This is a genomic window from Nocardia sp. GCM10030253 (assembly GCF_042675075.1).
Taxonomy (GTDB): Bacteria; Actinomycetota; Actinomycetes; order Mycobacteriales; family Mycobacteriaceae; genus Nocardia.
The window spans coordinates 226,927-284,597 of sequence record NZ_JBHTDL010000009.1 but is presented as its reverse complement, the minus strand read 5'-3'; the positions used below and the strand labels follow the sequence as shown (position 1 = coordinate 284,597).

48 protein-coding genes and 2 pseudogenes (1 of these 50 running past the window's edge) are annotated in these 57,671 nt (G+C 64.9%); 22 read left to right on the top strand and 28 right to left on the bottom strand.

The genetic code is table 11. The features are described from left to right. A protein-coding gene (locus ACFQZZ_RS21975; RefSeq protein WP_378683777.1) for a hypothetical protein crosses the window boundary here: on the bottom strand, positions 1-264 show its 5' portion. It extends 189 nt beyond the left edge of the window; 264 of the gene's 453 nt are visible here — the first part of the coding sequence; the start codon lies at positions 262-264; its stop codon lies beyond the left edge, outside the window. Between the two features lie 412 nt (positions 265-676). Between ACFQZZ_RS21975 and ACFQZZ_RS21970 the strand changes: the two genes are divergently transcribed. From ACFQZZ_RS21970 to ACFQZZ_RS21950, 5 genes are all read left to right on the top strand, one after another. Continuing rightward, a complete protein-coding gene (locus ACFQZZ_RS21970) occupies positions 677-1,771 on the top strand; it encodes a sugar ABC transporter substrate-binding protein (protein WP_378683774.1) in 1,095 nt (364 codons plus the stop codon). Positions 1,772-1,781: 10 nt separating this feature from the next. Then, on the top strand, positions 1,782-2,555 hold the full coding sequence (locus tag ACFQZZ_RS21965) for an ATP-binding cassette domain-containing protein (RefSeq protein WP_378683771.1): 774 nt from the start codon (positions 1,782-1,784) through the stop codon (positions 2,553-2,555). 17 nt (positions 2,556-2,572) lie between these two features. After that, positions 2,573-3,991: a sugar ABC transporter permease gene (locus tag ACFQZZ_RS21960; protein WP_378683768.1), complete on the top strand. Its 1,419-nt coding sequence runs from the start codon at positions 2,573-2,575 to the stop codon at positions 3,989-3,991. A 26-nt stretch (positions 3,992-4,017) separates the two neighbouring features. Further along, entirely contained in the window at positions 4,018-5,184 is a 1,167-nt protein-coding gene (locus ACFQZZ_RS21955) for an ROK family protein (protein ID WP_378683765.1), read from the top strand. A 442-nt stretch (positions 5,185-5,626) separates the two neighbouring features. Further along, complete coding sequence (locus ACFQZZ_RS21950) at positions 5,627-5,983, top strand: Rv3235 family protein (RefSeq protein WP_378683762.1); 357 nt, start codon at positions 5,627-5,629, stop codon at positions 5,981-5,983. Positions 5,984-6,021: 38 nt separating this feature from the next. Here the strand turns inward: ACFQZZ_RS21950 and ACFQZZ_RS21945 are convergent, their stop codons facing one another. Then, positions 6,022-6,477, bottom strand: coding sequence for a nuclear transport factor 2 family protein (locus tag ACFQZZ_RS21945; protein ID WP_378683759.1), 456 nt, complete (start codon positions 6,475-6,477; stop codon positions 6,022-6,024). Positions 6,478-6,588: 111 nt separating this feature from the next. On the opposite strand from ACFQZZ_RS21945, the gene ACFQZZ_RS21940 reads away from it, so the two are divergent. After that, the gene (locus ACFQZZ_RS21940) at positions 6,589-7,614 is read left to right on the top strand and encodes a helix-turn-helix domain-containing protein (protein ID WP_378683755.1); all 1,026 of its coding nucleotides are present in this window, start codon (positions 6,589-6,591) and stop codon (positions 7,612-7,614) included. 84 nt (positions 7,615-7,698) lie between these two features. On the opposite strand, the gene ACFQZZ_RS21935 is transcribed toward ACFQZZ_RS21940, so the two are convergent. The 11 genes and pseudogenes from ACFQZZ_RS21935 to ACFQZZ_RS21885 all read right to left on the bottom strand — a co-directional run bounded on the left by ACFQZZ_RS21935 (position 7,699) and on the right by ACFQZZ_RS21885 (position 17,571). After that, the gene (locus ACFQZZ_RS21935; RefSeq protein ID WP_378683752.1) at positions 7,699-9,174 is read right to left on the bottom strand and encodes a mannitol dehydrogenase family protein; all 1,476 of its coding nucleotides are present in this window, start codon (positions 9,172-9,174) and stop codon (positions 7,699-7,701) included. A gap of 172 nt (positions 9,175-9,346) precedes the next feature. Continuing rightward, positions 9,347-10,771: a WGR domain-containing protein gene (locus ACFQZZ_RS21930; RefSeq protein ID WP_378683749.1), complete on the bottom strand. Its 1,425-nt coding sequence runs from the start codon at positions 10,769-10,771 to the stop codon at positions 9,347-9,349. Continuing rightward, a complete protein-coding gene (locus ACFQZZ_RS21925) occupies positions 10,704-11,525 on the bottom strand; it encodes a nucleoside deaminase (protein WP_378683746.1) in 822 nt (273 codons plus the stop codon). The genes ACFQZZ_RS21930 and ACFQZZ_RS21925 overlap by 68 nt, the downstream gene beginning before the upstream one ends. A gap of 22 nt (positions 11,526-11,547) precedes the next feature. Further along, positions 11,548-12,765, bottom strand: coding sequence for an Ig-like domain-containing protein (locus tag ACFQZZ_RS21920; protein ID WP_378683743.1), 1,218 nt, complete (start codon positions 12,763-12,765; stop codon positions 11,548-11,550). Positions 12,766-12,907: 142 nt separating this feature from the next. Further along, a pseudogene (locus tag ACFQZZ_RS21915) lies at positions 12,908-13,219 on the bottom strand (RNHCP domain-containing protein); the annotation flags it as partial. Positions 13,220-13,231: 12 nt separating this feature from the next. Beyond that, positions 13,232-14,221 (bottom strand): winged helix-turn-helix domain-containing protein, encoded by a 990-nt coding sequence (locus tag ACFQZZ_RS21910; protein WP_378683740.1) that lies wholly within the window; start codon positions 14,219-14,221, stop codon positions 13,232-13,234. A gap of 93 nt (positions 14,222-14,314) precedes the next feature. Beyond that, complete coding sequence (locus ACFQZZ_RS21905) at positions 14,315-14,512, bottom strand: hypothetical protein (RefSeq protein ID WP_378683737.1); 198 nt, start codon at positions 14,510-14,512, stop codon at positions 14,315-14,317. A 184-nt stretch (positions 14,513-14,696) separates the two neighbouring features. Beyond that, a complete protein-coding gene (locus tag ACFQZZ_RS21900) occupies positions 14,697-15,245 on the bottom strand; it encodes a YceI family protein (protein WP_378683734.1) in 549 nt (182 codons plus the stop codon). Positions 15,246-15,340: 95 nt separating this feature from the next. Continuing rightward, on the bottom strand, positions 15,341-15,952 hold the full coding sequence (locus ACFQZZ_RS21895; protein ID WP_378683731.1) for an FMN reductase: 612 nt from the start codon (positions 15,950-15,952) through the stop codon (positions 15,341-15,343). Next, on the bottom strand, positions 15,949-17,043 hold the full coding sequence (locus ACFQZZ_RS21890; RefSeq protein WP_378683728.1) for an LLM class flavin-dependent oxidoreductase: 1,095 nt from the start codon (positions 17,041-17,043) through the stop codon (positions 15,949-15,951). Before ACFQZZ_RS21890 ends, ACFQZZ_RS21895 begins: the two co-directional genes overlap by 4 nt. 111 nt (positions 17,044-17,154) lie before the next feature. Next, positions 17,155-17,571 carry a nuclear transport factor 2 family protein gene (locus ACFQZZ_RS21885; protein ID WP_378683725.1) on the bottom strand — a complete coding sequence of 139 codons (417 nt, stop codon included), beginning with the start codon at positions 17,569-17,571 and terminating at the stop codon, positions 17,155-17,157. 188 nt (positions 17,572-17,759) lie between these two features. On the opposite strand from ACFQZZ_RS21885, the gene ACFQZZ_RS21880 reads away from it, so the two are divergent. Together ACFQZZ_RS21880 and ACFQZZ_RS21875 are read left to right on the top strand one after the other, a co-directional pair. Then, the gene (locus ACFQZZ_RS21880) at positions 17,760-18,218 is read left to right on the top strand and encodes an SRPBCC family protein (RefSeq protein WP_378683722.1); all 459 of its coding nucleotides are present in this window, start codon (positions 17,760-17,762) and stop codon (positions 18,216-18,218) included. Between the two features lie 144 nt (positions 18,219-18,362). Further along, positions 18,363-19,499, top strand: coding sequence for a serine hydrolase domain-containing protein (locus ACFQZZ_RS21875; RefSeq protein ID WP_378683719.1), 1,137 nt, complete (start codon positions 18,363-18,365; stop codon positions 19,497-19,499). A gap of 4 nt (positions 19,500-19,503) precedes the next feature. Here ACFQZZ_RS21875 and ACFQZZ_RS21870 read toward each other — a convergent pair whose 3' ends face one another. Continuing rightward, positions 19,504-20,211, bottom strand: coding sequence for a TetR/AcrR family transcriptional regulator C-terminal domain-containing protein (locus ACFQZZ_RS21870; RefSeq protein ID WP_378683716.1), 708 nt, complete (start codon positions 20,209-20,211; stop codon positions 19,504-19,506). Positions 20,212-20,264: 53 nt separating this feature from the next. Here ACFQZZ_RS21870 and ACFQZZ_RS21865 point away from each other — a divergent pair, with 53 nt between their 5' ends. Then, positions 20,265-21,722, top strand: a complete 1,458-nt coding sequence (locus ACFQZZ_RS21865) for an MFS transporter (RefSeq protein WP_378683713.1) — start codon at positions 20,265-20,267, stop codon at positions 21,720-21,722. A 243-nt stretch (positions 21,723-21,965) separates the two neighbouring features. Beyond that, positions 21,966-22,778, top strand: a complete 813-nt coding sequence (locus tag ACFQZZ_RS21860; protein WP_378683711.1) for a hypothetical protein — start codon at positions 21,966-21,968, stop codon at positions 22,776-22,778. Here the strand turns inward: ACFQZZ_RS21860 and ACFQZZ_RS21855 are convergent, their stop codons facing one another. Then, the gene (locus tag ACFQZZ_RS21855) at positions 22,779-23,351 is read right to left on the bottom strand and encodes a TetR/AcrR family transcriptional regulator (RefSeq protein WP_378683708.1); all 573 of its coding nucleotides are present in this window, start codon (positions 23,349-23,351) and stop codon (positions 22,779-22,781) included. 65 nt (positions 23,352-23,416) lie between these two features. Between ACFQZZ_RS21855 and ACFQZZ_RS21850 the strand changes: the two genes are divergently transcribed. The 3 genes from ACFQZZ_RS21850 to ACFQZZ_RS21840 all read left to right on the top strand — a co-directional run bounded on the left by ACFQZZ_RS21850 (position 23,417) and on the right by ACFQZZ_RS21840 (position 26,058). After that, positions 23,417-24,265 carry an alpha/beta fold hydrolase gene (locus ACFQZZ_RS21850; RefSeq protein WP_378683705.1) on the top strand — a complete coding sequence of 283 codons (849 nt, stop codon included), beginning with the start codon at positions 23,417-23,419 and terminating at the stop codon, positions 24,263-24,265. Positions 24,266-24,344: 79 nt separating this feature from the next. Further along, positions 24,345-25,208 carry a Sir2 family NAD-dependent protein deacetylase gene (locus ACFQZZ_RS21845; RefSeq protein ID WP_378683702.1) on the top strand — a complete coding sequence of 288 codons (864 nt, stop codon included), beginning with the start codon at positions 24,345-24,347 and terminating at the stop codon, positions 25,206-25,208. Between the two features lie 10 nt (positions 25,209-25,218). Beyond that, on the top strand, positions 25,219-26,058 hold the full coding sequence (locus tag ACFQZZ_RS21840) for a DUF72 domain-containing protein (protein ID WP_378683699.1): 840 nt from the start codon (positions 25,219-25,221) through the stop codon (positions 26,056-26,058). A gap of 80 nt (positions 26,059-26,138) precedes the next feature. Here the strand turns inward: ACFQZZ_RS21840 and ACFQZZ_RS21835 are convergent, their stop codons facing one another. Genes ACFQZZ_RS21835 through ACFQZZ_RS21810 form a run of 6 tightly spaced genes read right to left on the bottom strand, consistent with a single transcriptional unit; the run spans position 26,139 to position 32,850 of the window. Continuing rightward, positions 26,139-27,401: a cytochrome P450 gene (locus tag ACFQZZ_RS21835; RefSeq protein ID WP_378683696.1), complete on the bottom strand. Its 1,263-nt coding sequence runs from the start codon at positions 27,399-27,401 to the stop codon at positions 26,139-26,141. A 16-nt stretch (positions 27,402-27,417) separates the two neighbouring features. Continuing rightward, positions 27,418-28,542: a hypothetical protein gene (locus ACFQZZ_RS21830; RefSeq protein WP_378683693.1), complete on the bottom strand. Its 1,125-nt coding sequence runs from the start codon at positions 28,540-28,542 to the stop codon at positions 27,418-27,420. Positions 28,543-28,579: 37 nt separating this feature from the next. Next, on the bottom strand, positions 28,580-29,359 hold the full coding sequence (locus ACFQZZ_RS21825) for an acetoacetate decarboxylase family protein (protein WP_378683690.1): 780 nt from the start codon (positions 29,357-29,359) through the stop codon (positions 28,580-28,582). Position 29,360: 1 nt separating this feature from the next. Then, positions 29,361-30,161: an SDR family NAD(P)-dependent oxidoreductase gene (locus tag ACFQZZ_RS21820; RefSeq protein ID WP_378683687.1), complete on the bottom strand. Its 801-nt coding sequence runs from the start codon at positions 30,159-30,161 to the stop codon at positions 29,361-29,363. 18 nt (positions 30,162-30,179) lie between these two features. After that, on the bottom strand, positions 30,180-31,424 hold the full coding sequence (locus tag ACFQZZ_RS21815) for an NADH:flavin oxidoreductase/NADH oxidase family protein (protein WP_378683684.1): 1,245 nt from the start codon (positions 31,422-31,424) through the stop codon (positions 30,180-30,182). A gap of 34 nt (positions 31,425-31,458) precedes the next feature. Next, positions 31,459-32,850: a flavin-containing monooxygenase gene (locus ACFQZZ_RS21810; RefSeq protein WP_378683681.1), complete on the bottom strand. Its 1,392-nt coding sequence runs from the start codon at positions 32,848-32,850 to the stop codon at positions 31,459-31,461. A gap of 109 nt (positions 32,851-32,959) precedes the next feature. Here ACFQZZ_RS21810 and ACFQZZ_RS21805 point away from each other — a divergent pair, with 109 nt between their 5' ends. Continuing rightward, the gene (locus ACFQZZ_RS21805; RefSeq protein ID WP_378683678.1) at positions 32,960-33,598 is read left to right on the top strand and encodes a TetR/AcrR family transcriptional regulator; all 639 of its coding nucleotides are present in this window, start codon (positions 32,960-32,962) and stop codon (positions 33,596-33,598) included. A gap of 10 nt (positions 33,599-33,608) precedes the next feature. Here ACFQZZ_RS21805 and ACFQZZ_RS21800 read toward each other — a convergent pair whose 3' ends face one another. Continuing rightward, entirely contained in the window at positions 33,609-33,791 is a 183-nt protein-coding gene (locus ACFQZZ_RS21800) for an alpha/beta fold hydrolase (RefSeq protein ID WP_378684110.1), read from the bottom strand. Positions 33,792-34,050: 259 nt separating this feature from the next. Here ACFQZZ_RS21800 and ACFQZZ_RS21795 point away from each other — a divergent pair, with 259 nt between their 5' ends. The 3 genes from ACFQZZ_RS21795 (at position 34,051) to ACFQZZ_RS21785 (ending at position 37,911) form a co-directional block, all read left to right on the top strand. Beyond that, positions 34,051-35,763: a tetratricopeptide repeat protein gene (locus ACFQZZ_RS21795; protein ID WP_378684107.1), complete on the top strand. Its 1,713-nt coding sequence runs from the start codon at positions 34,051-34,053 to the stop codon at positions 35,761-35,763. 226 nt (positions 35,764-35,989) lie between these two features. Then, positions 35,990-36,835, top strand: coding sequence for a hypothetical protein (locus tag ACFQZZ_RS21790; RefSeq protein WP_378683675.1), 846 nt, complete (start codon positions 35,990-35,992; stop codon positions 36,833-36,835). A gap of 224 nt (positions 36,836-37,059) precedes the next feature. Then, positions 37,060-37,911 carry a hypothetical protein gene (locus ACFQZZ_RS21785; RefSeq protein WP_378683673.1) on the top strand — a complete coding sequence of 284 codons (852 nt, stop codon included), beginning with the start codon at positions 37,060-37,062 and terminating at the stop codon, positions 37,909-37,911. Between the two features lie 6 nt (positions 37,912-37,917). Here ACFQZZ_RS21785 and ACFQZZ_RS21780 read toward each other — a convergent pair whose 3' ends face one another. The 4 genes from ACFQZZ_RS21780 to ACFQZZ_RS21765 all read right to left on the bottom strand — a co-directional run bounded on the left by ACFQZZ_RS21780 (position 37,918) and on the right by ACFQZZ_RS21765 (position 41,784). Then, positions 37,918-38,955 carry an LLM class flavin-dependent oxidoreductase gene (locus tag ACFQZZ_RS21780; protein ID WP_378683670.1) on the bottom strand — a complete coding sequence of 346 codons (1,038 nt, stop codon included), beginning with the start codon at positions 38,953-38,955 and terminating at the stop codon, positions 37,918-37,920. Continuing rightward, positions 38,952-39,467, bottom strand: coding sequence for an SRPBCC family protein (locus ACFQZZ_RS21775; protein ID WP_378683668.1), 516 nt, complete (start codon positions 39,465-39,467; stop codon positions 38,952-38,954). The genes ACFQZZ_RS21780 and ACFQZZ_RS21775 overlap by 4 nt, the downstream gene beginning before the upstream one ends. 77 nt (positions 39,468-39,544) lie before the next feature. Beyond that, entirely contained in the window at positions 39,545-40,045 is a 501-nt protein-coding gene (locus ACFQZZ_RS21770) for a winged helix-turn-helix transcriptional regulator (protein WP_378683666.1), read from the bottom strand. A 224-nt stretch (positions 40,046-40,269) separates the two neighbouring features. Further along, on the bottom strand, positions 40,270-41,784 hold the full coding sequence (locus ACFQZZ_RS21765; protein WP_378683664.1) for a putative glycoside hydrolase: 1,515 nt from the start codon (positions 41,782-41,784) through the stop codon (positions 40,270-40,272). Positions 41,785-41,985: 201 nt separating this feature from the next. Here ACFQZZ_RS21765 and ACFQZZ_RS21760 point away from each other — a divergent pair, with 201 nt between their 5' ends. Beyond that, a complete protein-coding gene (locus ACFQZZ_RS21760; RefSeq protein WP_378683661.1) occupies positions 41,986-42,990 on the top strand; it encodes a polysaccharide deacetylase family protein in 1,005 nt (334 codons plus the stop codon). A gap of 170 nt (positions 42,991-43,160) precedes the next feature. Here the strand turns inward: ACFQZZ_RS21760 and ACFQZZ_RS21755 are convergent, their stop codons facing one another. Next, the gene (locus ACFQZZ_RS21755) at positions 43,161-44,390 is read right to left on the bottom strand and encodes an NAD(P)/FAD-dependent oxidoreductase (protein ID WP_378684104.1); all 1,230 of its coding nucleotides are present in this window, start codon (positions 44,388-44,390) and stop codon (positions 43,161-43,163) included. Positions 44,391-44,667: 277 nt separating this feature from the next. Further along, positions 44,668-45,303 carry a TetR/AcrR family transcriptional regulator gene (locus ACFQZZ_RS21750; RefSeq protein WP_378683658.1) on the bottom strand — a complete coding sequence of 212 codons (636 nt, stop codon included), beginning with the start codon at positions 45,301-45,303 and terminating at the stop codon, positions 44,668-44,670. A 74-nt stretch (positions 45,304-45,377) separates the two neighbouring features. Between ACFQZZ_RS21750 and ACFQZZ_RS21745 the strand changes: the two genes are divergently transcribed. From ACFQZZ_RS21745 to ACFQZZ_RS21730, 4 genes and pseudogenes are all read left to right on the top strand, one after another. Continuing rightward, positions 45,378-45,785, top strand: coding sequence for a RidA family protein (locus ACFQZZ_RS21745; RefSeq protein ID WP_378683655.1), 408 nt, complete (start codon positions 45,378-45,380; stop codon positions 45,783-45,785). Positions 45,786-46,430: 645 nt separating this feature from the next. Further along, on the top strand, positions 46,431-47,471 hold the full coding sequence (locus ACFQZZ_RS21740) for a ParB/RepB/Spo0J family partition protein (RefSeq protein WP_378683652.1): 1,041 nt from the start codon (positions 46,431-46,433) through the stop codon (positions 47,469-47,471). Between the two features lie 130 nt (positions 47,472-47,601). Next, positions 47,602-49,449: an asparagine synthase (glutamine-hydrolyzing) gene (asnB, locus tag ACFQZZ_RS21735; RefSeq protein ID WP_378683650.1), complete on the top strand. Its 1,848-nt coding sequence runs from the start codon at positions 47,602-47,604 to the stop codon at positions 49,447-49,449. 177 nt (positions 49,450-49,626) lie between these two features. Next, positions 49,627-57,671: pseudogene (locus tag ACFQZZ_RS21730) on the top strand (SDR family NAD(P)-dependent oxidoreductase); the annotation flags it as partial.

The following is a 57,671-nucleotide window of genomic DNA, read 5'->3' as shown; positions in this document are numbered from 1 at the left end:
GAAGGTGGGGTGGGCGGGCAGTTGCGGCTGGTCGATGACGATGTTCCGCACGGGGAAAAGGAATGGCAGGAACGAGTATTGGATCTGCATGGAGTTCGCCAGATCGCATCCGACGGTGCCGTCGCCGGTAATAGCGCACTGCAAAATGCCGTTGCTGAAATACACGGTGTTCCCGTCATCGGCCTGTGCCGTACCTGCTAGCAGGACCGGGGCCGCCGCCGCGGCCGCGAACACGCCGACGAACTTCTTGATGATGCGCTTCACGCAAACTCCTCGATGATTTCGATTGCCGGCCGAACCTCTGGGTCTGTCGATCCCAACGAGGTATTCGTTTCAGCTATCGGCGAAGATTGCATCATCCCAGGCGTGCGCATATTCGTCGTTCGCGCTCGGGGGAGCCGCCCACTCACACGCAGACGAAGGGGCCGCGCGCGACTCGCGGCACCGATGCCGTCGGCGCGGTCACTGTTGCCGAATCGTGATGTTATCTGGACCCTCAGCACCCCCTCCCGGCATATGTTGTTGCCCACAACATATTAGCTCGACGCGGTGCCGGAGTCCTTCCGACGGGTCGTCGGTTGTTCCAGGAAGGTTCCTCCAGATGCGGACTAAAAGCCAGGTCTCGTTGAGAAAAAACGGGCACGGACGGGCGCGGGTCGGGATGCGGCACGGGGCTGTGGCGGTGGGGCTGGTCGGGATATTGGCGCTCACTGCCTGCGGCGCGAACTCCTCTCGTGAGGATGAGGGCGGCGGGACGAACACCGGGGGTGGCAAGAACGGGACGATCGGGGTGATCCTGCCGGAGACCGCTACCTCGGCTCGGTGGGAGGGGTTCGACAAGCCGATGCTCGAGAAAGCCTTGAGCGCACAGGGTTTCGATGCCGATGTGCAGAATGCTCAGGGGGAGGTGCAGAAGTTCACGACCTTGGCGGACGGGATGATCGCCAAGGGCGTGAAGGTGTTGATCATCGCGGCGATCAACAGTGAGGTCGGCGGTGCGGTGGCGGCCAAGGCGAAAAAGGCCGGTATTCCGACGATCGATTACGACCGGCTCAATCTCGGTGGGTCTTCGGACTACTACGTTTCGTTCGACAACGTGCGGGTCGGACAGTTGCAAGGTCAGGGGTTGGCCGATGCGCTGAAGGGCAAGCCGGGTGGGCAGGTCGTCGAGATCGAGGGGGCGCCGACCGACAACAACGCCACCCTGTTCCACGACGGGCAGCGGAAAGTGCTTCAGCCCCTGTATGACTCGGGCGCGCTGAAGCTGGTGCAGAGCCAGCCGATCGATGGGTGGAACAACCAGACGGGCGGCACCACCTTCGAGCAGATCCTGACCACGAACGCCGGGAAAGTCGACGGGGTGGTCGCTGCCAATGACGGTCTGGCCGGCGCGGTGATCACGGTGCTGAAGAAGAATGGGCTCAATGGGAAGGTGCCGGTGACCGGCCAGGATGCGACGGCCGAGGGCCTGAAGGCGATTCTGCGCGGGGATCAGTACATGACCGTGTTCAAGCCGATACAGCAGGAAGCCGATGCGGTGGCCAAGCTTGCTGTCGCGCTCGCCAATAACGACAAAGCGGCGGCCGATGCCCTCGCTACCGGTGTGAGTCGGGATGCGAAGGGCAAGCGTGAGGTCAAATCCGTGCTGCTGGAGCCGTTCTCGATCACCCGGCCGGATGTCAAGCGGGTAGTTGCCGAAGGGTATGTCCCGGCGCGGGAGATCTGCGGCGGCGACCTGGCGGCGGCCTGCACCGAGCTCGGCATTTCCTGAGGCGCGGACTATGAGTGAGCCGCTTCTTCAGATCACCGGTCTCAATAAGAGTTTCGGACCGGTCCACGTCCTGCACGATGTGGATTTCACGGCGCCTGCCGGTGAGGTCACCGCTCTCGTCGGCGACAACGGTGCTGGCAAATCAACATTGGTGAAATGCATTGCGGGCATTCACGCTTTCGACTCCGGGACGGTGAAATACCGGGGTGAGCCGGTGCACATCCGTGGTCCGAAGGACGCGGCGGAGCTCGGAATCGAGGTCGTTTACCAGGATCTCGCGTTGGCGGACAATCTCGACATCGTGCAGAACATGTTCCTCGGGCGGGAGCGCGGGCGTCCGTGGCTGCTGGACGAGGCGAGCATGGAGGAGGCGGCACGGCAGACGCTGGCATCGCTGTCGGTGCGCACCGTGAAATCGGTGCGCACCCCGGTGTCGGCGTTGTCCGGCGGGCAGCGGCAGACGGTTGCCATCGCGAAATCGGTGCTGTGGAACAGCAATTTGGTGCTGCTCGACGAGCCAACGGCCGCGCTCGGCGTCGCCCAGACCCGGCAGGTCCTCGACCTCGTCCGGCGGCTCGCCGAACAAGGCCTCGGCGTGGTGCTGATCAGCCACAACATGGCTGACGTTTTCGAGGTCGCCGACCGTATCTCCGTGCTGTATCTGGGCCGGATGGCGGCCGAGGTGCACACCAAAGACGTCACCCACAGTCAGGTCGTCGAACTGATCACCGCGGGCCGCTCCGGTGATCTTGGGCTGGCTCGACCCGAATCCGCGGTGCTGTGAACGAGAAAGACAACGAGATGACGAATACTTCCGCTGTCCCGGCGAAAACGGCGGTCGCCGACTTCGGGATCGACACCACGACGCAGTCCACCGCCGATGCGGTCCGTGAATACCTGTCCCGGCTGCGCGGCGGCGATATCGGCTCGCTGCCCGCGCTGCTCGGACTGGTCGCGCTCGTCATCATGTTTTCGGCGCTGTCGGATGTGTTCTTCTCGCTGAACAACATCGCTAACCTGCTCGCGCAGGGAGCGGGGCAGACGATTATCGCGATCGGCATCGTGTTCGTGCTGCTGATCGGGGAGATCGACCTGTCGGCAGGCACCGCGTCCGGCGTGGCGGGCGCCGTACTTGCCATGCACTATGTCGAAAACGGAAATCTGGTCGGGGGTATGGGTTCGACGGTGTTCATCATCTTCGTCGCGATGCTCATACTGGCGGCCGTGCTGGCGGGGCTACTGCGGATCTGGCCAGGCGTCGCGATGTCGCTGCTCGGGCTTGTGCTGGCAGTGTCCGGGCTTGGGGCGAATCCGTGGATCGAGATGCTCCTCGCGGTGTGCGTCGGCACCGCGATCGGCTGCATTACCGGCTTCCTCATCGCCAAGATCGGCATGCCGTCGTTCGTCGTAACCCTCGCGCTGTTCTTGGCGTGGCAAGGGGTGATTCTGCAGTTGATCGGCGAGGGCGGTGTGCTCGGCATCAGCTCGTCGACGGTGCTCGATCGAGTGGCCAACGGCAATCTGTCGACGGTGGGCAGCTGGACGCTGTTCGTCGTGGCGGCAGGAGGATATGCGGCGCTCACCATCGGCCGACACATCTTGCGACTGCGGCGCGGCCTCGTCACTCAGCCGACACCCCTTGTGGTGGCCAAGGTTTCGACGTTGACCGTGCTGGCGGCGGTGGCTACCGCGTTGCTGACGATCAACAGGTCTCGCAATGACGCCATCGAGATCCGCGGTGTGCCATACGTGGTGCCGATTGTCTTGGCACTGCTCGTCGTCGGAACCTATGTCCTCAACCGGACGACGTACGGCAGGCACATCTACGCGGTCGGCGGCAATCGCGAGGCCGCGCGGCGGGCGGGCATCAACGTCACCCAAATCCGGGCGAGCGTTTTCGTGGTGTGCTCGTCGTGCGCGGCGATCGGCGCGATCGTCTACTCGTCGAAGGTCGGCTCGGTCGATCCGCAGGCGGGCGGGCTCAACACCTTGCTGTTTGCCGTCGGTGCCGCGGTGATCGGCGGCACCTCGCTGTTCGGCGGCAAGGGTCGGGTCGCGGACGCGGTGATCGGCGGCACGGTGCTCGCTGTCGTCGCCAATGGACTCGGTCTGCTGAAGCAACCCGCCGCGGTGGTCGCCATCGTCACCGGGCTGGTGCTGTTGCTGGCTGCGACCGTCGACGCGCTGACGCGCCGCCGCGCCGCCACAACGGAAGGTTGAGTGCGGGTGATGGTATTCCTGAGGGCATGACCAGCCCCGCCGTCGCCCGCCCGGACGAGTTGCGACGAGTCAACCGGGCGATCCTGCTGCGCCGGTTGCACGCGGGCGGCCCGGCGACAAGGGCGGCGTTGGCGACGGAACTCGGTCTCAACCGTTCCACCATCAAGATGCTGGTGGACGGTCTGGCCGAGACCGGAGTGGTGGAGGAACGGGTGCCCCGGCTCGCGCGGGGCGCGGGCAGACCGTCACTGCTGGTGCTGCCGCAGCCGCAGGCGGTGGTCGTGCTCGCGGTGGACGTGCAGGTGGAACATGTCGGGATTGCGCTGATCGGCCTCGGTGGCCAGATCCTGGGCCGCGACAGCTGGAATCTGCGTGGGCGACAACGAGAGTCGGGCGAGGTGATGACCCACGTCGCGGAATCCGCGGCACTGCTGGCCAGCGACCTGGGTCTGCGCCCCGCCGCAGCAGGGATCTCGGTACCGGGCGTGGTGCGCCGCTCCGACGGCCATGTGCACGACGCGGCCAACCTCGACTGGATAGATGTCGCGCTGGGTGATCGGATGCGCACGCTGCTCGGTGTTCCTGTGGTCGTTGGCAACGATGCGGAGTTCGGCGCGCTTGCCGAGCATCTGCGCGGCGTCGGACGCGGCGTATCGGACGCGGTGTTCGTCTCGGCCGACATCGGAGTAGGTGGGGGACTTATCGCGCAGGGTTCGCTATTGCGTGGAGCGGCGGGATATCTCGGCGAGATCGGCCACATGACGGTGCGACCCGGCGGCCGAAAGTGTCACTGCGGTAATGAAGGCTGCTGGGAGACCGAGGTCGGCGAGGCAGCGCTGACCCGAGCTCTCGGCCTCGCCGCCGACAGCCCACGTGGTGCGATCGTCGCGGAACTCCGTGAGCTGGAACGCAATTCCGCCGCGATCCACCGCCTTGACGAGTACATCGACTGGCTCGCACTCGGTCTGGTGAACGTGGTCAACATCCTCGGCCCCGAACTGGTCGTCCTCGGCGACCTGCTCACCGCGCTGCCCGACGCCGTAGTGGAGCGAGCCGCCGACCAGGTCCGCCGCCGCAGCATGGTCAGCCGAGCGATCGGCGGTGTTCGCATCGAAAAGTCCTCCCTCGGAGCCGATCTGAAACTTCTTGGTGCCGCGGAAGCCGCATTCGACGGTGTTCTCGCCACCGTCTGACCGCGCCATCTCCTCGCGGATTTGAAGGCGTCTGCTCGGGCGATCGGCGGTGTTCGCGGCGAAAGTCGCTCTCGGAAGCGCGGCTGAGACTCTCGGTGCGGCACGTACGACACTGTGCGACGGCATGCGGCGGTTGTGGTCGGGAATCGGTGTGCCCGAGCGGACGCTTGGGTTGCTGACCTGCATCTTTACTCGGCTCGAAATCCGTGGCATGCTATCGCGATTCGGTCGCGGGGGTCGCGATCTGGGGTGAGGGGGATGTTGGATGGACGGGTATCGCAGGGCGTTGTCGCGTGCGCCGCGGAGTGAGCCGCCTTTGCAGCCGTGCAGGCCATCTCGTCGGGCAATGGAGTTCGATGAGTTGCCGGTGGCTGCGCGCGAGCGGATGTGTCACGCACGCTCGCCGGGGGATTCGGCGGGCGTTCGTCGGACTCGGAGCGGATTGTCAGCCGCGGAGGCGGCGGTTCTCGAAGTAGATTCGGCGACAAAGATATTCGTCGATAGAACATTGCGGCTCGCGCTCGAGGTGCTCGATCATCGGCGGCCGGTCGCGCAGCTTGTCGCTGTCGCGGAGGCTCCGGTGGTGTCCGCGATACGGACTCTGGTCAGAGCCGACCTGGCACCGGGCCGGACGCTGGGTGCGGCGGTGCTGACCCGGGTGGATGTTGTCATGGTCGATGCCGCCGCCGCGGAAGTGTGCGCCGCATACGACCGCAGCCGCCGCCACTTCGCCCTGGCCGCCAGGATCACCCACACTCGCGCCAAAGGCTGGCGCTTGAGCGTGCTGAGATTGTTTTGATGGCGAGCCGAACTGTTCGAGATTTCCCGATCTGGTCGTTACCGGCGAGGTAGCGCAGGATCGCCGGTAGGGGCTTCGGTACCGCCGAACATTTCCTGACCGCGGCGGGTGTCCATGTACTCGCGCACCCGGTGGATCAGGCCATCGGATAGCTCGAAGATGAAGCAGTAGTCATTGTCGTAGTGGCGTCCGTTCATCAGGGTTGCGCGGATACGGGTCTCCACTACGACTGTGGCGCCCTCGGCGGTGAGGGCCTTGAAGTCCACTCTTCTGTCGGCCGCGAATACCGAGGGGAATTCGGTGGTCAGGAAGTGCACGACGCGGTCTCGGCCGATCAGGTGATGGGTGCCGTCGAGTGCGCGGGCAGTGGCGTTGTCCGGCGGGGCGAGCCATTCGATGTCGGGTGTGAACAGCGGGGCGATCCGGTCGGGGTCCTGGGTGGCGAACTCGCTCCACGCCCGCAGGATCAGCTTCTTGCTTGTTGTTGCGTCCATGCGGCCAATCCTGGGTCGCGCGCGGCCGCCGATCCGGCCATATTCGGACGCGGTGACAGACCTGTCCGAATATGTCTGGTCGGCGAGCTTTCCTGCGCGCAGACTTCGGATATGGGAGCGTTCCAGGCCGTTGTCACGACAGGCATCTACTGTCTGCCGCCGTGTCCGGGACGCCCACTGCCGTCGAACGTCGTGTCCTTCACCTCGCAGGCCGGTGCGGAAGCGGCGGGGTTTCGCGCATGTCACCGGTGCAGGCCGTATCGTGCCGAGGCCAGACTTACGAGCACATCCGAATTGGTGTGCCGCGCGGTCGATCTCATCGCAGAGGGCGCACTGGACGTGGGCAATGAGGCGGCGCTCGCCGCTCGGCTCGCGGTATCGGAACGGCATCTGCGCCGGATGTTTCACGATCACGTCGGCGCAACACCCGATCAGCTCGCGCGGTCCCGTCGCGCGCATTTCGCCCGGCGCCTGCTGGACGACACTGACCTCTCGATTACCGACATCGCTTTCGCCGCCGGTTTCGGCAGCCTCCGCCAGTTCAATCGAGTCATGACCGCCACATTCCGATCCGCGCCGCACGAGCTGCGCCGACGACGGCGCCGCGCGGATCGGCTGGTCGCCGACGGCGGTCTCACCCTGCGCGTTCCGCTGACCGCGCCCGCGGACGGACGACTGTCACACCTCGCTCGCCACGCGATCCGCGGCATCGAGAACGCCACGACGACGATCTACCGACGGACGGTGAGTGTCGACGGCGATCCCGGAGTGATCGAGATCAGCGCGGCCGAACCCACCGATGCGCGGCTGATCACCCACCTACCTCGCATCGAAGGGCTCATCCACCAGGTCGACCGGGTGCGGCGTTTCCTTGGCGGCCGCGGTTGGGACGCCTTCGAGGACGGTATCCGCGCCATCGTGGCCGACCACGTCGGCGCGGCAGCGGCCCCCTCCGTCCTCGGCGAAATCGTCACAGAGTACGGCGCACCGATCGCCGGGCTCCGGCAGTTCGGCCTCAGCCACCTCTTCCCGACGATGGCTGTCCTTGCGGACTTCCGTGGCACCGGCGTCGACGACGAGTGTGCTCTAGCCATCCGCGACTACAGTCGACATCCCCGTCCGAATCTGTCTCGGTAACCGAACACCGCGTTCGTTGCCATGTCGTCGATGGTGCCGGTCCACTCGTTCACGAGTCAGCGAGTTGCGCTTCAGGTGGCTCGTTCATTCGCGCAGTAGGTCGACCACAGTGGCCCGCGCGCCACGGGTATGCAGGCTTGCCAAGGCCGTGCGGTAGGCCGCGACGAAGCGGGGCTCGTCGATCAGGTTTCCGAACACGGATCGGTCGGAGAGGAATACGGTCGGGTCATCGCGCTGGCGGCGGGCGAGTGCCATCAGGCGATCCCGCAGCGGATCGACGACGTCGATCGGTTCACCCTGCTCGTCGATCCCCTCGCAGTAGCGCGCCCACGCGGCGACCACCGTTGCGGCGCACACTATTTCGCCGCCCTCGGCCAACTGGCTGCGCACTACCGGCAGTAGCCACTTCGGTATCCGGTCGGACGATTCCGCGCACAGTCGCGCCACGGTGTCGCCGATCGCGGCGTTGGAGAACCGTTCGATGAGCGTGTCCCGGTAGGCGTCGAGGTCGATACCCGGGACGGGCAGCAATGTCGGCCGCGCCTCCTTGTCCATGTACCTGAGCAGGAATTGTGTGAACGTGGGATCCTGAACGACCTCGTGCACCAGCCGGTATCCGGCCAGGTGTCCGAGATAGCACAGCGCTTGGTGGCTCGCGTTCAACATCCGCAGCTTCATCAATTCGTAGGGCGCGACGTCCTCGACCAACTGCACACCGACCCGGCCGAAATCGGGTCGGCCCAACGTGAACGCATCCTCGAGCACCCACTGCATGAACGGTTCGGTCGCTACCGGCCATCCGTCGTCGATGCCGAACCGGCGAGTGAGCTCGGCCGTCATGGCAGCGGTCGTGGCGGGGGTGATCCGGTCGACCATCGAATTCGGGAACGCGCCTTCGTGGGCCAGCCAGTCGGCCAGTTCGGGATCGCGCAGTCGGGCGAAGGCGGTGAAGCAGGTGCGGGCAACATGTCCGTTACCCTGAATGTTGTCGCACGACATGATCGTGAACGGCGCCGTTCCGCGTGCTTTGCGCCGTGAAAGCGCCTCGGTGACAAGGCCGAAGACGGTCGCGGGGACAGCGCCAGGAGCCAGATCGGCGCGGATGGCGGGATTCGCCACGTCGAACTCACCGGTGGTCGCGGAGATGTTGTACCCACCCTCGGTGATGGTCAGCGACACAATGCGGGTGTCAGGGTGGGCGAGTTTCTCGATGACCGCTTCGGGATCGGCCGGTGCGTAGCGGTAGTCGACAATCGAGCCGACGACGCGAGGTATCCAGGTGCCGTCGGGTTCGGTGATGCACAGCGTGTACAGGCAATCCTGCTCGACCATCACCTCGCTCATCCGATGATCCTGCGCGAGCACGCCGACGCCACAGATTCCCCATTCCCGGGCGACGCCCAGCTCGAGGAGCAGGTCGAGGTACCGGGCCTGGTGTGCCCGATGAAAGCCGCCGACACCGAAATGCACTATCCCGGTACGTATTCCGGTGCGGTCATAGGTGGGTGTCGATACCGGAGCGCCGAAATCGGAAAGGGTCCGAGAGTTGAGTGCGGTCATCGCCGAGACCGACTGAATGTTGCCTGGGTCACATTTCGGACGATACCGTACATGATCAGCAGCGCGGGTATTGCCGACTGCGATGGCCGCCGAATCAATGTCCGCGGCCAGTAGGTCGTATTACGAACCAGGCGTAGCAGGAGAATTCCGGTACGCCTGGTTCGTGGTCACGTCAGCGCAATCGCCGGATATCGCCACGGACTCGGTAGAACCCACCGCGAGCCGACTCGGCGACCGCGTCGACGACGTACCGGACGCCTGCCTCGCGAATATCGCGGGGGAACTGGACGTTCCAGCCGCGCTGGTAGCCGGGGGATACGACATGTACCCGCAGGTTGCCGCCATCATTGACGCACTCCACGACGATGCCCGTGCCCGCGTCGACAGCGACTTCGACTGTGCTGCTGGGAGTTACGGCGGAGATCTCCGGAGCCTTGACCGACATCGTCTCGGGCAGAACGCCCTGCTCCGCATCGTGGATGGCCGCCTCGCTGACGTCGAGACAGGCCAGCGTCCCGTTCGTGGTGACGAGGTACAGCTTGTCGTCGTGGTACTGCATGGAGTACGCCGATCCGCAGCCGGTGGCCAGCTTCCAGAGGCGCTGACCGCTGGAATCGAAGCAGTAGACCGAAGAATAGTTGTCACCCGCGAAGACGTAGCGGCCGTCCGGTGAAGTGGCACAAGAGAATACGGCGGCATCGCACTGGTAGGCGCGGTCGGACCGGCCGTTCTTGGCGACCATCCGCACCTGGCGGGTGCTGGTGCCCGCGTACACCGCGTCGGTCTCCTGCCAGCCGAAGAGGACCGGACCGCCGGTGCGGACATGCCACTGATGGTTTCCGGTGGTTAGGGCGTATTTGGTGACACCGTCGGAATGGCCGTGGTAAACACCGTCGCGGTCGATGCGCACCATCCAGCCCGAGTTGCCGGTGCTGCTCCGGGTCCACAGCGACTCCTCCTCGTGGTCGATCACGGTGATGCCACCGTCTCGATCGGAGACGCCGAGAATGCCGTCGTGGATGTCGAGCCAGTAGATGTCGACGTTGGCGGCGATGTCGTAGGCGGCCCGGGGCACCTTGCCGGAAAGGTCGTATACCCTGCCGTCGTCGCACCCGGCGTAGATCCAGAAGTCGTCGGCCACAATGCATTTGACCGCATCCGGCAGACGGAATCGGCCGGTGACATCGCCGGCGGGCGTCAGGGTGAATACGTCGCCGTGCTCGTTGCCGACCCAGCAGCGGTGCTCGTCGACGAAGATGCCGAAGGCGGCCGCTCCCGAGTCGAAGGTCCACAGGACCGGTGCCGACTTCGCGGTGGAGCGCTGGCTGACGATCGCGCGCCGGGTGACGGGACGCTTGGTCCGCGCACCCATGACCGCGGGGGCATAGCCCCGGCGCACCTTCGCGCCGACCTTCTTCGCGGCGGCGGACCTCGCTTTCTCCTCGGTGGCAAAGGAGCTCACCTGAGTCTGTCCCTGGTCGCCGATGCGTCCGTAGCGAATGGTCACCTCGGTGCCCGCTACGACAACCTCATAGAACTTGTGTGCCGAACCGCCGTCTTCGGACAGTTCGAGATAGGTAGTGCCCCCGGTGGTCATTCGCATAGCCCCGCTTTTTTCGTGAGATCAGAACATCTCGAAAGTTAGCAAGGGGCACCGACATTCCCCGTGCGCCACCGGCGGGCAGCGAGGTTGTCGCAGGCACAGTCCGGCCTCGTATCGGGACAGCGCGCAGGCTTCCTCGAGCGGTCCCGCGTGCGTTGTAGACGGTGAGGCCATGATCGGCGGCCATCCGGCTGTAGGCGGCGAAGACTTCCAGCGCCTGTTCGCGCAGCACATCGGAGACCACTTCGATGCCGCGGCTGCGGAACTGCTCGGCCCAGTCCGCGCGCATCGGGCCTTCGTCGAAGCCGGTCAGCTGCTCCAGTTCCGGGCCTTCACCGGCGACGACCAGGCGTTCCACGCCCGACCACAGGGTGGCGCCGTAGCACTGGGCGCAGGGTCGCCAGTTGACGACGAGCTCGCGGTCCGGAGCACCGGCCGCGCCGAGGTCCCAGCCTCCGACGCGGGTCTGTGCGAGCGAGAGCGCGACGATCTCGGCGTGCGCCGCCGAAAGGCCGCTGGCGAGAACGAGGTTGACGCCGGCTGAAACGATTTCGCCGGTGCCGCTGTCGACGACGAGTGCGGCGAACGGGCCGCCGGAGCCCTCCACCGGGTTGCGTGCGGCGAGCTTGTGCACCAACGACATTCGTTCCTCGTCGGTGGCCAGTGTGTTCGGCACCGCGTTCAGCTCGTCGAATACCCAACTCGGCAGGGTGGCGCCGTAGGAGCGCGGCATGGTCGAGATGTCCAAGGCACTGCCCTTCGGTCGAAGATCAGCGCAGTGCGCTGCCCTGTTGCCACTGGTCCCACGGGAGGCCCCAGTCGCCGTTCTGCCAGACCTCGAGCGGGGCGCCGCCGGTGTTGCGGACCTCGACGATGTCGCCGGGCACCGCGAAGTTGAAGAACCACTGTGCGTTCGCGGGGCTGAGGTTGAGGCAGCCGTGTGAGGTATTCGTATTGCCTTGGGCCCACACACTGGATGCCAGCTCGTGCAGATAGATGCCGTCGGTACTGATCCGGGTCGCCCAGTTGATGGTTTCTTTGTAGCCGAGTCGGGAGTTGACCGGCAGTCCGAAGGTGGAGGAGTCCATGATCACCGGGTTGGCCTTGTTCATGACCGTGTACACGCCGGGCTGGGTCCAGAAAGTGATCGTCTTTCCCGCGACCACCTCGCTGCCGCCCATGCCCATCGAGGTCGGCATGGTGCGGATCAGATTGCCGTTCTCGAAAACCTGAACCTGCTTGGTGTTGTCGTCGGCGATCGATACGTGGGAGGCGCCGATGGTGAACGAAGTCTTGCTGTCCTCCTGGCCGAACAGGCCCTTGCCGAGCTCGGCGCCGAAGATGTTCGCCGCGACGCTCACCTTGGTGCCCGGCGTGTAGTACTGCTGCGGGCGCCAGTGCGCGTTGCGGTTGTCGACCCAGTACCACGAGCCTTCGACAGTCGGTGTGGTCGTGACTACCAGCCGCTTCTCGGCGGCGGCCCGGTCGGGGATGTCCTCGTCGAAGTGCGCGACGATGACGGTGCCGACGCCGAACGTGCCGCCGTCGGTCAACGGTGTGCCGCCGGTGGTGTTCAGATAGGCCTTGGTCTGGTTGTTCGGGGTCAGCGTGGCGAACGTCGCCGTCGTCGGGCCGGTGGGGCCGGTGATCGTGAGTGCCTCGGCGGTCACCTTGTAGACGCGGCCGTAGCCGAGCGGCTCGGCGGGTTTCCAGGCTGTCTTGTCGGGGGTCAGGATGCCCTCGACAGTCTTGCCCTGTTCGTTGGTCATGGTCACCGAGGTCAGCTGGCCGTCGCCCGCGGTCACCCGGACCGGGCCGAGCGGGTCGACATCGCTCGCGCCGTCCTCAGGACTGATGGAGATCGCGGCGGACGCCGGATCGGCAGGTCCCGTCGCCTGCTTCGGCGCCGAGGAACACGCGGCGACGACCAGGGCTGCCACCAACACAACACCCGCTGCGACACTCGATCGGAAGCGGCGACTCGACATGGATCTCCTATGCACGCCGTGTGTTCCCCGCGGCGCACCATCTAGTTACTGTCCCGCCCCGTAGTTTACCGGCGGCTGAGGGTAGCCTTGCCGGCGCTGACCGACCTGGGCGAATGACTTGATTCACAGGCACCGGACGCTCTCACAACGCGAGGAGTGCCCGCTGACCGATCCGTGGATCGGCCAGCGGGCGCAAAGCGATCCGCATCAACGCCAGCGCGTTGTCGTCACCGGCGATGCGGTTGGCCTTCAACGATCCGCAGGCCAGGCACTGATGGACGAGTAGCCATTCGCCGTCCTCGCGTGCGGACATGCTCACCACGGTCATCCGGCCGCCACAGGATTCGGCCCGATCGCCCGGGACACGCCGGTCGACGTGACGGCTGGTCAGACAGTGTGGGCAATGGTTGCGGTGTGCGGTGCCCGGCGCGTCGACCGGGACCTCGAGCCGACAGCCGACACACCTTTATGCGATGCGTACGCCGCTGTCGAGATCACCGTCGAGCAATGCCGCGCCGAGTGTCGTCACCTCGTGCCGCATGGCATTACGGTGCCGTCGGCTCTCGATCAGCCCGGACTCCCGCAAGATCGAAGCGTGTTCACTCGCCGTTGCGGGTGAAACACCCAGTCGGCGAGCAAGTTCGGTCGTGGTGCAGCCTGCCGCGATCTCCTGGAGCGCGGCTGCTCGCGTCCGCCCGAGCAGGGCGTTCAATGCCTCGTTGGTCGCGCGGGGACCCCACGCCGCCGCGAAATCGCCGATGTCACGCAATACCGGGACAACCAGCGTTTTCGGCGCGTCCTTTTCGACGGTCGAATGCAGCACGAGCGCCCGGGGGCCGACGAACAGCGAGGGAACGATGATCAAGCCACGTCCGCCGAGCGGCTCGGCATGGCATTCCCTGGGGGTATGGACTTCCAGGATGGGCGCACGCCAGTGCACGTATGGGCGCAGTCCGGCGAACAGTCCTTCGACGCCTTCGGTGGCCATCGTCCGAGCCATTCGTTCAGCGGCCACATCGAGATACGACTGAATGTGCACCCATCTGCCTGCGAATGCCGCCGTATGGAACGCCTCGACGGCAGCGGCGACATCGCGCAGCGCACTGCCATCTCGGTCGGGTAGATACGCCGTCCACGCAGGGAGTGGCCGGTATCCGAATTGTGCGCGGCGGCGAACCACGGCGTCCAGCTCCCGGCGGATCTCGACGCGCGATGCAAGGTGCAAGGCCTCGATACCCTCGGGCATCGAGCGCGCACCTCGGGTGGGGGTGATCAAATCGACGAAGTCGTCCTCGGCGGGAACGATGCCGGCGAGGACACCGAAGTCGTCCGGCATCGCGTCCTGTACCTGCCTGCGCCAGCCGTCGAACACGGCCACGCCGGTGCGTTGCACAACCCTGGTGGCCAAGATCGTTTCACCGAGTGCACCGAGTGGCGCCCCGATCCGGACACGCATCAAATCCTCAGGTGTGCAGTGGATTCGCTTCATGGGCTGCCCCGCATCGTCGTGACTCGATACCGCACCACGGTACGCGCGTTGTCGAGGACCTCACCGCCGTGCGGAGGTGAACGGATCCAGTCCCGTCAGCAGTGCGTCGACTGTGGCGGGTGGCCGTGGCGCCAGCGGCTCCTGTTGCACCGGCTCGGCCGTTCGCCACCGCTTCCACGCGACCGCGACACTATCGACCGCGTCCGCGATCGCCAGCGCGACAACTCCGTCACCCCGCGCCGCTACATCCTTCGTCATGTCGAACTCCTGAGTCGTTGGCGCTCAGCAGCGTAAGAAACGGCGGGCAGTACGCGCACCATCATTCGGCTGAGGCCGAAACACCACGCGGGTGCGCACGAACGGAATCGGCGCCGAGCCCCACGGGTGGGACTCGGCGCCGATCGGAAGCCGTTGCAGCGGCTTCAGCTTTCGAGAGGGGTGATCAGCTCTGCAGCCCGACCTCGATCTCGAGGGTAAGGGTGATCTTGTCGCCGATCACGGCGCCGCCGTCGGGCAGCGGCATGTCGATGGTGATGCCGAAGTCGCGGCGGTTGATGACGGTCTTGGCTTCGAAGCCCGCGACCGGGCCGTTGCCCATACCCGGGTTGACGCCGAGGAACTCGACATCGAGCGAGACCGGCTTGGTGACGCCGCGGATCGTGAAGTTGCCGTCCACCACGAAGTCGTCACCATTGACCCGGAATCCGGTCGAGGAGAAGGTGGCGACGGGGAAGTCCTCCGCGTGGAAGAAGTCCGCGGTGCGCAGGTGGCCGTCGCGCTGCTCGTTGTCGGTGGTCACCGAGTCGACGCGGATCTCGGCATCGGCCTGTGCGGTGCCGTCCTCGTTGATGACCAGCTTGCCGGAGAAATCGGCGAACCGGCCGCGGATCTTGCTCACCATCAGGTGGCGAACCGAGAATCCGAGGGCGGAGTGGGCGGGGTCGATCGCCCAGGTTCCGGTGGTCAGGGCGTTGACGGTGTTGGTCGACATGATGTCTCCTAATATAATTGATTATTCAATTACTGTGGTGTGAAAAGGGTATCCAGCAGTAGCGCTGGGGGATTGGTGCGCCGGTGCACCAGTGGTCAGCTCGCGGCACCTCCGAGCAATTGCGCGAACGGCACCGGCTCGTTGTAGGGATCGGACGGGCGGTCGTGATGCGCCGTGGCCAATGCGTCGGCGAATTCCACTGCCGCGCGGTCGATTCGGGCGCTGAGTCCGTCGGTGTCGGCGGACGCCCAGTCTTCGGAGGCCGCGTACACCGAGGTCGGCGCGATAACAGCGCGCAGGTAGGTGAACATCGGCCGCACGGCGTGCTCGAGTGCGAGGGAGTGGCGTGCAGTGCCGCCGGTCGCGCCGATCAGCACCGGCATTCCGGTGAGTGAATCCGACTCGGGCACATCGAAGAAGGTCTTGAACAGGCCGCTGTAGGAGGCGTTGAAGATCGGTGTCACGGCGATGATGCCGTCCGCTTCGACGACGGTGTCGATCGTCTCCCGTAGGCTGCCCGCAGGGAAGCCGGTCACCAGGTTGTTGGCCAAATCGTGGGCATGGTCACGCAATTCGATGACATCGAACCGCACGGCCCGACCGGACGCGGTCAGCGCCCGATCGGTCGCGGCGGCAAGGCGGTCGGCAAGCAGTCGAGTCGACGACGGTTGTGACAGCCCGGCCGAGATGACGGCGATGCGAGTCACTCCGCTACCTCCACTACCGTGTTTCGGGCAGCGACGAGAGCGGCGTGGGTCGGTGCCGAGGGGACGTGCTCCGGGCGCAGCGCGTCGAATTCCTTGCGCAGCACGGGGACAACCTCCTCGCCGAGTAGATCGAGTTGTTCCAGCACCGTTTTCAACGGTAGGCCCGCGTGGTCCATCAGGAACAATTGGCGCTGATAGTCGCCGAAGGATGTGCGGAAGCTCAGCGTCTTGTCGATGACCTCTTGCGGACTGCCTACGGTCAGCGGCGTCTGCTCGGTGAAGTCCTCCAGGGTGGGGCCGTGGCCGTAGACCGGGGCGTTGTCGAAGTACGGACGGAACTCGCGCACCGCGTCCTGAGAGTTCTTGCGCATGAAGACCTGTCCGCCGAGGCCGACGATCGCCTGGTCCGCGGAGCCGTGACCGTAGTGCTCGTAGCGGCGCCGGTACAGCTCGATCAGCCGCTGGAAGTGCTCCTTCGGCCAGAAGATGTTGTTGGCGAAGAATCCGTCGCCGTAATAGGCGGCCTGCTCGGCGATTTCGGGGCTGCGGATCGACCCGTGCCACACGAACGGTGCGACACCGTCGAGCGGGCGGGGTGTCGAGGTGAACGACTGCAGCGGCGTACGAAACTTGCCCTCCCAGTCGACCACGTCTTCGCGCCAAAGCCGGTGCAGCAGATGGTAATTCTCGATGGCAAGTGGGATGCCGTCGCGAATGTCCTTGCCGAACCAGGGATAGACCGGCCCAGTGTTGCCGCGCCCGAGCATCAGGTCGACCCGGCCGTCGGCCAGGTGCTGCAGCATGGCGAAGTCCTCGGCGATCTTCACCGGATCGTTGGTGGTGATGAGCGTCGTGGAGGTGGACAGTTGCAGCCGCTCGGTGTGGGCGGCGATGTAACCGAGCATCGTGGTGGGCGACGAAGGCACGAACGGCGGGTTGTGGTGCTCACCGGTAGCGAATACGTCGAGGCCGACCTCTTCGGCCTTCCGTGCGATCGTCACCATCGCCTTGATGCGCTCGTGTTCGGTCGGCGTCCGACCGGTGGTTGGATCGGTGGTCACGTCCCCGACCGTGAAGATTCCGAACTGCACGACACCTCCTCAATCCAAGTCTTACATCCATTTGGTGGATGTGGCAACCAATGGAACGGGGATGGCGCGCTCGCTATTCCGTCGCGGGGAAATGTGACCTACGTCATGCTTTTATGTGCCCGCGGCCTCGCGTTCGATCTGCTCGGTGGCCTCGCGTTGGATCCGGTCGAACTGGGCGCCCATGGCCGCGGCGAGCGCATTGGCTGCGGAGAGCGGGCGGATCATGACCATGAGGTCGTCGATCTTGCCGTCGGCATCCATGTGGATGAAATCGCAGCCGGTGAGCTGCTTGCCGTCGACGGTGGCTTCGAAGACCAACGCGTGGTCGAGTCCGTCGGCGTCGGCGATCTCACGGATGTAGTGGAACTCTTCGAAGACGCGCATCACGCCGCGGATGATTGCCGCGGTGATGGCCCTGCCCGGGTAGGGCTTGAATGCGACGGGGCTGGTGAAGACCACATTGTCGGCCAGCAGTGCTTCGATGGCGGCCGCGTCACCAGCTTCGACGGCTTTCCGGAACGGGTGCATGCCCCACCTTTCATAGTCAATTTGTTGAGTATCTGATTCGAACGCTATCGAGGCAGCCGGGCGATGTCCAGAGGCACATGGACGCCGCCGCAGCTGCATCGCGAGCTCGGCCGCACGGCGGCCGATGAGCTTGGACCGCCGCATCGTCACGCGTTTCTAGTCCGTACGGTCGGTGATAGCGTTCGGGCATGTACGACAGCGTGACGGTTCGGATGGCCGCGCCCGCCGGCAAGATCTGGGAATTGGTCAGCGACATCACGAATACCGGACGATTCAGTCCGGAAACGTTCGGCGCCGAATGGCTCGGTGGTGCGACTGCCCCCGCCGTCGGCGTCAAGTTCCGTGGCCATGTCAACCGCAATGGCTGGGGCCTGAAGTATTGGACGGTCTGCCGGATCGACGCTTGCCGGCCCGGCCGTGAGTTCGCCTTCACCGTGCTCGGTCCCCGCGGGATGGCGGTCAACACCTGGAGCTACCGGTTCGAGACGGTCGAGGGCGGCACCGATGTCACCGAGTCGTTCCGGCTGGCCGACATCATCCCGCTGCGGCTGTATTGGCTGGTGGCCGGTCGGGCACGAGGAAGGACCAATCGTGACGGCATGCGCGAGACGTTGAACCGCATCAAGGGGTTCGTCGAGCAGGAGTGATACCGAGTCGTCGGTTGTTGCATATCGGCGACGGTTCGAACCGAAGGAGTCCCGTGCGGGTATGCCCTCGCGCAGTACTTGGATTCGAGCCTCGAATGATCGCCTATCGGTAGGACGGTCACGGGCAGAGGAGAATGAGGCCCGATGAGACGGTTTGCCATGACGGCATTTTTGGCTGTGGCCGCAATGGTTTCGCCACTGGCTCCGACGACGTCGAGTGCCGATCCGGGATCCGTTCCGGTGCACACCGAGAAGCTGCAGGAAGGTCTGGACGCACTGGTCCGGGGCTCTTTGGTGCCCGGTGCGCAGTTGGTGCTCACCGAGAACGGAACCGATACCCAGCTCAATAGCGGTGTAGGCGATTTGACGACCGGTACGGCCTTCCCGGATGCGGCCCAAGTGCGGATCGCCAGCAACACGAAGACCTTCGTCGCAACGGTCGTGCTGCAACTGGTAGCGGAACATCGAATAGAACTCGACGCGCCGCTGGAGCGGTATCTCCCGGGCCAGGTCCACGGACCCGGTGGCGACGGCAGGCTGATCACCGTCCGAAATCTGTTGCAGCACACCAGCGGGATCCCCGACTACCTCGACTATGTGGACCTCGGATCGGTCGAGGCATTACGCCGGTATCGACCGGCCGATGAGCTGATCCGAATCGGCCTCGACCAGCCGTCCGTATTCCTCCCCGGCTCGGACTTCGGCTACTCCAACACCAACTATCTGTTGGCGGGCAAGCTGATCGAGGAGGTCACCGGTTCCTTGGTGGGCATCGAAGTCACCCGCAGGGTCCTGGTGCCGCTCGGGCTCCGCAATACCTACTGGCCATTGTTCCCCGTGGAGAACGTGATTCGGCAACCGCATCCGCGCGGATATCACAACTTCGGCGGCACCCTCGTCGACATCACCGACATCGACCCTGGCTGGGGTCTTTCCGACGGCGCCCTGGTGTCCACCGGCGCCGACCTGAACCAGTTCTTCATGGCCTTGCTGTCGGGAAGGCTGCTGCCACCCGCCGAACAGGCCGAGATGCAGCGCACCGTTCCCACCGATGACCCACGTCGTCCCGCCGAGGTAGGTCTCGGCCTGTTTCGTCGAATCAACCGCTGCGGCATCGAGACCTGGAGTCACGGCGGCGCCATGAACGGCTTCCTCGTCTTCGGCGCCGCGACCGCTGACCGCGCAGTGACGGTCAGTACGAACCAACTCACCGTCCTACTCACTATGGGCGTATTCCTGGGCGAAATGGAGGACCTCGTCGATACGGCTCTCTGCGGGTAGTGGTTCAGGACTGCCGCGAGGTACGCAACCGTGCTTCGAGGCCGTCCATGACGCACAGCAGGCCGAAGTCGAAGGCCATCGCGCGGGCGACAGTCGCGTCGGTCGGGACCGTATTGCGGTAGTCCTCCATCATCTCGGGGTAGTCGTGGCCGACCTGGTCCATCACCTGCATCATGTTCTCGGGGTCGAGGCCGCCTTCGAATATCTTGTCCGCGGTGGTCTCCGGAATAACCTGGCCGAGTACGTAACTCATCACCGTGCTGGTCGCGAGATAGTTGTCCACGCCGGTGAAACCGGCTCGGATGAAGGTGCGGCGCAGTCGGTCGCCGAGGCGGAACGAGTTCGGGCCGATGCTCGGCATCTGGACCGCCATGGGCGCCACCCACGGGTGGGCGAGCATGGTGACGCGCAAGCTGTAGGCGAACGTCGTCACCACTTCGCGCCACGATGCTTCTTCCGGCTCCGGGGTGTCCACCAGGCCCCAGATTTCGTCGAGGACCAGTTCCAGCAGTTCGTCCTTGTTCGCGACGTGCCAGTACAGGCTGGTCGCGCCCGCGCCTAGTTTGGCGCCGAGCTTGCGCATGCTCAATGCCTCCATCCCCTCGGCGTCGAGGAGTTCGACCGCGGCGGTGACGATCTGCTCGCGGCGTAGTCCCGCGGTCTTCGGCTGGCGGGGCTCGCGGGTCCACACCGAGGTGAACTGCTTGGTCATCGGCCAAGCTTAATTCGCTCGCACACCGTTCGATTCTATCGTACAGTGTGCGAGTGGAATCGAACGTTGTACGAGATCCTCGCCGTTGGTGGATTCTCGGGGTCCTGTGTCTGTCCTTGCTGGTGCTGATGATCGACGGCACCGTGCTCAATATCGCTATCCCGTCACTCATCCGCGAGCTCGGCGCCTCACCGTCGGACGTGCAGTGGATCCTTGACGCCTACGTCCTCGTCTTCGCCGGTTTGCTGCTCACCGCGGGCAGTCTGTCGGACCGGTTCGGCAGACGCCGCATGCTGATCATCGGCCTCGCGGTGTTCGGTGCGGCGTCCCTGTTCGCCGTATTGGCCACCGAGCCGTGGCAGGTTGTCGCGGCGCGGGCGGCGATGGGTATCGGGGGCTCGCTGCTGATGCCCTCGACGTTGTCCATCCTGATGACCACCTTCGCCGAAGACGAACGGCGCAAGGCGATGGCCGCCTGGTCCACCGTCTCGATGGTCGGCATCGTCCTCGGCCCGACGCTGGGTGGCTTTCTGCTGCAGCACTATTGGTGGGGCTCGGTGTTCCTGCTCAACATCCCGGTCGCGGCGCTCGCGATCGTCGCCGCGATCGTGCTGATGCCCGAATCGACGGGGGAGCAGCGTCCGGTCGATCTCGTCGGTGTGGTGCTGTCTGTCACCGCGCTCGGTTCGACGGTCTACGTGATCATCGAGCGTGAGTGGAACATCGGGATGATCGTGCTGGCGATCGCGGCGTTCATCGGGTTCACCTTCTGGGAGAGCCGATCCGAACACCCGATGCTGCCGTTGGCGGTCTTCCGCAATCGCGACTTCACCGGCACTGCGCTCACCCTGCTGCTCATGGTGTTCGGCATGGGCGCGATCATGCTGATGCTCACCCAGTACCTGCAGTTCGTGCTCGGCTACGGGCCGATGAAGGCGGGTCTGGCGTTGCTGCCGTATGCGCTGGCCGCCGCGGTGTTCAACGGTCTCGGCGCGACCCTCGGGCAGAAGTTGAGCAATAAGACGCTCATCGTCTCGGGCCTGCTCGTGATGGGGGTGGCTTTCGGCATCCTGGCCCTCGGCACCGGGTACTTCGCGGTCCTGGCGAGCATGATGGTGATGGGTATCGGCGGCGGCCTCGCCGGTCCCGCCGCGTACGCCGCCATCATGAGTGCCATCCCACTCGAGCACGCGGGTGTCGGCTCGGCCATGAACGACACCCTGCAGCAGGTCGGCATGGCGATCAGCATCGCGATTCTCGGCAGCGTCCTCGCCGGCGTGTTCACCTCGAACATGCCTGCGGAGGCCCCGGACGCGGCGCGCGAATCCATCGGCGCCGCTTTCCAACTCGGCTACATCGAACCGGCCAAGACGGCCTTCACAACCGCCATGTCCACCGGCGCGTGGATCAGCGCGGGCTTCAGCATCGCCGCCGCCGTGCTCGGTCTGGTGCTGCTGCGGTCGCGCTCGGCGAAGTCCGAGGAAAAGCCGGAGACGGCGACGGTCGCATAGTACGGTGCCACGGCCGGTGCCGTCCGCCGAATGGCACTGGCCGACACCGGAATCGATTCGTCGCCACAGCTGGGGAATAGCCACTCGCATCTCGTGGACCGCTCGGTTATGCTCCCCTCTGCCTCCTTGTTGTGCGTGTCGGCACATTTGGTCGGGGAGTATCGCGTGTGCGGAACAGTGTCTAGCGTCGGTGTGCGGGACGCGGCCGACGAAATTGCCCCTGATGACGGATTGGAATACCGAATGAGGCTTTGCGACAGCACTGCGGCGGCCGTTCTGGTCATCGGCGCCGTAACCCTCGGCGCCGGCGTTTCCCACGCCGAACCTGCGGCGCAGCCCGACATCACGTACTCGGTGAAGCTAGTCGACAAGGCCGTCGTGACCACCGTGAAGGGTGGCACCTTCGAGCTGTCCAAGGCGCTCGGGGAGGTGCTGGCCGCGGGCGGTGACGCCCGACTGGTCGAGCGGGACGGCAAGCTTGTCGACTCCGCGGGCAAGGCCGCCGACATCGCCGATGTGGTCGATGTTGTCGATCTCGAGGACAGCGCCGGCCACACCGTACTGACATTGCCGCTCGACTTCCGCATCGCCGAAACCGGAATTCCGGTCAAGCCGGTCGTGCAGAAGGACGGCACGGTGCTGGAGTTGACGCCGCAGAAGCCGGAGGGGCTCACCGTCACACAGCCGGTAGCCGTCAAGCCGGTGGCGTCCATGATCGAGAACGAGCGCGCCAGAAACCAATTCGCCAGCCACTTCGGCCTGGCCACCGCGATCGGCGGTTTCATCGGCACCGCCATCGGGGCGACCATCGGTTGTGTGGTCACCATTGCCGCGGGCTGCATCGCCGGGTTCCTCACCGGTGCCACCATCGGCGGGATCATCGGAACCGTGGTCGTCGGTGGTCCCGTGCTCCTTGCCGCGGGTGTGGATCTGGTCAGCACGATGATGGCCGCGGACGGTACGACCCATTGGGCGGACAAGCCGACGCCGGTCCAGGCGCAGCCGGTCCAGCCGGAGCCGACCCGATCGGAGTCGACCCCGGACCAGCCGCGATAGCTACACCGTGTCGTTGACCAGCTGAAACGCCAGGGCTTGACCTGCCGCGCGCAGGGGTTCCGTCGAATGCAGTGTGCGGCTGAGGATGAAGGCGCCCTCCAGCGCACTCAGTAGCGCGAGCGTGAACTGGCGTGCCTGCGTGTCGTCCAACCCTCGGTGCGCGAAATATGCGGTTCCCCGGACAACCCACGAGTCGAGGATTTCGGCCGCGACCGCACGCAGCGCCGGTTCGCTGTCCGCGATCTCGCCCGCAATCGTGACGACCGGGCACATATTGATCCAGCCTGCCTGTTCCATCTGCTCGCCGGCATCCGTGAAGGCGGCGGTCACTGCCTCGCGCAGATCCTCGTGCGGATCCATCAGCAACGGCAGCAGCTGGATGTAGGCCGCGCCCGCCGCGCGCAGCGCCTCGGCCGCGATCTGCTGTTTGCCCTGAGGAAAGTGGTGATAGAGCGAGCCCATCGGCGCACCCGCCAGCTCGCTCACCTGCTTCACGGTGGTCGCGCCGTAGCCCTGCGTGCGCATCAGTTCCGCCATCGCCGTGCGGATTCGTTCCCGGGTGTTGGTTGACATCTTCTCGGCCACACCGTAAGACTAGAGCAAATGCTCTAGAGCGACTACTCTAGCGGAGGTGCGAGATGCCTGAAGTCGATATTGCCGCTGGTCGAATCCACTATGTCGAGCGTGGCGATGGCCCGCCCGTAGTGCTTCTGCACGGCCTCTTGATGAACCACACCGTGTGGGACAAGGTGATCGACCTGCTGCCGAGCGGGTTTCACTACGTGCTGCCCGACCTGCCGCTCGGCGCCCATCCGGCGCCGATGAATCCCGACGCGGACCTCTCCCTGCGCGGACAGAACCAGATCATCGCGGGCTTCCTCGACGCGCTCGATCTGCGCGAGGTGACGCTGGTGCACAGCGACTGGGGTGGGGGACTGTTCCTCACCGCATACGGTCTCGATCAGCGTGTCGCCCGGCTGATCGCGCTGCCGTGCGAGGCATTCGACAACTTCCCGCCTGGGCTGCCGGGAAAGATGGTCAAAATCGCGGTGTCGATTCCCGGCGGGATCGCACTCGCGTTGCGGCAGTTGCGGATCCGACTCTTGCGCGACTCGCCGCTGCTGATGGGGCTGATGGCGCGCAAGCCGCTGCCCGACGACCTGGTGCGCGGTTGGACCGAACCCGCGCTGCGCGACAAGGGGATTCGGCGAGACTTGCTCAAATATGCCAAGTCGGACTTCCTCGGACCCGAACTGATCGCGAATACCGAGGCATTGCAGCACTTTTCCGGTGACGCCCTGGTGCTGTGGTCGTCGGCAGGAAAGGTGATGCCGAGGAAGCACGGTCGTCGGCTCGCGGAGTTGCTGCCCAAAGGCAAGCTCGTGGAGCTCGATGATGCCTACGTCTTGTCCATGCTCGATCAGCCCGAAGCGGTTGCCGCGGCGATGGCGGCATTCCTGACCAACCAGCGGACCGGAGCAGTCTGAGGCGTGGTCAGCCCGGCCAGTTCACCGACGCCCGGTGCGAGCGGGGTGTGGTCAGCCCCGCCGCCGTACTCTGATTGCCATGTCGGTGATCTCGGAACCGCGCATCGACGCGGACTTCGACCGGCTGCTCGAGCTGCTCATGGGCCGCCGGGTGGCGGTGCTGACCGGTGCCGGTGTATCGACCGACAGCGGCATTCCCGACTACCGCGGACCCACCTCACCGGCCCGCAATCCCATGACCTACCAACAGTTCGTCGGTGATCCGGTCTTCCGGCAGCGGTACTGGGCGCGCAACCACATCGGCTGGCGTGCGATGGATGCCTCGCGTCCCAATCCGGGGCATCGCGCGCTGGCCAGGCTGGAGTCGCTCGGCGTCGTCACCGGTCTGATCACCCAGAATGTCGATCTACTGCACACCAAGGCGGGCCACCGCCGCGTGATCGACCTGCACGGCACCTACGCGCGCGTGCGCTGCCTCGGCTGCGAAGCCCTCATCTCCCGCATGACGCTGGCCGAGCGACTGGAAGCGGCGAACCCGGGTTTCGCGGCCGATGCGAAGGCCAGCGGCGTCGAAGTAGCACCCGACGCCGACGCGGTGATCACCGATACCGACAACTTCCGCATGGTCGACTGCGAACGCTGCGGCGGCATGCTCAAGCCCGACATCGTGTACTTCGGCGAAAATGTCCCCAAGGACCGCGTCGCGGCCGCCTTCGACCTCGTCGACAATGCCGAGGTCCTCTTGGTCGCGGGTTCCTCGCTGACGGTCATGTCAGGCTTGCGCTTCGTGCGCCACGTGGCGAAACACGCACGGCCCGTTGTCATCATCAACCGGGGCAGGACCCGCGGTGACGAGTTCGCCGCGCTCACGCTGGACGTCGGCTGCTCCGCCGCGCTGACCAGGCTGATGGACACGGCGACTGCTGTCGGTGGCCTGCGTTAGCGTCGAAGACATGCGGCTTCATGTGGGATGTGCGATGTGGACGCACGCCGCTTGGCAGGATCGGCAGCCGGTTGCGGGGGAGAAGTTGCGGTCGTATGCCGAGTGGTGCAATGCGGTGGAGGGAAACACCACCTTCTACGCGACGCCGCAGCGGCGGACGGTGGAAGCGTGGGCCAAGCAGATCGGGCCCGATTTTCGGTTCGTCGTCAAGTTGCCGAAGTCGGTCACCCACGAGCGCAGGCTGGCCGGTGTCGATCAAGAAATGCGCGCATATCTGGACGCGATCGAGCCGCTCGGGCCGAGCGCGCACGCGCTGTGGGTGCAGTTGCCCGGCTCTTTCGGGCCGACCGATCTCGGGGCGCTTGCCGGGTTCCTGCGCAGACTCCCGCGCTCGTATCGGTCTGCCGTCGAAGTCCGGCATCCGGCGTTCTTCGAGAACGACTCAGCCGCACGGCAACTGGAAAGTGTGCTCGGTCGTGTCGACGCGGAGTGGATACCCTTCGACACGTCAGTACTTTTCGATGGCCCGGCGACCAGCCCGGCCGAGTACGAGGCGCGATCGAAGAAGCCACGCCTCCCGCGCCGGACGCGGGCACTCACCGAGTTCCCGATCGTTCGCTACCACGGTCGCGATGCGCCGGAGCGCACGATCGAGGGCTGGCGGCCGTGGCTCGATACCGTCGTCGACTGGTTGCGCGAGGATCGATCGCCAACAGTTTTCATCCATACCCCGGACAACGCAAGCTCTTTGGACCTCGCGCGCCGGTTTCACGATGAGGTGCGGGCGCGACTCCCGGAATTGGAGCCGCTGCCCGAGCCGCAGCCGGTCGAACCGATGACCCTTTTCTGACGGGCGATTCAGTTTTGTTGCTCGGGACCGGGATGTGGAGTGGCTCGATCCTGGCGGGTACGCCTCGGATCACCGGCCGGTTAGATCGGGATGATTTCGCTGTAGGTGACCGGGATTGTGGCGGGGCCGCGGAGGGTTAAGTGGTCTCGGTATGGTGGCGGGTCGTCGGTGAGTCGGGGGTTTACGACGCGGCGGGCGAAGCGGGTGATGGCGATGGCGGCTTCGCGGCGGGCGAGTGGGGCGCCGAGGCAGAAGTGCTGGCCGAGGCCGAATGCGAGGTGGCGGTCGCCGCGGGCGGGGTTGAATCGGGTGGGGTCGGTGAAGACGGTCGGGTCGTGGTTGGCGGCGGCGATGAGCATGATGGCGAGGTCACCGGCCGCGATGTCGATGCCGGGCAGCCGGATGGTGTCGCGGGCGATGCGCGGGATCAGTTGGACCGGTGGGTCGTAGCGCAGGCTTTCCTCGATCACCGATTCGGCGAAGGCGGGGACGGTGCGGAGTATCGCGAGGTGGTGGCGGTGATGTAGCAGGGCGAGGGCCGTGTTGGCGATGAGGTTGACGGTGGTTTCGTGTCCGGCGATGAGCAGTAGCGCGCAGGTGGCGATGAGTTCGTCGTGGGTGAGGGCGTCGCCGGATTCCTCGGCGGCGATCAGTGCGGACAGCAGGTTGTCGCCGGTCTGGGTGCGGGCGCGGCGTACGAGTTGTTCGAAGTAGTCGTGTAGTTCGTTGTTGGCGCGGACCAGTTCGGCTGGGTCGGGGCGGCTGCCGGTGACAGTGGCCGAGACCGGGTCCAGAGTGCGCGCCAGCAGGGTCGACCACTGCCGGATCTGGGGTTCGTCGGCGAGCGGGACGCCGAGCAGTTCGCAGATCACCGTGATGGGTAGCGGGTAGGCGAGATCGGTGACGATATCGAGCTGCCCGTGTTCGGCCGCGCGGTCGAGGGCGGCGTCGGCGATGGCGGTGATGCGTGGTTCGAGCCCGCGCACGACGGCGGGGGCGAAGGCTTTGGCGACCAGCCGCCGCAGGCGCGTGTGGTCGGGTGCATCCAGGAAAAGCATCGAGGCGGTGCCGGTGAGCTCGCCGGAGAGACTTCCGGCGAGGTCGTGAACGGGCGTGGGGCCCAAGGGAATCGATGCGTGGTGGCGGTCCACACTGGCCGCTCGGTGACGCAGCACGGTCGCGCAGTCGTGGTAGGACGACAGCACCACGACCGGTGTTTCGCCGAGGCGGGTGGGTCCGTGCTCACGGATGCGGGCGTAGAGGGGGTATGGGTCGGCGCGCTGCGCCGGATCCAACAGTTGAGCGAAAAAGCCGGGGCCGGGTGCGCGTGTCGTGGTCGTCATGGTTGCGCCGAAGAGATCAACCGTGCCGGATGGCGCGGTGGGTGAAGGTGGGTGTGGTGCCGGGATTGAGCAGCCCGCCGGTCAGCTCGCTGGAGGGGAAGAACTGCAGGAAACGCGAATCTTGCTGGGACACATCGACAATCATCTTTTCGATGACCAGCGAGTTGTACTGCTCATAGGTGGTTTCGATGGTGTTGGCGTTGAGGATGACCTCATGTCCCCAGGACTTCGCCGCATGCGCCAGACCCGGGATGCGGGACCGCTCCGGAGTGAGACATTCGGTGGCGATGGCGTTTTCACTGATCGCCCAGATACCGGTGTCGGTATTGAGTACCAGCGACTGGTTGCCCATGGCGTGGCCTGGGGTGGCGATCAGCGCGACGCCAGCGCCCAGCAGCACGCTGCCGTCCAGCGGCAGGATCTTCTCCGGCGGCAGGTCGACGAAGGTGGTGGGCTGGTACCAGGGCCGCTGGAAGGGATGCAGGTCGGCCATGGCCTCCAGTTCGTCACGCTGGGCCAGCAGTGTGGCGTTCGGGAACGCCGCCGTCACCGGTTTGTCCGGGCTGATGTCAGGTTGCGGGCGGGTGGTGCCCAGCCAGCGGCGCACGTCCTGGGTGTGCAGGTGGTCGAAGGCGAGGTAGTCGACCTCGGCCGGATCGACCCCGGCACGGCGGCACGCGGTCAGGACGTCGGTGTGCTCGTGGACGAACAGGTTGCGCACCGGGCCGGGCGTATAGCGCTGAAGTTCGGCGAAATATGGTGTGTAGGAATCGAGTTCGTGATCGCTTGGCTCGAACAGCAGAGTGTGGCGGGTGCCGTCGGTCTCGGTCCAGCGCACGATCAGCATGCGGTTGCTGATGGTGAGGAACGGTGTCGGGCTGATGGCGGCGCGGAACAGCCCGTAGCGGGTGGGGTACGGGAGCGCGATCAGATCGTGGGTGCGCACCGAGTCCGGGCGGCCGGTGGCGGCGAATTCGCGGCGGAATTCCAGTGCGGCCGTGCGGCATGCGCGCAGCCGCGCACCGAAGCCGCCCGGTGCGGTCAGCGCCTTGTCGAAGGTGTCGATACTGGGGAACGGTGCGGTGGTGGCCGGTCGCGGGATGGCGACCGGGTCGGTGGCGAGGCGGTCGGCGATGCTCATGCGAGCCTCCTGGAGGTAACGGTCGGGGAAACGGCGGTCACAGGATCCGAGGCCGCATGTGGGTCAGGGTGAACAGCGGGGTCAACGGGCGCAACGGAATGGGCGGCACCCATACGCCCAGCAAATCGACGCGGTGCAGCCGCGCTTCGATCACCCGGCCGATGCCCATCTGGTCGAGGGGATCGCGCTCGGAGCCGTGGACTTCCAAGCTGAAGTCCTCGATCCGCCGGACCTCGACCACGCTCTCGCGCGGGGTGAAGGCCACCAGCCAGGACGGGAAGATGCCGGTGAAGCCGACGACATTGCGGTGCGGGCGGGCCAGGATCGGCGGTGGCTCGGCGATGATCTCGCCGAGCCGTCCGACCATGGTGAGCAGCTTGTGCCCGCGGCGGGTTGCCTCGGCGCGGATCTCGGTGTCGGTGAGTGTCCAGTCGACCTGCCCCAATTTCTTCGGGTAGCCGAGCAGTTCGCGGCCGATGATCAGGGCGACGTCGTCGTCGAGAATCATCCACGGGCAGTGGATTCCGGTGCCCTGCAGGGTTTTGATGTGCACGAAGAGCCCGGCCTCGTGGTAGCCCGGCGATTCGAAGTTGTTGTCCGGGAAGAAGGCGGTGAACACCTCGGCGCGTGCCGGTTCGGCCAGCTGTACCCCGGCGGGCAGCCACTGCTTCATGCGTTCGGGATCGATGTCGACTGTGGCGCTGAAGTAGTGGGCGTCGCGGTAGAGGCTGCGGCGCGGATCGCCCAGCGCCAGCAAGCGGCGCAGATCGGTGCCGAGCGAGCGGCCGACCGTACGGATGGCAGGTTCCCAACCCATGTCAGGTGACCTTTCGATAGACGGTGCGCAGGATCGGGCCGATCAGCGCGCGCGGGGCGTACTGGCCGCTGACGGTCTGCACCTTGGCGAAGACGCCCGGGACCACGCGGCGGCGACCGGCGGTCATCCCCGCGATCGCTTCCGCCGCAGCCTGTTCCGCGCTGACCCACAGCGGGCCCGGCACCATACGATTCAGGTTCGGGACCTCGGCCGCCTCGGCGTATTCGGTGCGCACCGGGCCCGGCGCGAGCAGTGTGCACTGCACACCGGTACCGGCGAGCTCGCCGTGCAGCGATTCGGCCAGGGTGTTGGCGAATGCCTTGGACGCGGCGTAGGTGGCGTTGTTCGGGCCGGGCTGGTTGCCCGCGGTGGATCCGGTGATCAGGATCGCGCCCGCACCGCGCTCCACCATGCCTGGGAGTACGGCCAGGGTGAGGTCGTGTACCGCAACGGAATTCAGTTCGACCTGCTGATGCTCCCGGGCGGGGTCGGCGGTGGCCAGCTCACCGTAGGTGGCGAAACCGGCGTTGTTGCACAGCACAGCGATATCGCGGTCGGCGAGCTCGTCGCACAGTTTCGCGCGCTCGCCGCGATCGGACAGGTCGACGGCGCGGATCTCGGCCTCGACGCCGTAGCGGGCGGCCAGCCGGTCGGCCAGCTCGCGCAGCCGATCCTCGCGGCGGGCCACCAGAATCAGCGAATATCCGCGCCGGGCAAGGCCGTCGGCAAGCGCGGTGCCGATGCCGGAGGAGGCTCCGGTGACGACGGCCCGCGTGCCGGGGGCGGGAGTGGGCAGGCTCATGGGTTCGCTCCTCGGCGATCAGAATTGGGTGAGCGCGCGAGCGGTCACGGTGGTCCCGGCGGCGGCCAGGGTACGGACTGCGCCCGGCCCGCTCACCTGCTTCTCGCCCGCGGCGATGCTGCGGAAATTCGCGGCGTGCCAGGCGAGTTGGAGGTAGGAGTTGATCGGTGTGGCACCGGGCAGCGGGACGCGTGGTGCGGTGGGCAGCACCTGCGGTTCCTGGGTACCGGCCAGCAGGGCCCCCGCGATATCGGGCTGTACGGCGAACGGCCGGCCCAATCCGATCACGTCGACCGCGCCCTGAGCCAGGACGTCGTTGATGAAGTCGAGGGTGCGGATGCCGCCGGTGAGCATGAGCGGCATCCGTGAGCGGGCGCGCAGATCCTCGGCGTAGCGCAGGAAGTACGCTTCGCGCTCCCGCGTGCTGTCCTGCACGACACCGGTCATGGCGGGGGCTTCGTAGTTGCCGCCGGAGATCTCCAGCAGGTCGATCCCGGCCTGTCCCAGGGCGAGTGCGACATCGAGGGATTCGCTTTCTTCCAGCCCCCTGCGCTGGAAGTCGGCCGAGTTGAGCTTCACCGAGAGAATGGCGTTGGGGCCGATGGCCTTGCGCACGTCCGCGACCACCTCGAGCAGCAGGCGACAGCGATTCTCGGGGCTGCCGCCGTAGCGGTCCTCGCGCTGGTTGGCGATCGGCGAGAGGAACTGCGACAGCAGGTACCCGTGTGCGGCGTGTACCTGCACGCCGGAGAAACCTGCGGCCACAGCGAGTTCCGCGGTGCGCGCGTAGCGGCGGCGCAGGTCGGCGATATCGTCGAGCGGCAGTGCCCGTGGCTTGCGCAGATTGAATCCGATCGCCTGTGGACGCAGCGCCGACGGGCCGACCGGGCGCCGGTGCAGCGGGCCCACCGCCACGCGGCCCGGGTGGTTGATCTGCATGACCATCACCGCGCCCTCGCGCGATCCCGCGCGCGCCCAGTTGCCGACGGCCTCGAGATGCCGGTCGTCCTCCAGCGTCACATTGCGCGGCTCGACGTAGGCGCGGCGGTCGATCATGACGTTGCCGGTGATGAGCAGACCGGCGCCACCGCGGCCCCAAGCGCTGTAGAGCCGGGTCAGTGTCTGGCTGGGCGAGCCGTTGATCGCGCCGAGTTGTTCGCTCATCGCGGCCTTGGCGATGCGGTTGGGCAGGGTCACGCCGCAAGGCAGGGTCAGTGGACTGCCGACGGCGATGATGCGGGGTGCGCGGTACTTGGGTGGCATGGGGGACTCCTGGTGTTGAGGAGGGGATTCGGGGTCAGGCGATTCGGCGTGCGACGGCTAGGATCGGGCGCAGTACGCTGCCGGGCAGGCTGCGCGACGTATCCTGCTGCGGCTCAGGGACATTCGTCCCGCTGATGGCAGTAGCGGGCGAGCCGGACAGCAGCGAGCGGAGCGTGGACAGCTGGGTCATGGTGCGCACCAGCCACCGGCCACGCAGCACCTCCCAGCGCAAATCCGGTCCACCCGCGAGGATTTCACCGGACGGCTTGGACACGTGTGCGTAGAGATCGCCGACCGGAGTACGCAGGCGCTGTTGCAGCAGCGCTGCCTCGGCCAGCAGGCGGGAACTGTTCATCAACAGCATGCCCGCGCCGGAGCGAGGCGCGACCAGTCCGGCGAAGTACAGATTGGCCAGGCCCGGAGCGAAGGTGTGCGACACCAGCCGCGGCTGCCCTCTTTCCCAGTCGAGCAGTCCGTCGCGCAGGAACGGGAATGTGGTCTTGAACCCGGTCGCCCAGATGATGGTGTCGTACTCGCCACGGGTGCCGTCGGTGAAATGCACCGTGCGACCGTCGAAGCGCGCGATCTCCGGGCGGACGGTGATCCGGCCGTGCTTGAGGAAATACGGCAGCTGCTGGTTGACCACCAGGTCTTGCTCGAAGATCCGGTGTTTCGGCTTCTCCAGTCCGAAACTGCGGTAGCTTCCCATACCGAGCGCGACGATCGACCGGAAGATGGCCTCCTGCGCCAGTTTCGGTACCGGCGCCGAGCCGACATCGAACTTGCCGCTCGGTATGCCGAACACATACTTCGGGATAAACCAGTAGCTGCGGCGCAGCGAAATCTCCGAATTCCCGAATGTCACCGCGGCTTCGACGGCCAAGTCGCAACCGGAGTTTCCGGCGCCGACCACCAGTACGCGCCCGCCGTCCAGGTCGGCGGGGCGCTTGTAGTTCTTGGAATGGATCTGCTTGCCGGTGAATTCGCCCGGGTACGAAGGGATATTGACGTCCCAGTAGTGGCCGTTCGCGATCACGACACCGGCGTACTCGCGCACCGCGCCGTTCGCGAATTCGACCCGCCAGCCTGCCGATCCCGAATCATCCAGCGGCGCGACGTCGGTCACCAGCGTCGCGAACTCGATCCGGTGATCCAGGCCGAATTCCGCGGCGAAGGCGCGCAGGTAGTCGCGCATCTGTGCGGCACTGGGGAAGTCCGGATAGTCGCCGGGCATCGGATAGTCCGGATACTCGGTGACATCCTTCGAACTGATCAGGTAGGTCGAGTCGTACACCCCGTGCGACCAGTTGCCACCGATCGACTCGGTGGCCTCGACATGGTCGTAGTCCAAGCCGAGATCCGTGTATGCCTTCGCCACCGCCAACCCGGTGTATCCAGCCCCGATGATGCAGTAACGACGCGCCATTGCGACCTCCAGTAAAAGCTACAGACTGTGTAGCTACAGTGAGTGTAGTATTTGCCACGGCGCTGCCGGATGTCAAGCAGCACCCGGAGCAGAAAGGTGGACGGCGACCATGGCCGAACGGCGAAACCGCACGTACGCACCGCGAATGGCCCCCGAGCAACGGCGAGAACAACTCCTCGACGCGGTCCTGCACGTGATCGTGAAGCACGGCATCCACAAGGTGTCCATCGACACCGTGGCAAAGGAAGCGGGCGTCAGCCGCCCGGTCGTCTATGGGCTATTCGACGACTCCGACCAGCTACTGCGCGCCTCCCTCGACCGCGAGGAGACCGCGGCACTGAGCCAAATGGCCAAGGCCGTGCCGTTGGCGACGACCGGCGACCCGATCCGGGCCATGTCCGACAGCCTCGAGCACTTCCTCGCCGCGATACAGTCCTCGCCCGATCGGTGGCGGGCCATCTTTCTCATCGCCGACGCCAGCACCCCCGCCTTCCGTCGCCGCCTCGAACGCGGCAGGCAGGCATTCATCGCCGCACTCGCGACCTTCGTGCGGGCGGCGACACCACCCGAGCGGCTTCCCGCGGTCGACGTCGAGCTCACCGCCCGCACCATGTACTCACTGTTCTGGGAGGCGGGCCGCCTGGTGCTGGCCGATCCCGAAACCTTTCCCCCGCAACGGATTCGCGACTACGCCGACACCCTCATCCCCGCCCTGCCCGCATTCCACGACCCGAAAGCACCCCACTGACCGACCGGTGTCACTCCGGCCCTGCGCACCCGCACACTCGATCCGAGCCGTGCTTGCTGAGGTATCGCACGATCTCGGCTGTGCCCGCGGAGTGGCCGACCAGCGTTGCATTCCGCAGGTCGAGGTGCTTCAGCGGGGCGGCGAGAGCGTCTGCGAGAGTGTCGAAGTCGTAGCCACCGCGAGAACCATCCAGTCGACCAGGCTACGGTGCAGCAGCGGCGAAATCGTCGCGCATGTGAGGGACACGTGCTCCCTCGCGCGGGGGACCTCGCGGCCTTCACTCGGCTCGAAGGTTGTCTTCCGTGGCGCTGGTAGCGGGGCTTGCGCACGGCCTGGATGTCTCGGCGCGCGGGTCGATGCAGTGGTCGCCGTGTCGGCCGTCGCGCGAGACGAAGTCCGATGGCACGATCGTCGGCAATGCTGTGATCGACTCATCGCGGGGGACTCAGGAGATGGCTGTGGATTACTACGATCTCGGGAAATACACGCGACCGGTGACAACGTCGTCGGCTGCCGCCCAGCTGTGGTTCGACCGGGGTCTGATCTGGACCTATGCCTTCAATCATGAAGAAGCCGTTCGATGCTTTTCCCGGGCTCTGGATGAGGATGCCGACTGCGCGATGGCCTTCTGGGGTCTGGCCTATGCGCTGGGGCCCAATTACAACAAGCCGTGGGAGTTGTTCGACGAGACGGAGCTGGCCGACACCGTCGTGCGCACCTTCGACGCGACGCGGCGGGCGGTCGCGCTCGTGGATTCGGTAGCGCCGGTCGAGCGAGCGATCATCGAGTCGCTCGCCGCGCGTTATCAGCGCAATCGGCCCGACGGTGACGGCTCGGCGTGGAATCGTGACTACGCCGAGGCGATGCGCGCGGTCTATGAACGGTTTCCGGATGACATCGACGTGGCGGCACTGTTCGCCGATGCCCTGATGAACCTGACACCGTGGGGGCTGTGGGACCAGCACACCGGTGAACCGGGCGTCGGCGCGCACACTCTGGAGACCAAGGCGGTGCTCGAGCGGGCGCTGCGCGGCGACGAAGGCCGCGCACATCCTGGTGCGCTGCATATGTACATCCACCTGATGGAGATGTCCGCGACGCCGGAAGACGCGCTGGCGGCGGCCGATCGGCTGCGCGGATTGGTGCCCGATGCCGGTCATCTCGAGCACATGCCCTCCCACATCGATGTGCTGTGCGGGGACTACCGGGCGGTGGTGTCGTCCAACTCGGCGGCCATCGTCGCGGACGAGAAGTATGTGCACCAGGCGGGCGAGATCAACTTCTACACTCTCTACCGCGCGCACAACTATCACTTCAAGATCTACGGCGCGATGTTCCTCGGACAGTCCGAAGTAGCCATGAAAACTGTTGCACAGCTGGAGAACTCGATCTCGGAGGAACTGCTGCGTGTGCAGGTTCCGCCGATGGCCGACTGGCTGGAGGGGTTCCTGTCGATGCGGGCGCACGTGCTCATCAGGTTCGGCGAGTGGGCGGAGATCATCGACCTCCCGATTCCGAAAGACCAGGACCTGTACTGCGTCAGCACCGCGATGTTGCACTACGCCAAGGGCGTCGCCTACTCGGCGACCGACAACATCCCGCAGGCACGCGAGCAGCAGCGACTCTTCCATACCGCCCTCGACCGAGTCCCGGAAACCAGAACGCTGTTCAACAACACCTGCCGCGACATCCTCGCCGTTGCCTCGGCGATGCTGGAGGGTGAACTGCAGTACCGAAAAGGCAACTACGACAACGCCTTCGACGCCCTGCGCCGAGCGATCGAACTCGACGACCACCTGCCCTACGACGAGCCATGGGGCTGGATGCAGCCGACCAGGCACGCCTACGGCGCATTGCTGCTCGAACAAGGCCGTGTACCTGAGGCCGAAGCCGTCTATCGTGCCGACCTCGGCATCGACGACAGCCTGCCCCGCGCCGCACAGCACCCCGCGAATGTGTGGAGCCTGCACGGATATCACGAATGCCTGGTCCGGCTCGGCAAAACCGGCGAAGCCCTGATAATCGCCCAACAGCTGAAACTGGCTGCCGCCGTAGCGGATATCCCGATCGAGGCATCCTGTTTCTGCCGATTGTCCGTCGCCGCGAATGACAGCAATGGGCAACCTGACAGCCACTGCTGCGCGGTTCCCGCTCAACCGAGGTGAGTCCGAGCGGGAAGTCGAGCAGGATGCGAATGTGCAATTTCTTCGCTAAACAAACAAAATGGCAGTTTGTGTCTCTCACTCCATTTCGAGTATTCGACTACTCATGCGCTGACGCGCTGTCGAGGTTCAGAATCTGACTTGGCTGCACGCTGCTTCGACCAATGCCGTGTCGGCGCCGGTGCGCAGTAGAAGGCCGCAACAGTCGATCCGGAAAGGAACCAATGAAATGGGAAAGATTCAGTCTATCGAGAGTGGCTCGGATTTCACAATCACCTTGAATGCGAACAGTGGAAGTATTTCAGCAGGAGGCAAAGGTAAAATTGGATTGCTACAACTGCTGGACAGTGCCGGAAAAGCCACCCTTTCGCTGGGGGCTGGAGGGTTCCTTCCCGGTATATTCGTCAGCACTGACAACAACTCTGCTCTGCTCAACAATCAGGGTCTATTCTTGAACGGATCGCGTGACCTGCCCGCGCTCGTTCGTCTTCAGGTCAACGGCAAAAAAACCATTGAACTGGACGGAAGTGGCGGGAATATCTGGCTGGGCGGCAACGGAAAGGATGGTGATTTGGTAATATTTCCGTCCGCTGCCACTGATACTCATAACCTGGACCAGGCCAGCATACATCTGCAAGGGCAAGAAGGAGATATTCTCTTGAAGAATGCGGATTGTGCTGAAGAGTTCGACCTGGCGGAATCCGCGAGTGTTGAGCCGGGGACCGTTATGGTTCTTGATCAGGAGGGTAAGCTGCGGCAAAGCGAGGAATCTTACGACAAGAAAGTAGCCGGTGTCATTTCCGGTGCCGGCGACTATAAACCAGGAATCGTCTTGGATAGGAAACATTCGCAAGATAACAGGATGCCGGTAGCCTTGATGGGTAAGGTTTTTTGCCGAGTCGATGCCGAGTATTCGCCAATCGAGGTGGGTGACCTGATGACTACATCCGCCACCCCTGGTCACGCGATGAAGGCAGACGATCCGACAAGAGCTTTCGGCGCGGTGATCGGGAAAGCATTGCGTTCGCAGAAAGAGGGACGGGGCTTGCTGCCCATTCTGATAGCCCTACAGTGAGGGAAAATAAGGCAGCCTGCGTGGACATCATGAAGGCGATGCGTTCTCCCCGACCTGAACAGTGGGCAAAATTCAACCATGGAGAGTCCAATAAATAAGGCCCCTGTGCCTGAAAAGTCAGAGGATCGAAAATGTCGACTAGTGTTCGTTCAATCTTGTCGAGGGAGACGCGTTCGGATCCCTTAAAGCTCAAAAGTCTTGCGAAGAAGCATAGCGTAAGGAGCGTGCGAGCGCTGCTTGCCTCGGTCGCCGCCCATGAGCACCATCGGGCGCTCTATGGGAAGTTCGGTCCTTTGGGTAAGTCGATCGGGCCGATCGGTCTTTCCGACGGCGCCTGGGTGATGCCGACGGAAGTCGGGCTTGTGGTGGCTCAGCTCGGGAATTGGGACTGTTCAGCATACGTCACCCACGTTGCTAAAGTCGAATACCTCGCCGTTCGTGTCGACCGACCCAACGAGACGTATGATGACCCATACATAATCTTCGGCGTTACTACGCTCAATCCAAATCACCGTGGAGTGGATGAGCTTGTGGCGGTCAGGAAAATAGGGCCGTTGGACGACGTATCGCGGCGGAAGGTGTACTCGGAGACGACTACTATCTGGGAAGATAGAATCGTTTCCGGTACGGGGATTCAAATTAACATCGGCGCCTGGGATTACGACTTGGGTTCTCCTGGTGAGGTAAGAAAGGCGATAGAAAAGAAGGCCAAGGAGTATGCAGAGAAGGGGGCCAAAGCGATTGGCGCAGCGTTCCGGTCGGGAGAGAAGGAGGCAGACCTGATAGTAGACTCAGAAATAGGAAACTTGGCGCTCCAGCTACTTTCCCTTGGCCTGGTCGAAGTCTTTGACCTAGGTGACGACCGGATTGGTCAAGTTAACGTCGATGTTCCGCTTTCAGAGATTAAGGCTTTATCCACTCAGGAAGGCTACAACGCCCGGAGAATCATTGCCGATGGCCTCGAGTTCACTCACAAGGTCTCCGTCGAGAGTGAGGAGGGTAGGTACACCGTTTGGTTCAGGGTAATGGGCCGGGAAGTTCCGCCAATACCGTGTGACCCGCAAGTCGGACAGTGATAACCGTCAGCCGACCTCGGCGACGAGGTCGATGGCGCGGCCGAGGGTGGTGAGCCGATCCTCGGGGGTGTCGCCCGCGGGATACAGCCGGACGGTGTCGATGCCCGCGTCTCGCCAGACCCGGAGGCGGTCGCGGACCATGGGTTCGGTGCCGATCAGTGTGGTGGCCAAGACCATTTCGTCGGTGACCAAAGTGGTGGCGCCGATTCGATCGCCGGCTTGCCAGCGGTCGCGGATCTCGCCGGTGACCTCGGACCAGCCCTGTCTGCTGTAGGCGGCGTTGTAGAAGTTGGTGTCGGCGCTGCCCATGCCACCGATGCTGAAGGCGAGTTCCATTTTGCGACTCTGGATGTGGGACTGCAGCAGTTCTTCGTCGTCGAAGAGGGCGACCTCGGCGCCCTGGCAGGCGTCGAGATCCTTGCGGGATCTGCCCGCGGCGACGAGTCCGGCATCGAGGTGGTCGAAGTAGGCGTCCGCGCCCTCGGGCACGAAGCTGGTGCCGAGCCAGCCGTCGGCGATCTCGCCGGTCAGTGCCAGCATCTTGGGCGAGAGGGTGGCGAGATAGATGGGAATTTCTGGGTTTGCGGCTTGCGACAGTCGCATAGGTCTGGCCTCGCCGGGCAGCGGGATCTGGAATGCCTTGCCCGAGAAGCGGATCTTTTCCCCGGCGAAGGCCTGGCGGATGATCTGCACCGTCTCACGCATCCGGGTCAGCGGCCGATCGAAGGGCACACCGTGCAGGCCCTCGATGACCTGCGGACCGGACGCGCCGAGCCCGAGCAGGAAGCGTCCATCGGACAGGTCGGCGAGGGTGAGCGCGGTTTGGGCGATGACAACGGGAGTTCGGGTGCCGAGCTGAATAATGCCGGAGCCCAACAGGATTCGGTCGGTGCGTGCGGCCAGATAACCCAGCACCGAGGGGGCATCCGATCCCCAGGCCTCCGCGACCCAGCAGATGTCCAGGCCCAGCTTTTCCGCCTCTAGCACGAAGTCCAGCCGCTGCCCTGCGGCATCGGACACCTCGATCGTCGTCGCGGTCCTCATCGGTCACCTGCCGCTTCTGCGCGCTGCTTGATGGCGGCGACTGTCCCGGTCATCGCGGTTTCGAACTCCCGCATCCGGACGAAGACGATCTTCTCTTCCTTGTCCGGCATCTGGTCGATCGCGTATGAGAGCCCCGATCGGCCAGGACCCACGCGGACCCACTGCGATAGCTGCGTGCCGCCGTCGCGGGGCTGCAGGGTGAACCGCCAAGTGGCTGTCGGATTGTCGGGATCCTGTACGGCCCAGGTGAATACGTGTAGGGGGTCGCATTCGACCACGTAGGAGGTGGTCGACCACTCGCCAAACGCCGCATGACTGTTCCGGCCGACGAACGTGCTGCCGACAGCGGGCCCTGCCGCGTCGAGCCAGCTCGCCGATTGCAACTCCGGACTCATCTCCGGCATCGACTCGACGTCGGTGACGATCTCCCAGACCCGTTCCGGCGGAGCATCGATCCACGTCTCGACCTCCGCGGTCGGACCGTCGGCGTACTTTGCGCCCGTCCATTCCATGGCAACCACCTCTCTGTGACATGCCTTGCGATGGATAGTCTCGTAGATAGACTTAGCATGTCAATGGGCGGAAGTGGCTACTCCTTCGAGAAGCGTCGGGCGATTTCGGGCCGCTCGGCCAGGCGTGGCGGATACCCAGGCCCCATCCGCATGCGGGACTCCTCGATGGGGATCGGTTCGCCGCAGTGTTCGCAGACGACGTTCACCTGAGTGTCGTGACCGCACCGGGTGTGGTGCAGGACGACCGGCGGCCCATCCTCGGTGGCGAGCCACCGATCGCCCCACTTCGACATGGCCAGTAGCACGCTCCAGAAGTCGGCGCCCTTCTCGGTGAGCACGTACTCGTAGCGCACCGGCTCGTCGTGATAGGCCTGTTTTTCGAGCAGCCCTTCGTCGACCAGCCGGCGCAGCCGCTCGGAGAGCGTGGTGCGGGCGATCCCGAGTTCCTGTTGAAACTCGTCGAAGCGCCGAATCCCATAGAACGCCTCGCGCAGCACCAGTGGCGTCCACCAGTCCCCGAGTAGATCCATAGTCCGCGCGACCGAGCACGGCCAGCGTGCGAAGGAAGTCCGTCTCATGATCCCAAGCATAGGGGGTCCTATGGTAAGACTTGGCTGGTTAAGGCGGTGGACTTGCCAGTTTCCGCTAACCGCGAAGCTGTCGGCAGGCTGCGTCCGGCACCGTCTGTCAAGGCGCTGGGGTGGCTGCCCGAACGGCGGTCGATGCCGGGAAACGTCGTGCCCATGGCTCGTCGGCGAGACCGACTGTGGCGGCATAGATTTTGGCGGTTCGGCCCGGGAGTTCAATTCGGGGTGATCGCCCCGGAGTGGTAGCGGCTGGCGGCGTTCCAGAGGAAGAAGCTGTGGTCGCCCGCCGCCGCCGCGCCATCGATCTGGGCTCGGACCTCGGCGTCGCCGTAATTCACCCCGAGGCTGAAGTCCTGCAACCACGGAATGACCTGGGCGTGGGTGCCCTCGGTCTGTTTGTGGAAGTCCGCGAGCGAGCGGAACACGATGTCGTACGGCTGGGAGTTCGGGTTCGCGACGTCGTATTCGCCCGAGTTCCAGTGCGAGGGGTAGAGCATCGGCGCCACGTAATCGACGTACTCGGCGATCAGTGGAATGTCTTGAGCGATCTCGTCCGGTCGGGTCGAGGCGATCCCGAATACCGCAGCACCCAGATGTGAGCCCCTGTCCCGCACCGGGTCGCGACTCTCCCGTAGGAACTCCGCGATCGACACGCTGGGCGTGTCGGTCAATCCGGGGAACCGCATCTGTGACAAGGCGCCGTCCGGACGCCGGACATAGTCGTACATGATCCCATCGAAGCCGAGTTCGGCCGCTTCGGCCGCGAGATCGATGTTGTACTTGCGGATCTCGGGATTGGCGAAGTTGGTGAACGCGATGGCGCCATAGTGACTGGAATACGGCTGACCGGAGCCATTCTGGATGACCCAATCCTGATGTCCTTCGCGCCAGGCCCATTCCGCCATTGTCGGATCACGGAACGCCACGATTCGGCCGACTACGCTCAGCTTCATGTCGTGCAGTTGTCGCAATACGGCGCGGGCATCGTAGATCCCGGCGACGGCACCAGACTCTCGTGCAAGCGGCACCTGGGAGTCATAGCCGACAACGCCGTCCTCGTCCTTGATGTCGAGTTGGACGGTGTTGATGCGCCCCTCGCGCGCCATGTCGAGCACGGCCTCGCGCAGACCCTCGTGCATCCACCCGTATGCGGTCACATGCACCGCCTTGATCAGCGGCACCTCGACAGCCGTTGTGATCGCTGTGGTCGCCTTGTTGCCCGCCGCGTCCACGGCGATCATGTCGACGCCGACCGGGGCGCGCGGCAATGTGATCTCGAAGGAGCCGTCCGCGGCGGTCGGCGCCGACTGCGCACCGACCGATACCCGGTCGGCCCCGGTTGCTTTGCCGCGCAACATGACCGGCTGCCGATAGGACGGCACGCTCGCGGGCTGACTCAACTCCACCGTCGGCGGCTCGGTATCCACGGTGAATGTCTTCGCGACTCCGGGTCCGGCCTTCAGGAGGCCGAGCAGGCCGCCGGATCGGATCTCGGCGGTGAACCTGTGTGCCCCGTCGGGCAGGTTTCCCGGCCGGTAGATCATCGCGTTGCCCGCGACTTCGCCGATGACCGACTTGCCGTCGAGCTCGAGTCGCATGTCCTTCGGATTGTGACCGCGGGCATCCACCCGCAACTCCAGCGCACCCAACGCCGCCGCGCCGACAACACCTTCCGGGAGCCCCACCACCGTCAATCCCTCGGGTTCCGCCCGGAACGCACCGATGGTCACCGAAGCGCCGAGAATTGATAAAACTGCGATAACCGCTATTGCCAGCAGTCGACGTCGTCCTGTAGGCAAGACCGGTTTGTTCACGCGCGCACCAACTTTCCTTTGTTGTTTTCCCTACTATCCACCCCGAGGGTCAGAAAGCAGCCACAATTCACCTGATGTCGCAGCCAAAAATACTTGCCGCCCAGTAATGTTGGATCGGTGCCGAGGAATGCGCTCATCGGAATCAGCATTGTCTTGTCGGCGTGGGCTCTGGTGCCCGCCTGTGGAACACCGAAGGATCCAGTCACCGCTGTCGTCGAAATCGGGTCGCCGCCAGCGCCGACGAGCTCGGCGCCTGACCCGGCCGCTGTAGCGGCGAACGAGCTCGGGCTGGTGCCGGTCCTGATGTACCACCAGCTGACGCCATCACCGGTGAGCGAATACGACCAGACGGCTGGGGAATTCCGCCTCGAACTCGAGCGGCTCTACCGCGAGGGCTACCGCCCGGTGACCGCCGCCGACTACATTTCCGGCCGCATCGATCTCCCCGCGGGCACGCACCCGGTGGTGCTCACCTTCGACGACTCGACCATCAGCCAGATCCGATTCACCGACGACGGCAACGTAGCGCCGGACACCGCGCTCGGTATTCTCGCCGAGTTCGCCACCCGGAATCCGGATTTCGCTCCAAGAGCCACCTTCTACGTCAACAACGAACCCTTCGGCAACGACCCGCGAGCTCTGCCTTGGCTGGCCCGACACGGATACGAGATCGGCGCCCACACCGCGTCCCATGCCAATCTCGCGAGCCTGGACGGCATCGGCGTGCAGCGCGAGTTAGTGGAAAACGCGCGCGTCATCAGATCCGCAGCGCCGCAGAATGATTTGCGCACCATGGCTTTGCCGCTCGGCATATTCCCAACCGACCACGCCCTGGCTGCCGAGGGCAACTGGGACGGCACCCCGTACAAGTTCGACGCCGTGATGCTGGTCGGAGCGGATCCCGCCCCTTCCCCATTCGGCAAGGTCGACCCCCTGGGGATCCCGCGGATCCGGTCCGGCAAGGGCGAGGTCCCCTTCGACTCGGCCTACTGGCTGGATCGGCTCGCCGAGAACCCTGCCCAGCGCTACACCTCCGACGGCGATCCGAACACAGTCAGCTTCCCCGAAAGCCTGGCGGGGGAACTGGCTTCACCGCGATCCCAGCGGACCAACGCCTACTGATACCCCCGTGTCCCAGGAACCCCGACGGACCTGGCCTTCCTCGTTCAACCGCTGCCCGTGGAAAACTGACCGGCGTCACTGGGCGAGACACGTGCTGCGCGGAAGCACCCGCCACCACCGAGATCGTTGCCTCTTCTGTCGGATTATGTATCCATCAGCGCGATCGGTAGTCAGTGGGCGGACTCGGGTCCGTGCTCGGGCGCGGCCTGCAGTTCGGGCGCGGCGGCGGCCAGCAACGCGTCGCGGTCGCGGCTCAACGGAGGATAGATACGCCGGGTGTTGATGGCGCGCTTGGTGTCTTTAGCCTCCTCGCCGCACGCGACCACGTGGCGGTTCCAGCCCTCGGTATACACCGCGCCTGCCGGTCCCAGATCGAGAACCGTTACATACCAAGGGATCCGCAACGGCTTCACGGGCTTGCCCAGAAGATCGCCGATGACGTTGTATCCGGCCCATCGGCCCATCGGGCGGCTGTGCTGGCAGGACATCACCGACATATGCTCGTCGTCCATTCTTGCGGCGGCGACGTCACCGGCGGCGAATACCCCGGGCACACCGCAGACCCGCAGATAATCGTCGACGGGGAGTCGACCCAGCCGATCACGGTCGACCCCGAAGTCTGCGGTCAGCGGGTTGGCCCGCATGCCGGCACACCAGACGACGGTGGCGGCGGTCACCACTTCACCCGAGGAGAGCGTCACGCCGCGCTCGTCGATGGCGACGACCCCGACGCCCAACTTGGTCTCGATCCCGGTGTAGGTCAGCGCCGCCTCGATGACCGGTCGCGCCGATGAGCCCATGTCCGAGCCGACGAACGGGTTGCGGTCGATCAGGATGACCCGCGGTGCGACGGCACACGTGGCAAAGGCGTCGGCGAGCATTGCGGGCAGCCCAGTCGCCTCTTCGATTCCCGTCAAACCTGCCCCGACGACGACTACTGTCGCGGCCGCCGGGTCAGCGGGGCCTTCGGCAAGCCGGCGCAGGTGGGCTTGCAGTCCGGTCGCTGCGTCATGGGTGTCGATGTCGAAACCGAACTCCCGCAGGCCAGGGATATCGGGCTTGACCACCTGGCTGCCCAACGCGAGCACCAGCCGGTCGTAGCCGTGAGCGCCCGCGGTGGATTCCACGACCCGCGTCAGAGCATCGATCGCCGTCACTTCGCCGATGATGTGCTTGATTCCGACTGGATCGAGGAGAACGCTCAGCGGGATGCGGGATGTGCTCAGATCGGTCTCATAGTCGCGCACGCGGATGTCGTGGTACGGCGTGGAACTGATCATCGTGACATCGACGGTTCCGACCGCCACACCGAGCTCGTCAAGCCGCCGGGCCGCCGCGAGCGCCGCCCACAGACCCGCAAACCCGGACCCGAGAACCACGACACGCGAAGGGTCGGTCACTGCAGCGCGCTGCACATCGTAATTTTAATACTCCAGCCGGACTGCGTGATCGTCGATGCTGCTGGTCGGGGCGATGGAAGTGGGGCGGCCACCGCGTGATCATGTTGTGTTTTGTTTGGCCGCGCTCCAGGCGGGCGAAGAGGTAGGGGAGGGACGTCATCGGTTGCACGGCAACGCCTTCCGCTGTCGCGGCAAGCCACATCCGCTGCATGGCGCGGCCGCGGCCGCCGCCGATCTGGGCGAGGCACTCCATCCGCGCACCGCAATTTCGGGGGCCTCAGGCTGTGTCGATGCGAGGCTCGAGTGCTGAGAGCTGCCAACCCGATTCCACCGATCGGCGGCATTGTTCGGGATCATCGCCTGCCGCGGTGAAGAGTGCGGTCAGCATGGGAATGCCGTACGCGAGTGCTTCGAGGGGCAGCGGGCCGGTGGTGACGAGGGTTGTCAGTCCATGGCCGATGGCCCAGCTCTGTGTTGCCAGCTCGAGCGGATCGACGTCCGCGCGAAATCGTCCCACTGCCTTGGTTCGTTCCACGGCGCGCACCAGGCGCAGCAGCGTTTCGTCGGCGGCGGTGGAGTCTTCCAGGTCGAAGCTCGCATCGAACATCACCCGGTACAGATCGGGGTTCTCCAGCGCGTTGGCGAGGTAGGCGATGCCGAGCGCGGCTTGGTCTCGTACCGGGTCGGAGGTCACGGTGACTTCGGCGAGCTTCGCGGACAGCCGGGTGAAACCTTCCTGTCTGAGCACCTTCCAGAGGCCGTCCATGCCATCGAAGTAGGTGTAGACGGCCATTGTCGAGACGTCGGTCCCCGCGACGAGGGAGCGAAGTGTCAACGGCTCTCTCGTCCGGAGCATCTGCGCGGCTCGTTCGATCAGCATCGACCGAATACGGGGATTCTTGGTGCGAGCCATGGCGCCACATTACATAGCGTTGTTATGGTTTGCTCTGGCCGCCGCGCATCGCGGACTGGAACGAAGGAGTGGTCATGGTTGTGAAGCTTCTCAATCCCAATGGATTGCCGAAACCCGATGTTTACCGTCAGCTGTCGATCGCCGAGGGGTCGAAGCTGGTGTTCCTTGCGGGTCAGGTCGCCCGCGACGCCGACGGAGGTCGGGTCGGCGAAGGCGACTTCGCGGCCCAGGTAGAGCAGGCGTACCTCAATGTGGCGACAGCCTTGGCGGAGGTCGGCGGCTCGTTCGACGATGTCGCGAAGCTGACCATCTATGTCGTCGACTGGAGCCCGGAGAAGATGCCGTTGCTCGGCGAGGGGGTTGCCAGGGCGGCCGCGAAGTTGGGGGTCGACCCGGTCAAGCCGATCACGCTGTTGGGTGTGTCCGCGCTGGGCGAGCCCGACATCATGGTGGAGGTCGAAGCCACCGCCGTACTGGACTAGGTGCGGCTGGGCCTCGCGGTCCGGGGTTCTGGCGTATCGGGGGGTAGCTCGTATGGCGTTTCGTTGACCGCGCGGTCATGACGGTCGGCGGCATCGGTCCTGCGTCTGTCGAAGCAGGGCCGATGCCATACCCTCGATCGGGCAGGTCGCCTGCCGCGGCACCCGGAACCTGTCCGATGTAGCCGGTCATGAGAATTCGCTGAGTTTATCTTCTTCGTCCTCCCCTTTGTGGTAGAGGATGTCTGCACGGTGTGGATTAGTATCGCTGAGGCACGAATAGTCGTCTGCACATTCGTAGCGGAGTTCCGTCCTCCGGTAAGTTCTTGCCGTTATTAATGATGGCTTGACTTCCATGAACTGCACGTTCCTTCGTGGCATACCACATAGTGTGCGGAACGAACTTCTTCAGCGCTGGGAATCCACGGTAACTTGCGCAAATTGGACACCGCTGGCAGGCTTGCTTCTGGGCGGGCGGCTATCTCTCGACCTTGCGGTCGAACTGGTTGAAATGATGTTCGGCATTCGTGCGCATTAATTCTGCTGGTTGGATTGTGGGGGTCTGGCGCGGATCAACGAGAATACGTCGCGCGCGAATGCCGGCAACGTGGCCTGCGAAGCTCTTGTAATGGAGTAAGGGGTGCATCGATGGATAGTCTTGCGGTAGCCACCGAGAAGCTGATACCACTCTACGAGCAGCGTCCGGCTGGTTCCCGTGGTGCTTTATTGTCGGAAATAGCCGAAGTCCCGATCGAGCGGATTCGCGTGACGGACTCGCCGCGAACGGGTGGCGAGAACGCGCGGCACATCAGCCAGCTCGCCGAGGCATCCGGCCGGTTGCCACCGATAGTTCTCCACCGCCAGACAATGACGGTGATCGATGGTGTGCATCGGCTCCGGGTTGCCCAGCAATCCGGCGCGGTGTCTATCAACGCCGTATTTTTCAACGGTGATGAGCGAGACGCCTTCGTCCTTGCCGTCCAGCTGAACAGCTCGCACGGCCTGCCACTCTCACTGGCTGACCGGAAGGCGGCGGCGGTGCGGATTCTCGGAGACTTCCCCGAGTGGTCCGACCGCAGGTTGGCGGAGGTGGCAGGCCTGTCGGACAAGACGATCGCGGCCATCCGAAGACGGTCGGGTGCGGAAATTCCGCACCCGCCCCCCGGCCGCCTAGGGCGGGATGGACTGATGTACCCCAACGACTCCGGTGACCGCCGCCGCCGTGCGAAGGACTTCCTCGAAGCGAATCCCGATGCGTCGGCGCGGGAAATCGCCCTTGCCGCTGGCATCTCCCTGACCACGGCGAAGAACATTCGGCGTCGACTACGCGACGTCGACAGCGTCAAGCCGCAGCGACGGCACGAAGGCAGCGCCACAGCGGAGCGGAGCGCCGCGGGAGCCGGTGTACCGGGGGATGGTTCGCCGCATGTGCGCCAAGAGTCCGCGGATCCGATGCAGATGGTGCGCCGATTACGTGCGGATCCGTCGCTGCGTTTCACCGAAGTCGGCAGACGGCTGCTGCGACTGCTGGAGGTTTCGACCTCCGAGCCGGTCGAATGGCGATCTATGGCGACCAGTCTTCCCATCCACTGCGCGCCGACCGTCGCGGAGCTGGCGCGCCAACATGCGGAGAACTGGATGGCTCTTGCCGAGTCGTTGAGTCGTCGTATCGATCAGAGCGACGGGTAATTATGTCAAGCGGGCAGAATTAATTCTTCGACATCGACACAGGCGGGCAAACAATCCGGTGACCACGACTTTTTATAATTGGAATCCGCTGTAGTCTGTGCGCAAAGCTCAATTCTCGGAGGATTAGATCATGTGTGGAATAACCGGCTGGGTCGACTTCGAATCGGATCTACGGTCGCAACGCGCAATAGTCGAGGCGATGACGGAGACAATGTCTCTGCGTGGACCTGATGATGGTGGAGCTTGGGTTGCGCCACACGCGGCGCTCGGCCATCGCCGGTTGGCAGTTATCGATCCGCGCGGTGGGGTCCAGCCGATGGTGCGAGACAGTGCCGTATTGACATACAGCGGTGAGGTCTACAACTATCGAGAATTGCGCCGAGAATTGATCGGCAAGGGCCACGAATTCACCACGCAGAGTGACACCGAGGTGGTGCTGCGCGCCTATCTGGAGTGGGGCGAGGATTTCATCGGCAAGCTCAACGGCATGTATGGATTCGCCATCTGGGACAGTGCGAAGGAAGAACTGCTGTTGATTCGGGACCGGGTGGGCGTCAAGCCGGTCTACTACTACCCGACCCCGAACGGCATTATCTTCGGTTCGGAACCGAAGGCGATCCTGGCCAACCCGATGGCGCACCGAAAGGTCGACCTCGACGGATTCTGTAGCTTCCTCATGCTGCAGGCGAACATGGGCGGCCATACGCCGTTCGACGGGCTGATCGAACTGCAGCCGGGCGAGTATCTGCGGGTGACCAGGGCAGGCATCGAAAAGCGCCGCTACTGGCAGCTGGAAGCGCGGACGCACGAGGATGACCTCGACACCACCGTCACCAAGGTCCGGTCGCTCATGGAGGACATCGTCGAGCGCCAACTGGTGTCCGATGTTCCACTCGGCATGCTGCTGTCCGGCGGTATCGATTCGAGCCTGCTGACCTCGCTGGCGGCCCGCTCCAACGGCAACAGCGACGTGCTGCATTCCTTCTCCATCGATTTCGTGGGGTACTCCGCCTCGTTCGACCAGGCCGCGGACGCACTGCGCGGCACCGACGACGGTCCGTTCATTCAGCAGGTCGTCGACTACGTCGGCTGCCTGCACAAGGGGATCAGTGTCGACACCTCCGACCTGTCGGATCCGGGTGTGCGGCGCGCGGTACTGCGGGCCTGGGATCTGCCGAATCACCTCGCGGACATGGACGTCTCGCTGTATCTGCTGTTCCGCGCGGTTCGGGAGTACTGCACGGTGGCGATCTCGGGCGAGGGCGCCGACGAAGTCTTCGGCGGTTATCCCTGGGTGCACGACGAGAAGGTGCTCGAGGTGCCGATCTACCCCTGGATGGCCTTCCAGGTGATGCAGGGGACGCCGGGACCGTTCAGCCTGTTCAGCCCCGATGTCATTCAGCGCACCGGCATGTTGGAGCGGCTCGGTGGCATGTACACCGAGGGCCTGGCCGAGGTGCCGCGGCTCGATGGCGAGTCTGCGTTGGACGCTCGCATGCGCGAGGTGAACTACCTCGATCTGACCCGGTTCATGCGGGCGTTGCTCGACAGGAAGGACCGCACCAGCATGGCCGTCGGGCTCGAGGTGCGGGTTCCGTTCTGTGATCACCGGCTGATCGAATACCTGTTCAACGTCCCGTGGTCGATGAAGAAGCGCGACGGCGTGGGGAAGTGGCTGCTGCGCGCGGCCGCGGGCGACCTATTGCCGGAATCCGTTCTGCACCGCCCGAAGTCGGCATTTCCCGCCACCTTGGACACCGGTTACGACGACATGCTGCGCACCGGTCTGAAGCAGATCCTCGACAACGGGGACGACGAGCCGATCCGGCCGTTCCTCAATACCGAAGCGGCGCAACAGATTGTCGACGGCACCGATCCCGCGGGCGGGGGCGCGTGGAAGCGGCTGCGAACCGAAAGTGTGCTCCGCGCCAATGCCTGGATCAAAGAGTACGAAGTGGACATGAGCGCGCTGTCCTGAGCGTTGTAGACAGCCCGGTTCAGCGTCAAATTTTCGAAAATATCAGGGTGTGGGTGGCTCATGACAGAGAACGTTGTTGAGGATCCGTCGTCGGCTCGGCTGCTGGAGTACTTGAAGAAAGTAACGCTGGAACTGCTGGAAACCCGAGACGGGCTGAAGCGGCTTCAGGCACGGGTGGATGAGCCCATCGCGATCATCGGGATGAGTTGCCGGTATCCCGGTGGAGTCGAATCTCCCGACCAGTTATGGGATCTGGTGGCGTCTGGTACGGATGCGATCAGTGAATTCCCTTCCGACCGTGGCTGGGATCTGGATCGATTGTTCGACCCCGACCCGAACAAGACTGGCACGGTCTATACCCGCGAAGGTGGATTCCTTTCGGATGCAGGTGATTTCGATGCCGCGTTCTTCGGTATCGGTCCCCGGGAAGCGTCGGCGATGGATCCGCAGCAGCGGTTGCTGCTGGAGGCGTCCTGGGAGGCATTGGAAAGTGCCGGAATAGATCCGCTGTCACTGCGTGGTAGTGATACCGGTGTTTTCGCCGGGGTGATGTATCAGGACTATGGATTCTCCGCGCAGTCCACCGCCGCCGAAGGATATGTGGGAACCGGGTCGGCGGGCAGTGTGGTGTCGGGTCGGGTGGCGTACTCGCTGGGTTTGGAGGGCCCGGCGGTGACGATCGATACGGCGTGTTCTTCGTCGCTGGTGGCGTTGCATTTGGCGTGCCAGGCCTTGCGTCAAGGGGAGAGTTCTCTCGTTCTGGTCGGTGGTGTGACGGTGATGTCGACGCCGTTGCTGTTCGTGGAGTTCTCTCGTCAGCGGGGTTTGTCTCCGGATGGCCGGTGTAAGGCGTTTTCGGCGTCGGCGGATGGTGTCGCGTGGTCTGAGGGTGTGGGTGTTCTTGCAGTAGAACGGCTTTCGGATGCGCAGCGGCTCGGCCATAAGGTGTTGGCGGTTGTGCGTGGTAGTGCGGTCAATCAGGACGGCGCGAGCAATGGGTTGACGGCTCCGAATGGTCCCTCGCAAGAGCGGGTGATCGCACAAGCGTTGGCTAATGCCGGGCTCGGTGCCGCGGATATCGATGTCGTAGAGGCGCATGGCACGGGTACGACGTTGGGTGATCCGATCGAGGCGCAAGCGTTGATCGCCGCCTACGGCCAAGATCGCGGCAAACCGCTTGGGGTCGGTGCGCTGAAGTCGAATATCGGTCATACCCAGGCTGCTGCTGGTGTCGGTGGTGTGATCAAGATGGTGCAGGCGCTGCGGCATGAAATCTTGCCTGCGACTTTGCATGTGGATGCGCCGTCGCCGCATGTGGATTGGTCTGCGGGTTCGGTGCGGCTGCTGACGGAGAGCGAATCGTGGCCCAGTGGTGAGCGGGTGCGTCGTGCTGGTGTGTCGTCGTTCGGGATCAGCGGCACGAATGCGCACGTCATCATCGAGCAAGCACCGACCGAGCTAAACGAGCCGACTACTGGTGAAGACAATGGAAATGGCGGCCTGTCGCAGTCGAACGGTGCGGCTGGTTCGGCGTCGGCCGAAACCGTCGATCCCGCGCCGATCACGACGGCCTCGACACCGTGGTTGATTTCGGCGAAGAGCGAGGCTGGGCTACGCGAGCAGGCGGGTCGGCTGCAGCAGTGGCTGCGCGATCATCCCGGTGTGGAGCTGGCGGATGTTGCCTATTCGCTGGTGCGTTCACGGGCGCAGTTGGAGTGGCGTGGGGCGGTTGTCGCCGGTGATCGTGACCGGATGTCGGCTGGATTGGCGGACCTTGCTGCTGGTTCGACTGTTTCTGGTGTGGTCGAGGGCAGTGTCGGTTCGGGTAAGACCGCACTGTTGTTCACTGGTCAGGGTGCGCAGCGGGTCGGTATGGGTGCTGGTCTCTACGAAGCCTTCCCGGTGTTCGCGGCAGCCCTGGATGAGGTCTGTGCGCAGTTCGATCCGTTGCTGGGCTGCTCGCTCAAAGAGCTGATGTTCGCTGGACACTTCAGTGGGGGCGGTGCTGGGAACAGTGCTGTAGGTGGCGGGTTCGCCGGGAGCGGTGCTGAGAACGTTGCTGCGGGTGGTGGGTTCGCAGGGGGCGATGCTGAGAACGGTGCTGCGGGTGACCGATTTACCGGTGGTGGTGCTGAGAACGGTGCTGTAGGTGTCGGATTTGCCAGCGGTGGTGCTGAGAACGTTGCTGCGGGTGACGGAGTCGCCGGAAGTCGTGCTGAGAACGTTGCTGCGGGTGACGGAGTCGCCGGGAGTGGTGCTGAGAACGTTGCTGCGGGCGATGGAGTCGCCGGGAGTGGTGCTGAGAACGTTGCTGCGGGTGACGGATTCGCCGGGAACGGTGCTGAGAACGGCGCTGCGGGTGACGGATTCGCCCGGGACGGTGCTGAGAACGGCGCCGTGAGTGGCGGGTTCGCGGGCGCGGTTTTGGATCGCACGGAGTTCACGCAGCCTGCGTTGTTTGCGTTCGAGGTGGCGTTGTTCCGCCTGGTCGAGTCGTTCGGTGTCACGCCGGATGTGTTGATCGGGCATTCGATCGGTGAGCTTGTCGCCGCTCATGTGGCTGGTGTGTGGTCGTTGTCGGATGCGTGCACGCTGGTGGCGGCGCGTGGCCGGTTGATGGGTGGGTTGCCTGAGGGTGGGGCGATGCTGGCGGTGGCTATCGATGAGGACCAGGCACAGGAAGTTATTGCCGGTCGTGGCGGTCGTGTATCGCTTGCGGCGGTGAATGCGCCTGGTGCGGTGGTGTTGTCCGGTGATGAGGAGGTGATTGCCGAGATCGAAGCCGTGCTGGTTGCCGAGGGGCGTAAGGCCACTAGGTTGCGGGTGAGTCATGCGTTTCATTCGGCGCGGATGGAGCCGATGCTGGCGGAGTTCGCGCAGGTGGCCGAGGGTTTGACCTATGAGTCGCCTCGGATTCCTTTGGTGTCGAATGTTTCTGGTGAGTTCGCTGGTGACGAGCTGTTGAACCCTTGTTATTGGGTCGACCAGGTGCGTGCTGGAGTCAGATTCGCGCCTGGTGTCGAGACTTTGGTCGGTTCGGGTGTGCGTCGCTTCTTGGAGCTGGGCCCGGATGCCGTTCTGGCCGCGATGACTCGGCAGTGTTTGCCTGAGGACTCCGAACTGCGCTCGCTGGTGGCTGCGGCGGGGCGGCGTGGGCAGGACGAGGCTGCTCAGTTCGTCACGTTCTTGGCGCAGGCGTATGCGGCGGGGGTCGGTATCGAGTGGGATGTGCTGTTCGCGGGCCGATCGCTATCGCAAGTTACTTTGCCCACCTACGCATTCCAGCGTCAGCGCTACTGGCACGATCCAGAGCTCGCGCCCAGCGGTATCGGCGACGTGACGCAAGCCGGCCTGGTGTTCCCCGATCACCCACTCCTCGGTGCTGCGGTGGAGCTGGCGGGCAAGGACGAATGGTTGTTCACCGGCCGCATATCGCAGCGGACCCACCCATGGCTGACTGATCATGTCGTGCTCGGGACGGTGGTCGTCCCTGGAACGGCGATGGTGGAGATCGCACTGTGCGCTGGCGACATGCTCGGCTGCGCGGTGGTCGAGGAGATGACGCTACAGGCACCGGCGATCCTTGCCGCAGACCTGGCCACTGAGCTGCAGGTCACCGTCGGCGCCGCGGACGCGGATGGCGGCAGGGCGGTGGCCGTCTATTCCCGAGTCGAGGGCGCGAGCGACGGCGAAGCGTGGGTACTGCATGCCACCGGGGCCTTGGCGGTCGCCGACGCGTCGCCGATACCCGACGACTCGGACTGGCCCGCCGAAAGCGGTGAGCCGATTTCGGGCGAGATGCTTTATGACCGGCTGTCGCAGTGGGGATTTGGTTACGGCGCGGCTTTTCAGGGCGTGACAACGACGTGGCGGCACGGAACCGAAGTCATTGCCGAGGTGTCATTGGACGAAGCCGTCGCAGGCCAAGCGGCGCGGTTCGGGGTCCATCCCGCGTTGTTGGATGCGATGTTGCACGGCGCCATCGACACCCTGGTGCCGAACCTGCCGTCGGGGCAGCTGCCATTGCCGTTCTCCTTCGCGGGCGTACGCGTGCACCGGCGCGGCGCCGACGCAGTGCGCGTTCGAATCACCCGCATAGGTGACTCCCAGATACGGATCGAGGCTGTCGACGACGCGGGTGCTCCGGTGCTGACTGTCGAGTCCTTGCTCGCACGCCCGATCGACGTCCGTGCTCTCGACCTGGCCGGCGGCCACGGCCGCGGCACGATGCTCGAGCTGGAATGGACGGAGGCAATCGGCGCCGCCCCCGTCGCGCCCCCGTCCATCGCGATTCTCGGGTCGGCGCCGCTACCCGGCATCGAGCAGCGCTTTCTGAACCTGACCGATCTGCTCGCGGCCGAAACTCTGCCCGACGCGGTGTTGTGGGTGGCCGAGCCCGGGGACGGCCCGGAGGACGCGAATATCGCTGCGGCAACTCGTGATCGAGTGCATGGCGCGTTGGCGCTGCTGCGCGACTGGTCAGTGGCGGACCGATTGACCGATACGCAGCTCATCGTGGTGACCCGCAACGGCGCCGCGCTGCCGGGGGAGGTTCCCGATCTGGCTGCGGCCGCGGTGTCGGGCCTGGTGCGCAGTGCCCAGTCGGAGTATCCCGGGCGATTGCTGCTTGTCGATCACGATGGCGCCGACAGCTGGGCGGCGGCGGTACCCACCGTGCTGGCGCTGGCCGAACCTCACATCGCGGTGCGCGGGAGCCGACTACTGTTTCCCCGTCTCGCAGACGCCGCCGGGTCGGTCTCTGATGTGGGCACATCGATCGAGTTCGGAACGGGCACTGTGCTGATCACCGGTGGCACCGGTGGACTCGGCGCGCGGGTGGCTCGGCATCTGGCAGCGGTGCACCACGTACGAGATCTGCTGCTGGTCTCGCGGCGGGGCGAGCAGGCCGACGGTGCCACCGAACTGGTGCGGCAGCTGGGCGGACTCGGCGCGCAGGCTCGAGTCGTCGCGTGCGACGTCGGCGACCGCGCAGCGCTGCGGAAACTGCTCGACACGATTCCCGCGCTGACCGGCATCGTGCACGCGGCGGGTGTGCTCGACGACGGCACGATTCGAACTTTGACCGCCGAGCAGGTGGACCGGGTACTGGCCCCGAAGGTCGACGCGGCTTGGCACCTCCACGAGCTGACCCGGGATCGCGGCCTGGCCGCCTTCATCATGTTCTCCTCGGTGGCCGGGGTGCTCGGTTCGGCCGGGCAGGGTAACTACGCCGCGGCGAACGGTTTCCTGGATGCGCTGGCGTACCTGCGCCGCGCCGAGGGTCTGCCGGGTCTGTCGGTGGCATGGGGGCCATGGAACCAGGACAGCGGCATGACCGATGGCCTGGACCGCGCGGGTTTCGCTCGGTTCGAGCGGTTGGGCGTGCGACCGCTCGACGACGAGCTCGGTCTACGCTTGTTCGACTCGGTGCTGGCGGTCGGAGCGCCGCTGCTCGCCGCGGTGGAGCTCGACCGGCCTGCGCTGGCGACCCAAGCGCGCGCGGGACTATTGCCCGCGGTACTACACAAGCTCATCTCCGTTCCGGCGCGGCGCGCGGGGAAGGGCGCGGCGTTCGCGCAGCGGTTGGTATCGACTCCGGAAGACCAGCGAGACGCGTTGGTGCTCGGGTTTGTGCGTGAGCATGCGGCGGCGGTGTTGGGGCACGCGTCGGCAGAGGCGATCGATGCGCGAGCGCCGTTCAACGAGTTGGGTTTCGATTCACTGGGTGGGGTGGAGTTTCGCAATCGGTTGGCGAAAGCGACCGGGTTGCAGCTGCCTTCGACGTTGGTGTTCGACTACCCGACCGCGACGGCGGTGGCCCAGTTCGTCCGCGCTGGTATCGAAGGCGCCGGCCTCCGTGGCACCGTGCGCCGGACCCGGTCCCGGGCACAGGTCGACGAGCCGATCGCGATCGTCGGGATGAGTTGCCGGTATCCCGGCGGGGCCGAGTCACCGCAACAGCTCTGGGATCTGGTTGCTGCGAGGACCGATGCGATCAGTGAATTCCCCTCGGATCGTGGCTGGGATCTGGATCAGTTGTTCGATCCTGATCCGGACAAGCCCGGCACCGTTTACGCCCGCGAAGGCGGATTCATCAGGGACGCGGGCGATTTCGATGCGGCGTTTTTCGGTATCGGTCCTCGGGAAGCGTCGGCGATGGATCCGCAGCAGCGGTTGCTGTTGGAGGCGTCGTGGGAGGCGTTGGAGGACGCTGGGATTGATCCGTTGTCGTTGCGCGGTAGTGATACGGGTGTTTTCGCGGGTGTGATGTACCAGGACTACGGGTTTTCCGTGCGGTCGGTGGATCCGGCAGCGGAGGGCTATCTGGCGACGGGGTCGGCGGGCAGTGTGGTGTCGGGTCGGGTGGCGTACTCGCTGGGTTTGGAGGGCCCGGCGGTGACGATCGATACGGCGTGTTCTTCGTCGCTGGTGGCGTTGCATTTGGCGTGCCAGGCCTTGCGTCAAGGGGAGAGTTCTCTCGTTCTGGTCGGTGGTGTGACGGTGATGTCGACGCCGTTGCTGTTCGTGGAGTTCTCTCGTCAGCGGGGTTTGTCTCCGGATGGCCGGTGTAAGGCATTCTCGGCGTCGGCGGATGGTGTCGCGTGGTCTGAGGGTGTGGGTGTTCTTGCAGTAGAACGGCTTTCGGATGCGCAACGGCTCGGACACAACGTGTTGGCGGTTGTGCGTGGCAGCGCGGTCAATCAGGACGGGGCCAGCAATGGCCTGACGGCTCCCAATGGGCCGTCCCAAGAACGCGTCGTGGCCCAGGCCCTTGCCAATGCCGGGTTGTCGGCAGCCGATATCGACGCCGTAGAGGCGCATGGCACCGGTACGACGTTGGGTGATCCGATCGAGGCGCAAGCGTTGATCGCGGCCTATGGCCGAAATCGTGAGCAGCCACTGCGGGTCGGCGCCCTGAAGTCGAACATCGGTCACACCCAGGCTGCGGCCGGTGTCGGTGGTGTGATCAAGATGGTGCAGGCGCTGCGGCATGAAATCTTGCCTGCGACTTTGCATGTGGATGCGCCGTCGCCGCATGTGGATTGGTCTGCGGGTTCGGTGCGGCTGCTGACGGAGAGCGAATCGTGGCCTAGTGGTGAGCGGGTGCGTCGTGCTGGTGTGTCGTCGTTCGGGATCAGCGGCACGAATGCGCACGTCATCATCGAGGAAGCACCGACCGAGCACGTCGACGCCGCCGGCGGCGTCACTCCGCGCGGGACCGATACGGTGCCGGTCGCGGACTCGAACGGGATCACCGGCTCGACCGATCCGGCACCGATCACGACTGCTGCGACGCCGTGGCTCGTATCCGCCAAGAGTGCGGCGGGGCTGCGGGCACAGGCCACGCGGCTGCATCGGTGGCTGTCGTTGCGTCCGGACCCAAATGTCCTGGATATCGCGCACGCACTGATGAATTCACGGGCTCAACTGGAGTGGCGTGGCGGAGTCATCGGCCGCGATCGCGCGGGGATGCTTGCTGGTCTTGCTGAGCTCGCTGCCGGTTCGACTGCTTCTGGTGTGGTCGAGGGCAGTGTCGGTTCGGGTAAGACTGCACTGTTGTTCACTGGTCAGGGTGCGCAGCGGGTCGGCATGGGTGCTGGTCTCTACGAAGCCTTCCCGGTGTTCGCGGCTGCTTTGGATGAGGTCTGTGCCGAGTTCGATCCGTTGTTGGGGTGCTCGCTCAAAGAGCTGATGTTCACCGGAAACCTCAGTGGGGGCAGTGCTGAGAATGGTGTTGCGGGTGGCGAGTTCGCCGGGAATGGTGCTGAGAATCGTGCTGTAGGTGGCGAGTTCGCTGGGTGCGGTGCTGACGTTGCTGTAGGTGACGGGTTCGCCGGGAGTGGTGCTGAGAGTGTTGTTGCTGGTGGCGGGTTCGCTGGTGCGGTTTTGGATCGTACGGAGTTCACGCAGCCTGCGTTGTTTGCGTTCGAGGTGGCGTTGTTCCGGTTGGTGGAGTCATTCGGTGTCGTGCCGGATGTGTTGATCGGCCATTCGATCGGTGAGCTCGTCGCCGCTCATGTGGCTGGTGTGTGGTCGTTGTCGGATGCGTGCAAGCTGGTGGCGGCGCGTGGTCGGTTGATGGGTGCGCTGCCGGTGGGTGGGGCGATGCTTGCGGTGGCCATCGATGAGGACCGGGCGCAGGAAATCATTGTCGAGCATGGTGATCGCGTGTCTGTTGCGGCGGTGAATGCGCCTGGTGCGGTGGTGTTGTCCGGTGATGA

Coding starts and splice junctions, on each gene's coding strand:
- ACFQZZ_RS21965 (WP_378683771.1), top strand. CDS start 1,782: ATGAGTGAGCCGCTTCTTCAGATCACCGGTCTCAATAAGAGTTTCGGA.
- ACFQZZ_RS21960 (WP_378683768.1), top strand. CDS start 2,573: ATGACGAATACTTCCGCTGTCCCGGCGAAAACGGCGGTCGCCGACTTC.
- ACFQZZ_RS21955 (WP_378683765.1), top strand. CDS start 4,018: ATGACCAGCCCCGCCGTCGCCCGCCCGGACGAGTTGCGACGAGTCAAC.
- ACFQZZ_RS21945 (WP_378683759.1), bottom strand. CDS start 6,477: ATGGACGCAACAACAAGCAAGAAGCTGATCCTGCGGGCGTGGAGCGAG.
- ACFQZZ_RS21940 (WP_378683755.1), top strand. CDS start 6,589: ATGGGAGCGTTCCAGGCCGTTGTCACGACAGGCATCTACTGTCTGCCG.
- ACFQZZ_RS21935 (WP_378683752.1), bottom strand. CDS start 9,174: ATGACCGCACTCAACTCTCGGACCCTTTCCGATTTCGGCGCTCCGGTA.
- ACFQZZ_RS21930 (WP_378683749.1), bottom strand. CDS start 10,771: ATGACCACCGGGGGCACTACCTATCTCGAACTGTCCGAAGACGGCGGT.
- ACFQZZ_RS21920 (WP_378683743.1), bottom strand. CDS start 12,765: ATGTCGAGTCGCCGCTTCCGATCGAGTGTCGCAGCGGGTGTTGTGTTG.
- ACFQZZ_RS21910 (WP_378683740.1), bottom strand. CDS start 14,221: ATGCGTGTCCGGATCGGGGCGCCACTCGGTGCACTCGGTGAAACGATC.
- ACFQZZ_RS21905 (WP_378683737.1), bottom strand. CDS start 14,512: ATGACGAAGGATGTAGCGGCGCGGGGTGACGGAGTTGTCGCGCTGGCG.
- ACFQZZ_RS21900 (WP_378683734.1), bottom strand. CDS start 15,245: ATGTCGACCAACACCGTCAACGCCCTGACCACCGGAACCTGGGCGATC.
- ACFQZZ_RS21885 (WP_378683725.1), bottom strand. CDS start 17,571: ATGCACCCGTTCCGGAAAGCCGTCGAAGCTGGTGACGCGGCCGCCATC.
- ACFQZZ_RS21880 (WP_378683722.1), top strand. CDS start 17,760: ATGTACGACAGCGTGACGGTTCGGATGGCCGCGCCCGCCGGCAAGATC.
- ACFQZZ_RS21875 (WP_378683719.1), top strand. CDS start 18,363: ATGAGACGGTTTGCCATGACGGCATTTTTGGCTGTGGCCGCAATGGTT.
- ACFQZZ_RS21870 (WP_378683716.1), bottom strand. CDS start 20,211: ATGACCAAGCAGTTCACCTCGGTGTGGACCCGCGAGCCCCGCCAGCCG.
- ACFQZZ_RS21860 (WP_378683711.1), top strand. CDS start 21,966: ATGAGGCTTTGCGACAGCACTGCGGCGGCCGTTCTGGTCATCGGCGCC.
- ACFQZZ_RS21855 (WP_378683708.1), bottom strand. CDS start 23,351: ATGTCAACCAACACCCGGGAACGAATCCGCACGGCGATGGCGGAACTG.
- ACFQZZ_RS21850 (WP_378683705.1), top strand. CDS start 23,417: ATGCCTGAAGTCGATATTGCCGCTGGTCGAATCCACTATGTCGAGCGT.
- ACFQZZ_RS21845 (WP_378683702.1), top strand. CDS start 24,345: ATGTCGGTGATCTCGGAACCGCGCATCGACGCGGACTTCGACCGGCTG.
- ACFQZZ_RS21840 (WP_378683699.1), top strand. CDS start 25,219: ATGCGGCTTCATGTGGGATGTGCGATGTGGACGCACGCCGCTTGGCAG.
- ACFQZZ_RS21835 (WP_378683696.1), bottom strand. CDS start 27,401: ATGACGACCACGACACGCGCACCCGGCCCCGGCTTTTTCGCTCAACTG.
- ACFQZZ_RS21830 (WP_378683693.1), bottom strand. CDS start 28,542: ATGAGCATCGCCGACCGCCTCGCCACCGACCCGGTCGCCATCCCGCGA.
- ACFQZZ_RS21825 (WP_378683690.1), bottom strand. CDS start 29,359: ATGGGTTGGGAACCTGCCATCCGTACGGTCGGCCGCTCGCTCGGCACC.
- ACFQZZ_RS21820 (WP_378683687.1), bottom strand. CDS start 30,161: ATGAGCCTGCCCACTCCCGCCCCCGGCACGCGGGCCGTCGTCACCGGA.
- ACFQZZ_RS21815 (WP_378683684.1), bottom strand. CDS start 31,424: ATGCCACCCAAGTACCGCGCACCCCGCATCATCGCCGTCGGCAGTCCA.
- ACFQZZ_RS21810 (WP_378683681.1), bottom strand. CDS start 32,850: ATGGCGCGTCGTTACTGCATCATCGGGGCTGGATACACCGGGTTGGCG.
- ACFQZZ_RS21805 (WP_378683678.1), top strand. CDS start 32,960: ATGGCCGAACGGCGAAACCGCACGTACGCACCGCGAATGGCCCCCGAG.
- ACFQZZ_RS21795 (WP_378684107.1), top strand. CDS start 34,051: ATGGCTGTGGATTACTACGATCTCGGGAAATACACGCGACCGGTGACA.
- ACFQZZ_RS21790 (WP_378683675.1), top strand. CDS start 35,990: ATGGGAAAGATTCAGTCTATCGAGAGTGGCTCGGATTTCACAATCACC.
- ACFQZZ_RS21780 (WP_378683670.1), bottom strand. CDS start 38,955: ATGAGGACCGCGACGACGATCGAGGTGTCCGATGCCGCAGGGCAGCGG.
- ACFQZZ_RS21775 (WP_378683668.1), bottom strand. CDS start 39,467: ATGGAATGGACGGGCGCAAAGTACGCCGACGGTCCGACCGCGGAGGTC.
- ACFQZZ_RS21770 (WP_378683666.1), bottom strand. CDS start 40,045: ATGAGACGGACTTCCTTCGCACGCTGGCCGTGCTCGGTCGCGCGGACT.
- ACFQZZ_RS21750 (WP_378683658.1), bottom strand. CDS start 45,303: ATGGCTCGCACCAAGAATCCCCGTATTCGGTCGATGCTGATCGAACGA.
- ACFQZZ_RS21745 (WP_378683655.1), top strand. CDS start 45,378: ATGGTTGTGAAGCTTCTCAATCCCAATGGATTGCCGAAACCCGATGTT.
- ACFQZZ_RS21740 (WP_378683652.1), top strand. CDS start 46,431: ATGGATAGTCTTGCGGTAGCCACCGAGAAGCTGATACCACTCTACGAG.
- asnB (WP_378683650.1), top strand. CDS start 47,602: ATGTGTGGAATAACCGGCTGGGTCGACTTCGAATCGGATCTACGGTCG.